The 55,893-nt window shown below is 70.2% G+C and carries 49 protein-coding genes, 1 pseudogene and 1 riboswitch (2 of these 51 running past the window's edge); of the genes and pseudogenes, 19 read left to right on the forward strand and 31 right to left on the reverse strand.

Features of this window, described 5'->3' with window-relative positions:
* The 6 genes in view from K0H49_RS02980 to phaC are tightly spaced (at most 52 nt apart) and all read right to left on the reverse strand, a layout consistent with a single transcriptional unit that may run on beyond the window.
* A protein-coding gene (locus K0H49_RS02980; RefSeq protein WP_374122298.1) for a PIN domain-containing protein crosses the window boundary here: on the reverse strand, positions 1-213 show its beginning. 237 nt of this gene lie to the left of the window's left edge; only the first 213 of its 450 coding nucleotides appear in the window; its start codon is at positions 211-213; its stop codon lies beyond the left edge, outside the window.
* Positions 210-686 (reverse strand): DUF2269 family protein, encoded by a 477-nt coding sequence (locus K0H49_RS02985; RefSeq protein WP_219209658.1) that lies wholly within the window; start codon positions 684-686, stop codon positions 210-212. Before K0H49_RS02985 ends, K0H49_RS02980 begins: the two co-directional genes overlap by 4 nt.
* The gene (locus tag K0H49_RS02990; RefSeq protein WP_219212982.1) at positions 683-1,033 is read right to left on the reverse strand and encodes a DoxX-like family protein; all 351 of its coding nucleotides are present in this window, start codon (positions 1,031-1,033) and stop codon (positions 683-685) included. Before K0H49_RS02990 ends, K0H49_RS02985 begins: the two co-directional genes overlap by 4 nt.
* A gap of 17 nt (positions 1,034-1,050) precedes the next feature.
* On the reverse strand, positions 1,051-2,175 hold the full coding sequence (locus K0H49_RS02995) for a saccharopine dehydrogenase family protein (protein WP_219209659.1): 1,125 nt from the start codon (positions 2,173-2,175) through the stop codon (positions 1,051-1,053).
* A gap of 37 nt (positions 2,176-2,212) precedes the next feature.
* Positions 2,213-3,391: an acetyl-CoA C-acetyltransferase gene (locus K0H49_RS03000; RefSeq protein WP_219209660.1), complete on the reverse strand. Its 1,179-nt coding sequence runs from the start codon at positions 3,389-3,391 to the stop codon at positions 2,213-2,215.
* Between the two features lie 52 nt (positions 3,392-3,443).
* Positions 3,444-5,150 carry a class I poly(R)-hydroxyalkanoic acid synthase gene (gene phaC / locus K0H49_RS03005; protein ID WP_219209661.1) on the reverse strand — a complete coding sequence of 569 codons (1,707 nt, stop codon included), beginning with the start codon at positions 5,148-5,150 and terminating at the stop codon, positions 3,444-3,446.
* Positions 5,151-5,261: 111 nt separating this feature from the next.
* On the opposite strand from phaC, the gene K0H49_RS03010 reads away from it, so the two are divergent.
* A complete protein-coding gene (locus K0H49_RS03010) occupies positions 5,262-5,582 on the forward strand; it encodes a hypothetical protein (RefSeq protein ID WP_219209662.1) in 321 nt (106 codons plus the stop codon).
* Here the strand turns inward: K0H49_RS03010 and pgeF are convergent.
* Together pgeF and maiA are read right to left on the reverse strand one after the other, a co-directional pair.
* Complete coding sequence (pgeF, locus tag K0H49_RS03015) at positions 5,514-6,260, reverse strand: peptidoglycan editing factor PgeF (RefSeq protein WP_219209663.1); 747 nt, start codon at positions 6,258-6,260, stop codon at positions 5,514-5,516. The genes K0H49_RS03010 and pgeF overlap by 69 nt on opposite strands.
* Positions 6,257-6,907 (reverse strand): maleylacetoacetate isomerase, encoded by a 651-nt coding sequence (gene maiA / locus K0H49_RS03020; RefSeq protein ID WP_219212984.1) that lies wholly within the window; start codon positions 6,905-6,907, stop codon positions 6,257-6,259. The genes pgeF and maiA overlap by 4 nt, the downstream gene beginning before the upstream one ends.
* 233 nt (positions 6,908-7,140) lie before the next feature.
* On the opposite strand from maiA, the gene K0H49_RS03025 reads away from it, so the two are divergent.
* From K0H49_RS03025 to K0H49_RS30475, 6 genes are all read left to right on the forward strand, one after another.
* Positions 7,141-8,202, forward strand: a complete 1,062-nt coding sequence (locus K0H49_RS03025) for a porin (protein WP_219209664.1) — start codon at positions 7,141-7,143, stop codon at positions 8,200-8,202.
* Between the two features lie 127 nt (positions 8,203-8,329).
* The gene (locus tag K0H49_RS03030) at positions 8,330-9,031 is read left to right on the forward strand and encodes a fumarylacetoacetate hydrolase family protein (protein WP_219209665.1); all 702 of its coding nucleotides are present in this window, start codon (positions 8,330-8,332) and stop codon (positions 9,029-9,031) included.
* Between the two features lie 3 nt (positions 9,032-9,034).
* Positions 9,035-9,589, forward strand: coding sequence for an NUDIX hydrolase (locus K0H49_RS03035; RefSeq protein ID WP_219209666.1), 555 nt, complete (start codon positions 9,035-9,037; stop codon positions 9,587-9,589).
* Between the two features lie 8 nt (positions 9,590-9,597).
* Positions 9,598-10,071, forward strand: a complete 474-nt coding sequence (locus tag K0H49_RS03040; RefSeq protein WP_219209667.1) for a CreA family protein — start codon at positions 9,598-9,600, stop codon at positions 10,069-10,071.
* Between the two features lie 25 nt (positions 10,072-10,096).
* Positions 10,097-11,881, forward strand: coding sequence for an ATP-binding cassette domain-containing protein (locus tag K0H49_RS03045; RefSeq protein ID WP_219209668.1), 1,785 nt, complete (start codon positions 10,097-10,099; stop codon positions 11,879-11,881).
* Positions 11,882-11,928: 47 nt separating this feature from the next.
* The gene (locus K0H49_RS30475) at positions 11,929-12,447 is read left to right on the forward strand and encodes a murein hydrolase activator EnvC family protein (RefSeq protein WP_374122299.1); all 519 of its coding nucleotides are present in this window, start codon (positions 11,929-11,931) and stop codon (positions 12,445-12,447) included.
* 63 nt (positions 12,448-12,510) lie between these two features.
* Here the strand turns inward: K0H49_RS30475 and K0H49_RS03055 are convergent, their stop codons facing one another.
* From K0H49_RS03055 to recC, 4 genes are all read right to left on the reverse strand, one after another.
* Positions 12,511-14,709, reverse strand: a complete 2,199-nt coding sequence (locus K0H49_RS03055; RefSeq protein WP_219209670.1) for a putative bifunctional diguanylate cyclase/phosphodiesterase — start codon at positions 14,707-14,709, stop codon at positions 12,511-12,513.
* A 133-nt stretch (positions 14,710-14,842) separates the two neighbouring features.
* The gene (recD, locus tag K0H49_RS03060; RefSeq protein WP_219209671.1) at positions 14,843-16,825 is read right to left on the reverse strand and encodes an exodeoxyribonuclease V subunit alpha; all 1,983 of its coding nucleotides are present in this window, start codon (positions 16,823-16,825) and stop codon (positions 14,843-14,845) included.
* Positions 16,822-20,511: an exodeoxyribonuclease V subunit beta gene (recB, locus tag K0H49_RS03065; protein ID WP_219209672.1), complete on the reverse strand. Its 3,690-nt coding sequence runs from the start codon at positions 20,509-20,511 to the stop codon at positions 16,822-16,824. Before recB ends, recD begins: the two co-directional genes overlap by 4 nt.
* Positions 20,508-23,966: an exodeoxyribonuclease V subunit gamma gene (recC, locus tag K0H49_RS03070; protein ID WP_219209673.1), complete on the reverse strand. Its 3,459-nt coding sequence runs from the start codon at positions 23,964-23,966 to the stop codon at positions 20,508-20,510. The genes recB and recC overlap by 4 nt, the downstream gene beginning before the upstream one ends.
* Positions 23,967-24,184: 218 nt before the next feature.
* On the opposite strand from recC, the gene K0H49_RS03075 reads away from it, so the two are divergent.
* Positions 24,185-24,547: a DUF4148 domain-containing protein gene (locus K0H49_RS03075; protein ID WP_219209674.1), complete on the forward strand. Its 363-nt coding sequence runs from the start codon at positions 24,185-24,187 to the stop codon at positions 24,545-24,547.
* 64 nt (positions 24,548-24,611) lie between these two features.
* Here the strand turns inward: K0H49_RS03075 and K0H49_RS03080 are convergent, their stop codons facing one another.
* The 5 genes from K0H49_RS03080 to K0H49_RS03100 form a co-directional block, all read right to left on the reverse strand.
* Entirely contained in the window at positions 24,612-25,559 is a 948-nt protein-coding gene (locus K0H49_RS03080; RefSeq protein WP_219209675.1) for a LysR family transcriptional regulator, read from the reverse strand.
* Positions 25,560-25,609: 50 nt separating this feature from the next.
* The gene (locus K0H49_RS03085; protein WP_219209676.1) at positions 25,610-27,046 is read right to left on the reverse strand and encodes an FAD-binding oxidoreductase; all 1,437 of its coding nucleotides are present in this window, start codon (positions 27,044-27,046) and stop codon (positions 25,610-25,612) included.
* A gap of 10 nt (positions 27,047-27,056) precedes the next feature.
* Positions 27,057-28,394, reverse strand: coding sequence for an MFS transporter (locus K0H49_RS03090; RefSeq protein ID WP_219209677.1), 1,338 nt, complete (start codon positions 28,392-28,394; stop codon positions 27,057-27,059).
* 142 nt (positions 28,395-28,536) lie between these two features.
* Positions 28,537-29,853, reverse strand: coding sequence for a D-amino acid dehydrogenase (locus tag K0H49_RS03095; protein ID WP_219212988.1), 1,317 nt, complete (start codon positions 29,851-29,853; stop codon positions 28,537-28,539).
* Between the two features lie 56 nt (positions 29,854-29,909).
* Positions 29,910-30,020: riboswitch (glycine riboswitch) on the reverse strand.
* A 198-nt stretch (positions 30,021-30,218) separates the two neighbouring features.
* Positions 30,219-30,752 carry an HU family DNA-binding protein gene (locus K0H49_RS03100; RefSeq protein WP_219209678.1) on the reverse strand — a complete coding sequence of 178 codons (534 nt, stop codon included), beginning with the start codon at positions 30,750-30,752 and terminating at the stop codon, positions 30,219-30,221.
* A 267-nt stretch (positions 30,753-31,019) separates the two neighbouring features.
* On the opposite strand from K0H49_RS03100, the pseudogene K0H49_RS03105 reads away from it, so the two are divergent.
* Positions 31,020-31,190, forward strand: a pseudogene (locus K0H49_RS03105) (hypothetical protein); the annotation flags it as partial.
* 93 nt (positions 31,191-31,283) lie between these two features.
* Positions 31,284-31,754: a MarR family winged helix-turn-helix transcriptional regulator gene (locus tag K0H49_RS03110; protein WP_219209680.1), complete on the forward strand. Its 471-nt coding sequence runs from the start codon at positions 31,284-31,286 to the stop codon at positions 31,752-31,754.
* A gap of 42 nt (positions 31,755-31,796) precedes the next feature.
* Here K0H49_RS03110 and K0H49_RS03115 read toward each other — a convergent pair whose 3' ends face one another.
* The 4 genes from K0H49_RS03115 to K0H49_RS03130 form a co-directional block, all read right to left on the reverse strand.
* Positions 31,797-32,747, reverse strand: a complete 951-nt coding sequence (locus K0H49_RS03115) for a Bug family tripartite tricarboxylate transporter substrate binding protein (protein ID WP_219209681.1) — start codon at positions 32,745-32,747, stop codon at positions 31,797-31,799.
* Between the two features lie 68 nt (positions 32,748-32,815).
* Entirely contained in the window at positions 32,816-33,985 is a 1,170-nt protein-coding gene (locus tag K0H49_RS03120; RefSeq protein WP_219209682.1) for an LLM class flavin-dependent oxidoreductase, read from the reverse strand.
* Complete coding sequence (locus tag K0H49_RS03125; RefSeq protein WP_219209683.1) at positions 33,982-34,725, reverse strand: alpha/beta fold hydrolase; 744 nt, start codon at positions 34,723-34,725, stop codon at positions 33,982-33,984. The genes K0H49_RS03120 and K0H49_RS03125 overlap by 4 nt, the downstream gene beginning before the upstream one ends.
* Positions 34,726-34,751: 26 nt before the next feature.
* Positions 34,752-35,333 (reverse strand): NADPH-dependent FMN reductase, encoded by a 582-nt coding sequence (locus tag K0H49_RS03130; protein ID WP_219209684.1) that lies wholly within the window; start codon positions 35,331-35,333, stop codon positions 34,752-34,754.
* 131 nt (positions 35,334-35,464) lie between these two features.
* Between K0H49_RS03130 and K0H49_RS03135 the strand changes: the two genes are divergently transcribed.
* The 7 genes from K0H49_RS03135 (at position 35,465) to K0H49_RS03165 (ending at position 42,505) form a co-directional block, all read left to right on the forward strand.
* Positions 35,465-36,382, forward strand: a complete 918-nt coding sequence (locus tag K0H49_RS03135; RefSeq protein WP_219209685.1) for an alpha/beta hydrolase — start codon at positions 35,465-35,467, stop codon at positions 36,380-36,382.
* A 93-nt stretch (positions 36,383-36,475) separates the two neighbouring features.
* Positions 36,476-36,976 (forward strand): MarR family winged helix-turn-helix transcriptional regulator, encoded by a 501-nt coding sequence (locus K0H49_RS03140; RefSeq protein ID WP_219209686.1) that lies wholly within the window; start codon positions 36,476-36,478, stop codon positions 36,974-36,976.
* 91 nt (positions 36,977-37,067) lie between these two features.
* Positions 37,068-38,606 carry an ABC transporter substrate-binding protein gene (locus K0H49_RS03145; RefSeq protein ID WP_219209687.1) on the forward strand — a complete coding sequence of 513 codons (1,539 nt, stop codon included), beginning with the start codon at positions 37,068-37,070 and terminating at the stop codon, positions 38,604-38,606.
* A gap of 11 nt (positions 38,607-38,617) precedes the next feature.
* Entirely contained in the window at positions 38,618-39,553 is a 936-nt protein-coding gene (locus tag K0H49_RS03150; protein WP_219209688.1) for an ABC transporter permease, read from the forward strand.
* Between the two features lie 8 nt (positions 39,554-39,561).
* Positions 39,562-40,389, forward strand: coding sequence for an ABC transporter permease (locus K0H49_RS03155; protein ID WP_219209689.1), 828 nt, complete (start codon positions 39,562-39,564; stop codon positions 40,387-40,389).
* Positions 40,386-41,426, forward strand: a complete 1,041-nt coding sequence (locus K0H49_RS03160; protein WP_219209690.1) for an ABC transporter ATP-binding protein — start codon at positions 40,386-40,388, stop codon at positions 41,424-41,426. Before K0H49_RS03155 ends, K0H49_RS03160 begins: the two co-directional genes overlap by 4 nt.
* Positions 41,423-42,505 (forward strand): ABC transporter ATP-binding protein, encoded by a 1,083-nt coding sequence (locus tag K0H49_RS03165; protein WP_257624571.1) that lies wholly within the window; start codon positions 41,423-41,425, stop codon positions 42,503-42,505. Before K0H49_RS03160 ends, K0H49_RS03165 begins: the two co-directional genes overlap by 4 nt.
* 30 nt (positions 42,506-42,535) lie before the next feature.
* On the opposite strand, the gene K0H49_RS03170 is transcribed toward K0H49_RS03165, so the two are convergent.
* The 5 genes from K0H49_RS03170 to K0H49_RS03190 all read right to left on the reverse strand — a co-directional run bounded on the left by K0H49_RS03170 (position 42,536) and on the right by K0H49_RS03190 (position 47,383).
* Entirely contained in the window at positions 42,536-43,303 is a 768-nt protein-coding gene (locus K0H49_RS03170; RefSeq protein ID WP_219209691.1) for an SDR family NAD(P)-dependent oxidoreductase, read from the reverse strand.
* Positions 43,300-44,253: an amidohydrolase family protein gene (locus K0H49_RS03175; protein WP_219209692.1), complete on the reverse strand. Its 954-nt coding sequence runs from the start codon at positions 44,251-44,253 to the stop codon at positions 43,300-43,302. The genes K0H49_RS03170 and K0H49_RS03175 overlap by 4 nt, the downstream gene beginning before the upstream one ends.
* Positions 44,253-44,984: an RraA family protein gene (locus K0H49_RS03180; RefSeq protein WP_219209693.1), complete on the reverse strand. Its 732-nt coding sequence runs from the start codon at positions 44,982-44,984 to the stop codon at positions 44,253-44,255. The genes K0H49_RS03175 and K0H49_RS03180 overlap by 1 nt, the downstream gene beginning before the upstream one ends.
* Before the next feature lie 75 nt (positions 44,985-45,059).
* A complete protein-coding gene (locus K0H49_RS03185; RefSeq protein ID WP_219209694.1) occupies positions 45,060-46,655 on the reverse strand; it encodes a GMC family oxidoreductase in 1,596 nt (531 codons plus the stop codon).
* The gene (locus K0H49_RS03190; RefSeq protein WP_219209695.1) at positions 46,655-47,383 is read right to left on the reverse strand and encodes an SDR family NAD(P)-dependent oxidoreductase; all 729 of its coding nucleotides are present in this window, start codon (positions 47,381-47,383) and stop codon (positions 46,655-46,657) included. Before K0H49_RS03190 ends, K0H49_RS03185 begins: the two co-directional genes overlap by 1 nt.
* 89 nt (positions 47,384-47,472) lie before the next feature.
* Here K0H49_RS03190 and K0H49_RS03195 point away from each other — a divergent pair, with 89 nt between their 5' ends.
* Positions 47,473-48,840: an FAD-binding oxidoreductase gene (locus tag K0H49_RS03195; protein WP_219209696.1), complete on the forward strand. Its 1,368-nt coding sequence runs from the start codon at positions 47,473-47,475 to the stop codon at positions 48,838-48,840.
* On the opposite strand, the gene K0H49_RS03200 is transcribed toward K0H49_RS03195, so the two are convergent.
* Complete coding sequence (locus tag K0H49_RS03200; RefSeq protein WP_219209697.1) at positions 48,818-50,935, reverse strand: acetate--CoA ligase family protein; 2,118 nt, start codon at positions 50,933-50,935, stop codon at positions 48,818-48,820. The genes K0H49_RS03195 and K0H49_RS03200 overlap by 23 nt on opposite strands.
* Positions 50,936-50,940: 5 nt before the next feature.
* On the reverse strand, positions 50,941-51,738 hold the full coding sequence (locus K0H49_RS03205; protein WP_219209698.1) for an enoyl-CoA hydratase/isomerase family protein: 798 nt from the start codon (positions 51,736-51,738) through the stop codon (positions 50,941-50,943).
* 107 nt (positions 51,739-51,845) lie between these two features.
* On the opposite strand from K0H49_RS03205, the gene K0H49_RS03210 reads away from it, so the two are divergent.
* Positions 51,846-52,634: an IclR family transcriptional regulator gene (locus K0H49_RS03210; protein WP_219209699.1), complete on the forward strand. Its 789-nt coding sequence runs from the start codon at positions 51,846-51,848 to the stop codon at positions 52,632-52,634.
* Positions 52,635-52,643: 9 nt separating this feature from the next.
* Here the strand turns inward: K0H49_RS03210 and K0H49_RS03215 are convergent, their stop codons facing one another.
* The 3 genes in view from K0H49_RS03215 to K0H49_RS03225 are tightly spaced (at most 53 nt apart) and all read right to left on the reverse strand, a layout consistent with a single transcriptional unit that may run on beyond the window.
* Positions 52,644-53,624, reverse strand: a complete 981-nt coding sequence (locus tag K0H49_RS03215) for a Bug family tripartite tricarboxylate transporter substrate binding protein (RefSeq protein ID WP_219209700.1) — start codon at positions 53,622-53,624, stop codon at positions 52,644-52,646.
* A gap of 53 nt (positions 53,625-53,677) precedes the next feature.
* Positions 53,678-54,592: an NAD(P)-dependent oxidoreductase gene (locus K0H49_RS03220; RefSeq protein ID WP_219209701.1), complete on the reverse strand. Its 915-nt coding sequence runs from the start codon at positions 54,590-54,592 to the stop codon at positions 53,678-53,680.
* 1 nt (position 54,593) lies between these two features.
* On the reverse strand, positions 54,594-55,893 hold the 3' portion of the coding sequence (locus K0H49_RS03225) for an aldehyde dehydrogenase (RefSeq protein ID WP_219209702.1). 155 nt of this gene lie beyond the right edge of the window; only the last 1,300 of its 1,455 coding nucleotides appear in the window; its start codon lies off the right edge, out of view — the gene reads right to left on this strand; it ends in the stop codon at positions 54,594-54,596.

Raw genomic sequence — 55,893 nt, forward strand, 5'->3', positions numbered from 1 at the left:
CGCATCCTTGGCGAGCCGCCGCACGATCAGCGGATAGCCGAGCACGCGCGCGAGCTCGACGCGCATCGGCGCGGTGGCCAGCCACTGCAGCAGGCCCGCGGCCAGCGCCGTGCGCAGCGCGGCCCAGCGCGGGTCGTCGAAGACCAGCAGGTCGAGCACGATGTTGGTGTCGATGACGATCGCGGTGGGGTCGGCAGAAAGATCAGGGGTCACGAGAACAGGGCCGGCTTGGCCACCATGAGATAGAAGATGGCGAGCATCGCCACGAAGGCCGGGTAGCCCAGCCATTCCCAGTAGCGCGCATAGCGGGCGAAGCGTTCGGGCAGCGGCGTGCCATCGCGCGCCGCCGCCTGCGCCATCGCGGCCAGCCGCAGTTGCAGCCACACCACGGGCAGCCAGCAGGCGCCGGCCAGGACGAACAGGCCCAGCGACAGCATCAGCCAGGGCGTGCCCAGCGGCAGGCCGGCCAGATGCGCCATCGCGAGGCCGGTGGCCGGCTGCAGCACGATGGTGGGCGTGGTGAACCACCAGTCGGCCCGCACCACCAGCCGCGCCACCACGGCCTGCGCCGCCACGCTGCCGCTGCGGTTGGCGAAGAACATGTAGTAGGCCGAGCCGAAACCGGTGCCGACCAGCATCACGCTCGACAGGATGTGCAGCCACTTGAGGGTCAGGTAGAGACTCATCGTCTTGGGCTCGCGAGCAGCCACAGCGCTGCGGCGATGGGCAGGTTCTTGGTCAGGGGCCCGAGCGGATGCAGCCACAGCGCGGGCAGCAGGAGGGTCGCGACCGCCGTCATGCCGATCATCGCGGCCAGCGCCGCGAGATACACGAGGCGCGTCGGCCGCGCCCACAGCAGCAGGCCCAGCAGCGCGTCGAGCGCCGCGCCGCCGAGGATCAGGCCGCGCCGCAGCGCCGGGTCGTCGATGCCGGCCGCGACCAGCAGCCCGGAGCTCTGGCCGTTCAGCTCCCAGACGCTGGCCGCCGCGGTCGCGAGCCACACGAAGACCAGGCTGAAGCGCAGCCACGACATGTCGCGGGACGCGGCGTTCACGACCGGTGCTCCGATGCGGTCTCGACGCGCCGGTCGGTCACCATGCCCCAGCGCGCGAACTCGGGCGCGAACTCGGCCAGCGCCAGCAGGCCGCTGCTGGTGAACGCCCCCACGGGCGCGCTCTCGCCGCGCGCCCAGCGGCGCGCCAGCAGGATCGCGGCCATGCACGGGATCTCGGGGCCGTGGTCGTCGTCGGCCGCGATGTGCCAGGCCACGCGGGCCGGCTGGCCGGCCGCGTCGAGGCCCTGCACGCGCACCACCATGCCGCCCAGCGCGGAGCCCAGGAAATCGATGGTGCCCGCGGCCCGGTTGAGCCATTTCGCCCAGCGCGCGGGATCGGGCAGCAGGCCGGCCCCTCGCAGCGCGGCCAGCGTGGCGAAGGCGCGCTGCGCGAAGCCCAGCTCGAGCGCGGCGCGGAACATCACGCGCTGCGACACGCCGTAGCGCGCCGGAAAGAGTTCGAGGTCGGGGATGTCGCACAGCGCGCCCCACCGCGGCCGCAGCCGCTCGAAGTGCACGCGCGATGGGCTCGCCCAGCCGCGCTGCGCCTGCCAGCGGCCGTCGTTCCAGACCTCGATCGGTGCGCCGCAGTAGCCCAGCACCGCAGCCATCGTGGCCTCGCCGCGCGGCGCGGTCTGGGCCGGCGCGATGCAGGTGTCGATCACGTCGATGCGCAGCCAGCCGCGCGCGAGTGCGTCGACCACGGCCGAGGACAGCGCGGGCACGGTGCTCGCGCCGCAGACGGCGCTGCGGCCGGCGGCACGAAAGCGCGCATCGAGCGCCGCCGGAAAATCGCAGACGAAGCGGCGCCCGTCCGAGAGATCGATGTAGTGCGCACCGGCCGCCGCGGCGGCCTCGGCCACGCCATAGCCCTGCACCTGGAACGGGCCGGCCGTGTGGATCAGCAGTTCGATGCCGAGCCGGCGCAGCTGCGCGGCGAAGTCGGCGGACCAGAGGTCGATGGCGATGCCGACCGCGCCCTGCCCCACCTCGGCCGCCAGCGCCTCGGCGCGCCGCGGGTCGCGACCGCCGATGCACAGGGCGATGGCCGGGTCGCCGGCCAGCGCGCGCACGATGCGCGCGCCGAAATTGCCGTAGCCGCCGAGGACCAGCGTCTTCACGAAGCGCCGGCCCAGCGGCCGTCGCTCAAGAGCGCGTTCAACGCTCGATGGTCAGGGCCACGCCCATGCCGCCGCCGATGCACAGCGAGGCGATGCCCTTCTTGGCGTTCTGGCGCTTCATCTCGTGCAGCAGCGTCACGAGGATGCGGCAGCCGGACGCGCCGATCGGATGGCCGATGGCGATCGCGCCGCCGTTGACGTTGACCTTGCTCACGTCCCAGCCCATCTCGCGGTTCACCGCGCAGGCCTGGGCCGCGAAGGCCTCGTTGATCTCCAGCACGTCGAGGTCGGCGGCCTTCCAGCCCGCGCGCTCCAGCGCCTTTTTCGAGGCGCCGACCGGACCCATGCCCATGATCGCGGGGTCGAGGCCCACGGTGGCGTAGCTCGCGATGCGGCCCAGCGGCGTCAGGCCCAGCGCGGCGGCCTTCTTGGCCGTCATGACCATCACGGCGGCGGCACCGTCGTTCAGGCCCGAGGCATTGCCGGCCGTCACGCCGCCGGCCTTGTCGAAGGCGGGGCGCAGGGCGGCCAGGCCTTCGGCGCTCGACTTGCGGTTGATGAACTCGTCCTTGTCGAAGACGATCGCGTCGCCCTTCTTCTGCGGGATGGTGACGGCGGTGATCTCGTCCTTGAACTTGCCGGCGTCCTGCGCGGCCGCGGCCTTGGTCTGGCTGCCCAGCGCGAGTTCGTCCTGCGATGCGCGGTCGATGTTGTACTGCTTGGCCACGTTCTCGGCCGTGATGCCCATGTGGTACTGGTTGTAGACGTCCCACAGGCCGTCGACGATCATGGTGTCGACCAGCTTCCAGTCGCCCATGCGCTGGCCGTTGCGCGAGTTCGGCAGCACGTGCGGCGCCAGGCTCATGTTCTCCTGGCCGCCGGCGATCACGATCTCGCTGTCGCCCGTGGCCACGGCCTGCGCCGCGAGCATCACGGCCTTCAGGCCCGAACCGCAGACCGCATTGATGGTCAGGCCCGGTGTGGCCTTGGTCAGGCCGCCCTTGAGCAGCGCCTGGCGCGCGGGGTTCTGGCCCGCGCCCGCGGCCAGCACCTGGCCCATGATGACTTCACCGATCTCTTCGGGCGAGCGACCGGCACGCGCCAGCACTTCCTTGATCACGATGGCGCCGAGATCGGTGGCGGCGATGCCGGCCAGCGAGCCGCCGAACTTGCCGACGGCCGTGCGTGCGGCGGAAACGATGACGATGTCTTCCATGATGGATGCTCTCCGTTGATTTGGGCTGGAATGAAAAAAAGGAAAAGGATGTTCAGGCGCGGGCCTTGACGTAGCGGCCCGGTGCGGGCTCGCCTTCCACATAGCTGCGGCCCTTGCCGTAGGCCTTGGGCGCAGGAATCTGCTTGCCCGCATGGCCCTTGAGCCACTGCGACCAGTCGGTCCACCAGCTGCCCGGATGCTCGACCGCACCGGCCAGCCATTCGGACTGCGCCTCGGGCAGCTTGCCGTCCTCGCGGATCCAGTGGCTGCGCTTCTTCTTGGCCGGCGGGTTGATCACGCCCGCGATGTGGCCCGAAGCCCCCATCACGAAGCGCTTCTTGCCGCTCAGCAACTGGGTCGAGGCGTAGGCGCCGCCGATGGGCACGATGTGATCTTCGCGCGAGCCGTAGATGTAGGCCGGGACGTCGATGCGGCCCAGGTCGATCTTCTCGCCGCAGACGGTCAGCGCGTTCGGCTGGGCCAGCTTGTTCTCGAGGTAGGTGTTGCGCAGGTACCAGGCATAGAAGGGACCGGGCAGGTTGGTCGCGTCGCTGTTCCAGTAGAGCAGGTCGAAGGGCGGCGGGGTCTCGCCCTTGAGGTAGTTGCCCACCACGTAGTTCCACACCAGGTCGTTGGGACGCAGGAAGCTGAAGGTCGACGCCAGGTCCATGCCCGGCAGCAGGCCGCCCTGCCCCATCTGCATCTCGCGCAGCTTGACCATCGCCTCGTCGATGAAGATGTCGAGAATGCCGGTGTCCTGGAAGTCGAGCAGCGTGGTCAGCAGCGTGACCGAGGCGGCCGGCTTCTCGCCGCGCGCGGCCAGCACGGCCAGCGCGGTGCCCAGGATCGTGCCGCCGACGCAGAAGCCCAGCGCGTTGATCTTCGCGTCCTTGCCCTGGCCGCCGATCTCCTGCACCACGTGGATGGCCTTGATGGCCGCGTCCTCGATGTAGCGGTCCCAGGTGAACTCGCGCATCGACTCGTCGGGGTTGCGCCAGCTCACGACGAACACCCGATGGCCCTGCTCGACCGCGTAGCGGATCAGCGAGTTCTCGGGCTGCAAGTCGAGGATGTAGAACTTGTTGATGCAGGGCGGCACCAGCAGGAAGGGCCGCTCGTGGACCTTGGCCGTGAGCGGCTTGTACTCGAGCAGCTGGAACAGCTCGTTCTCGAACACCACCGCGCCCTCGGTGGTCGCGACGTTGCGGCCGACCTCGAAGGCGCTCTCGTCGGTCATGCTCAGGTGGCCCTGCTGAATGTCATGGACCAGGTTCTGCACACCCTTCGCGATGCTTTCGCCGCGGCTCTCGAGCGCCTTCTGCTGGGCCTCGGCGTTGAAGGCCAGCGAGTTGCTGGGCGACGACGCCGCGAGCCATTGCTCGATGGCGAAGCGCAGGCGGGCGCGCGTCTTGGCATCGGTCTCGATCGCATCGGCCATGCCCAGCAGCGTGCGCGCGTTGAGCAGGTAGACCGCGGCGGCGAAGGCCGACAGCGGGTTGCTCGTCCAGGCTTCACCGGCGAAGCGCTTGTCGGCCGCGGGCTGCGCAGTCAGGCCCTGGCGCCAGAGCTCGCCGGCCTCGGCCAGGTACTGTTCCTGGATCGCCTTGAGCTTGTCGGGGGCGAAGGTGAAGCGCGGTATCTCGGGTGCGGCGCCGGGCGCGCCCATCGACTGGAAGGACGACAGCGCCTTCTGCCAGCCTTGGGTCAGTGCTTCCTGGAACGGGGTGAAGGCATCGGAGGATGCGGCCTGCTGCTTCATGGGTTCTCCTGGTTCCTGGACTGCTTTTGATTTTGAGTATCCTGCATTCGCTGGGCGCCCACAACGCGACGCCCCCTCATTTCAGCTTTCTCTTTCCCTCATTCGCATCCCATGTCTCTCTACCTCGTGATCATCGCCTGGCTCTACGTCACCGTGATGATGGCCGTGGCCGAAGCCACCAACACGAACGGCACGGTGCTGGGCGCCATCTTCACCTTTCTACTCTATGGCCTGCTGCCGCTGTCCCTGGTGGTCTACCTGATGAGCACGCCTGCGCGGCGCCGCGTGCTCAAGGAGAAGGAAGCGGCGGCACGGGAGGCCGCCCGCCTCGCAGCGGCCGCCAAGGCCGCCGCCCCGGTGGCATCAGATGCGCCAGATGGCAGCGGCGAAACGCCCGCTGACGCCGTCGCGCCGGTGCGAGAAAAACCGTAACGGATTGCGCACCGTGCACCAGGCCTCGCTGCCGTCGTTGCCGTAGACCGCGGCGACACCGGCCGACCGGAGCCGCTGGCGCGCGAGCGCGGGCAGATCGGCCCTCCACTTGCCCGGTGCGCCCGTGGGTCGAAAGCACTGCGCGGCCTCGGCCGATTGCGCCTCGAACGCGGCCCTGACCTCGTCGCCGACCTCGAAGGCCTGCGGCCCGATGCAGGGGCCGAGCCAGGCGATGGGTTTGTCGCCCTCGAAGCTGTCGACGCTGCGCTCGAGCACGCCCGCGGCCAGGCCGCGCCAGCCCGCATGCGCGGCCGCCACGCGCCGGCCCTGCGCATCGGTGAACAGCACCGGCAGGCAGTCGGCCACCATCATCGTGCAGGCCAGGCCCGTGTGCGTCGTGGTGCAGGCGTCGGCCACCGCGCCGTCGGGCGTATCGGGCTGCAGCGCCAGCACGTCGGCCCCATGCACCTGCTGCAGGAACACCGCATGTGCGCCGATGGCCGCGCGCAACTGCGCGCGGTTGCTCGCCACATGCGCCGGGTCGTCGCCCACGTGGTCGCCGAGGTTCAGGCCGCGCCACGCACCCTGCGAGACGCCGCCCGCGCGCGTGGTGCACACGGCCCGCACGCCCGCGGGCGCGGGCCAATCGGGCTGCAGCCAGTCCAGCGCAGGGGTCATGACGCTGCGTCGGGGCAGCGCGAGGGCTGGGCGCGTTGAAACGCATCGAGCTGCATCGCTGCCTCATACGCCGCCATCGTGCGCGGCAGGCCGCTCAGGTCGGCGTCGAAACGCTGGGCATTGAAGATCTGCGGCACGAGGCAGCAGTCGGCCAGCGTGGGCGTGTTGCCGTAGCAGTAGAGGCTGGCGGGCAGGCGTGCCAGCTGGCGCTCGAAGGCCTCGAGGCCGTCGCGCACCCAATGGCGGTACCAGGCGTTCTTGGCGGCCTCGTCGACCTTGAGCTCGCGCACGAGGTACTTGAGCACGCGCAGGTTGTTGATGGGGTGGATCTCGCAGGCGATCATCTGCGCCAGTGCGCGCACGCGCTGGCGGCCCACCGGGTCGTGCGGCAGCAGCGGCGGCTCGGGATGCAGTTCGTCGAGGTATTCGATGATCGCCATCGACTGCGAGAACAGTTCGCCACCCGACGACGCATCCTCTTCCAGCACCGGCACCAGCATGTCGGCCGACAGCGTGTTGAACGGCGACTGCAGGTTCTCGCCGCGCGCGATGTGCACCGGCACGTAGTCGTAGGCCAGGCCCTTGAGGTTCAGCGCGATGCGCACGCGGTACGAGGAGGAGGAGCGAAAGTAGTTGTGCAGCTTCATCATGCATCGAGCATATCGCGGCCCCTGCGCGGTGCGGCCCCGGCACACGGGCCCGAGGGCTTATCACGCCCCGATGACGGAGTGCCTTGCATATCCTCTCGATGCACGGGTTTACCCTGAGTTGTCACACAAAGTTTCTCTAATGGGAAGGCGCCCGGCAACGGGCGCCATGCGCATGTCCGGCGCCCCGCGCAAGCAGCCGCCGGCATCCCCCCAACGAAGAAACGACTTCCATGAAAAACACTCTCGTCGCCATCGCGGCCCTGACCGCCGCCGCCGGCGCCTTCGCCCAATCCAACGTCCAGCTCTTCGGTGTGCTCGACGCCTCGCTGGCCCACATCAAGGCTGGCGATGCCAGCATCACCGGCCTGGCCAACGGCGGCCAGTCGAGCAGCCGCCTGGGCTTCCGCGGTGTCGAAGACCTCGGCGGCGGCCTGGCCGCGGGCTTCTGGCTCGAAGCCGGCATCAACGTCGACAACGGCAACAGCGCCGGCCTGTCCTTCGACCGCCGCTCGACCGTGAGCCTGTCGACCAACGAACTGGGCGAGCTGCGCCTGGGCCGCGACAAGTCGCCGGCCTACCTCAACATCGAGACCTTCGACCCCTTCGGCGACGTCGGCGTGGGCGGCATCGGCGGCTCGAACCTGGTCGGCAGCGCCTCGTCGGCCGCCGGCACGCCCGAAGGCAGCGCGCCCAAGCGCACCAGCAACGGCATCAACTACCTGTTGCCGGCCACGCTGGGCGGCTTCTACGGCCAGGTCCAGTATGCCTTCGGCGAACAGGTCTCGAACGTGGCTAACGACACGCTGCGCGACTCGGTCGCGCTGCGCCTGGGCTACGGCTCGGGCCCGCTGAACGTGGCCCTGGGCTACGGCGAAACGCGCGGCGGCACCACCGCCGTGGGCGTGGACTACAAGTCGACCAACATCGGCGCCTCGTACAACTTCGGCATCGCCAAGCCCATGATCGTGTACGCCAGCGAGAAGGGCAACGGCCGCCGCGTCGACCTGCTGGGCGTGGGTGTGACCGTGCCCGTGGGCGCCGGCGAGATCCGCGCGGCCTACAGCCACTTCCAGCGCAAGGACATCGACAACGCCGACTCGGACAAGTTCGCGCTGGGCTACGGCTACAACCTGTCGAAGCGCACCCAGGTCTATGGCACCATCGCCCGCGTGAGCAACGACGACCGCGCGAACCGCGGCCTGGCCGTGTCCTCGTCCTCGCTGGCCAGCCCGACCATCGCCCTGGGCAGCAACGTGACCGGCTACGAACTCGGCCTGCGCCACAGCTTCTGATCCCCGCCAGCGGCCCCGACGGGCCCTGACGCCGCGTGCCGCGCCGCCCCCGCGAAGGGGCGCCGCGGCACGTCTTCGTTGCGCCTCTGGCAAACTGCCGTTCTCGCTTCAAAGGACGAACAAGCAAATGGCTTCCGAGTACGTTTTCCCCGCGCCGGCCGTGGTCAGCATCCCCGTCGCCGGCCAGCCCGCCCGCTTCCCGGTGCACCGCATCTACTGCGTGGGCCGCAACTACGAGGAACATGCCAAGGAAATGGGCTTCACCGGCCGCGAGCCGCCCTTCTTCTTCATGAAGCCGGCCGACGCGGTGGTGGTGGTCGATGCCGGCCAGACCGGCACCATGGCCTACCCCTCGCTGACGCACAACCTGCACCACGAGATCGAACTGGTAGTGGCCATCGGCACCGGCGGCAAGAACATCCGCGCCGCAGATGCGCAGCAGCACATCTTCGGCTACGCCGTGGGCCTGGACATGACCCGCCGCGACCTGCAGGGCGAGATGAAGAAGCAGGGCCGCCCCTGGGACATCGGCAAGAGCTTCGAGCAGAGCGCGCCCATCGGCCCGATCGTGCCCGTGGCCCAGGCCGGCGACGCGCCCAACGCCGAGATCGCGCTGCAGGTCAATGGCAGCGACCGCCAGCGCAGCACGGTGAGCAAGCTGATCTGGAACATCGCGGAAACCATCGAGCACCTGTCGGCCGCCTGGGAGCTGCAGCCCGGCGACCTGATCTTCACCGGCACGCCCGAGGGCGTGGCCGCTGTCGTCGCAGGCGACACGCTGGTCGGCACCGTGGCCGGCCTGCCGACCCTCAGCGTGAAGATCGTCTGAGCGATGAGCGTCATCCACCTTCCCATCAAGCACTGCAAGAACTGCGGCACCGCCGTGGTCTACCGCGTGCCCGACGACGGCGACACGCGCGAACGCGCGGTGTGCCCGGCCTGCCACACCATCCACTACGAGAACCCGGTCAACGTGGTGGGCACCATTCCCGTGCTGGGCGAGCGCGTGCTGCTGTGCAAGCGCAACATCGAACCGCGCTGGGGCAAGTGGACGCTGCCCGCCGGCTTCATGGAGCTCAACGAATCGACGGCCCAGGGCGCCGCGCGCGAGACCGATGAAGAGGCCGGCGCGCACTTCGAAATGGAAGGCCTGTTCGCCGTGATGAGCGTGATCCGCGTGGGCCAGGTCCACCTGTTCTACCGCGCGCGCCTGCTCGACGACGTGTTCGATCCGGGCCACGAGACCATCGAGGCGAAACTGTTCACCGAGGAAGAGATTCCCTGGGACGAGATCGCCTTCCGCACGGTGCGCGAGGCGCTGCGCTGCTACTTCGACGACCGTCGGCGCGGCAGCTTCGACCGCGTGCACACGCTGGACATCACTTGAGACCCTTCATGAAGATCCAACGCCTCGCTTTCGTTCTCCTCGGCGCCATCGCCGCCTGCACGGCCGGCGCCGAGCAGGTGGGCGAGGTCGACACGGTCTTCAAGCTCATCGGCCCCGACCACAAGATCGTGGTCGAGGCCTACGACGACCCGCAGGTCACTGGCGTGACCTGCTATGTCTCGCGCGCCAAGACCGGCGGCGTCAAGGGCGCCTTCGGCCTGGCCGAGGACAAGGCCGAGGCCTCGATCGCCTGCCGCCAGGTCGGGCCGGTGAGCTTCACCGAGCCCATCAGGAAGCGCGACGAGATCTTCAGCGAGCGCCAGTCGATCATGTTCAAGCGCCTGCGCGTGGTGCGCATGGTCGATGCCAAGCGCAACACGCTGGTCTACCTGAGCTATTCCGACCGGCTGGTCGAGGGCTCGCCGCAGAACAGCGTGACCGCGGTGCCGGTCGACAGGGCCACGCCGATTCCGGTGAAGTAAAGACAGCGAAAGCGAACCCGCACGGATGACCACAGCCCCCGGCAATGCCGTCCGCGAACTCTATGCCGCGCTGTGGCGCTTCGCCGAAGGCGCGCGCGGGCAGTTGCTGGGCGCCACCGCGCTGCTTACCGGCTCGCAGCTGGTCAAGCTGACCCTGCCCTACCTCGCGGGCCAGGCCATCAACGCGCTGCAACGCGGCGACCTGCGCGGCTCGGGCGGCTGGATCGCGACGCTGACCGGGGTCTACCTGTTCTCCTGGATGCTGCACGGCCCGGGCCGCATCCTCGAACGCAACGTCGGCGTCAGGGTGCGCGAATCGCTGGCCGACCAGCTCTATGTGCGGCTGGCGTCGGCGCCGCTGGTCTGGCACGACGGCCACCACTCGGGCGAGCTGCAGCACCGCGTGCACCAGGCCAGCCGCGCGCTCTCGGACTTCGCGCAGAACCAGTTCATCTGGCTCACCAACGTGGTCAACATCGTCGGCCCGCTGGTGGCGCTGACGCTGCTGTCGCGCAGCAGCGGCATCACCGCGCTCGCGGGCTACCTGGTGATCGGCCTGATCATCCTGCGCATCGACCGCGCGCTGATGCGCCTGGCCCGCACCGAGAACGACGCCGACCGGCGCTACGTGGCCGCGCTGCTCGACTTCGTCGGCAACACCTCGACCGTGATCGGCCTGCGGCTGCAGGGCGCCTCGCGCCTGCTGCTGCGCGCGCGCATGGCGGCCATCTCGGTGCCGCTCAAGCGCACCGTGGTGCTCAACGAAGGCAAGTGGTTCACCGTCGACATGCTGGGCCTGATGCTGACCTGGGGCCTGGTGGTGCTCTACGTGTGGCAGACGCGCACGCCGGGCCAGGCGGTGCTGCTGGGCTCGGTGTTCATGATCTACCAGTACGCGCAGCAGGCGGCCGGCGTGGTGTCTTCGATGGCGGCCAACTTCCAGTTCTTCGCGCGCATGCACACCGACTACGGCAGCGCGGCACCGATCTGGGAGGCGCCGCACGGCCCCGCGCTGACCACGCCGCCCGAGCAGGTGCCCGTGCACGAGCGCATCGACGCCGACGCGCGCTGGGCGCAGCTCGCGGTGGATGGCCTGCGCTGGGACTATGCGCGGCGCGGCGCACCGGCCGAAGGCGAGACCGTGCGCAGCGGGCTGCACGAGGTGGCGCTCACGCTGCGCCGCGGCCAGCGCGTGGCGCTGGTCGGCCCCAGCGGCGGCGGCAAGAGCACGCTGCTGCGGCTGCTGGCCGGCCTCTATGCGCCGCAGGCCGGCACGCTGGCCTTCGACGGCCGGCCCGCCGACTGGGGCCGGCTGCGCCAGATCGCCACGCTGATCCCGCAGGAGACCGAGGTCTTCGAAGCCAGCGTGCGCGAGAACCTCACCTTCGGCCGGCCCGGCGACGATGCGGCACTGCTTGCCGCGCTGCATGCCAGCGCCTTCGACGAAGTGCTCGCCGCCACGCAGGGCAGCCTGGACACGCCCCTGTCGGAGCGCGGCTTCAACCTCTCGGGCGGCCAGCGCCAGCGGCTGTGCCTGGCGCGCGGCGTGCTCGCGGCCCAAGGCAGCACGCTGCTGCTGCTCGACGAGCCCACCAGCGCGCTCGACGCGGCCACCGAGGCCCGCGTGCTCGAGCGCATCGCCAACGCCTTCCCCGAAGCCTGCGTGGTGGCCTCGATCCACCGGCTGAGCCTGCTCGAGCGCTTCGACACCGTGGTGCTGATGGAGGCCGGCCGGGTGCTCGATGCCGGCCCGCGCGAGGCGGTGCTGGCGCGCCAGCCCCTGCTGCAGCGCATGGTCGCGCCGCAGTGAATCCGGCCTTGGGGAACCCTCCGGGGCGAATGCGTTCCAATCGACGCATGTCCCGTTCCATTTCACTCCCCTCCCTGCGCTTCGCTCTGCGCGGCGGCCTCGCGGCCCTGGCCGCCTTCGGCCTGCTGGCCTGCACCACCACCACGCCCACCCCCGGCCCGGGCAAGTCCGCTCCGACCGCGACGCCGCAGGCCAAGGCCACGTTCATCCGCCCCGCGCCCGGCGCCACGCTCGCGCGCTTCGACGGCAACCGCAACAAGGGGCTGGACATCGCGGGCAACGCGGGCGACCCGGTGATCGCGGCGGCCGACGGCCGCGTGGTGTTCGTGGGCGGCCAGCTGCGCGGCTACGGCAACATGGTGATCATCAAGCACAACGAGACCTTCCTGTCCGCCTACGCCCACAACCAGGCGATCGTGGTCAAGGAAAACCAGATCGTGCGCCAGGGCCAGAAGATCGCCGAGATGGGGCAGAGCGACGCCGACCGCGTGAAGCTGCACTTCGAGATCCGCAAGAACGGCACGGCCGTCAATCCCGAGCCCTACCTCAGCGGCGCGGCGCGCTAGCGATCGCGAGGACGCACGCGCTGGCGGCTCCAGCGCGGCACGCTCCATCCCGGTGGGGCCTCCTCAGGCCTGCGGCAGGCCCGCCGGAAGACGCCGGCCCGCGGCGGCACTCAAGGCTCCGGCTTCGCCGGTCTTCCGCGCATCGAACCATTCCAGCAGCGCCGGCGCATCCATGGGTTTCGCATAGAAGAAGCCCTGGAGTTCGTCGCAGCCCATGGCCAGCAGCAAATCGCGCTGCGCCTGCGTCTCCACCCCTTCGGCCACCACACCCAGGCCCAGCGCATGGGCCAGGCGGATCACCGCGTCGACCACCGCGCGGGCGTCCTCCTGGGTCTCGAGGTCCTGCACGAAGCTGCGATCGATCTTGACCTGGCGCGCCGGCAGCTGGCGCAGATGGCTCAGGCTCGAGTAGCCGGTGCCGAAGTCGTCGATCGAGAGGAACACGCCAATGCGCGCCAGCCCCTCGATCGTGCGTTCGGTGGCGCGGAAGTCCTCCATCGCCAGCGACTCGGTGATCTCGCACAGCAGCAGCGAGGCCGGCACGCCATGCCGCGCCAGCGCCTGCCCGACGCGGTCGGCGAAGTCGGCCTCGCGCAGCTGCATCACCGACAGGTTCACCGCCACCGACATCGTCATGCCCTGCGCCTGCCACTGGGCGATCTGGCGGCAGGCCTCGTCGATGATCCAGTCGCCCAGGCGCACGATCAGGCCGAAGCGTTCGGCCAGGCCGATGAAGTGCGCCGGCGCGATCAGGCCGCGCTGCGGATGGTTCCAGCGCACCAGCGCTTCCACGCCGCTGGTGTGCGTGCTGCGGCCGTCGATCTTGGGCTGGTAGTAGAGCTCGAACTGCTTGAGCACGAGCGCCTGCCGCAGGTCGCTCTGAAGCTCGAGCTGCACCGAGGCATCGGCGCCCATGGACGACTCGAACATCGCGTAGTTGCCGCCGCCCGCGCGCTTGGCGGCGTACATGGCCGCGTCGGCGTTCGACACCAGCTTGTCCGGCTCGCCCTGGTCGGGATGCAGCACCATGCCGATCGAGCAGGCGATCTGCAGCTGCTTGCCCATGATGCTGAAGGGCTCGGACAAGGCCCGCAGCACCTTGTTCGCGGCCTGCGCGCATTCGGCGTCGTCGCGCACCCCTTCCAGCAGGATCAGGAACTCGTCGCCGCCCACGCGCGCGACCGTGTCGCTGTCCTTCACCAGCCGGACCAGCCGGTCGGCCGTGGCACGCAGGATGTGGTCGCCCGCCGCGTGGCCGAAGGAGTCGTTGATGGGCTTGAAGCCGTCGAGGTCGACGAACAGCACCGCGATCCGCTCCTCCACCTTGATCTGGTTGGCGCGCTCCATGCGCAGCAGCGCGTGGCGCAGGCGGTCCTCGAACAGCACCCGGTTCGGCAGCCCGGTGAGCGCATCGGTGAAGGCGCGCTGGTGCAGTTCGTGGTTGGCGCGCGTGAGCTCGGTGTTGGCCTCCTGCAGCGAGTGCGCCAGGCGCTGCGCCACCACCTGCAGGCGCGCTTCCAGGGTGGAGGTGAACAGCGTGCCCAGCAGCAGGATGCTGGTCGCGAGCCCCACGACGGTGGTGAGCCCGTTGCCATGCAGCACGTCGGCGCTCAGGCAGACCGAGCCGGCCGGGAAGGCGGCGGCCGCCATGCCGGTGTAGTGCATGCCGCAGATCGCCAGCCCCATCACCAGCGCAGCCAGCAGCTGCAGCGGCACCCGCCGTTCGGGCGCGGCATTGCCGAGGTGCTTGAAGATCAGCAGCGAGACCGCTGACGCACCGATCGCGATGGCGGCCGACAAGGCGACCGTCGGCGCATGCCAGTCGATGCCCGGCGCCATGTCGAGCGCGGCCATGCCGATGTAGTGCATGCCGCAGATGCCCGCGCCCATGGCGACGGACGCCGCGATCAGTCGCGGAAGGCCGTACTGCCCCTGGCTGGCCACCCACAGCGCGATGCTGGAGGCGCCCACCGCGGCGATCCAGGACGCCAGCGTGGCGCCCACGGTGAAGCCCAGATCGATCGGCAGCGAGAAGCCCAGCATCCCGACGAAGTGCATCGACCAGATGCCAGTGCCCAGCGTGAAGGAACCGGCGACCCACCAGAGGCCGTGGATGCGGCCGTCCGACTGCCGCACGCGCCGCGCGAGATCGAGCGCCACATAGGACGCGAGCATCGCGATCAGCACCGAGGCGGCGACGGCCCACAGCTTGTATTGGGAAGGGAGGAATTCGGGAGAGAGTGCAGAGTTCACGGGGGACATACGCAGCAGACCGGAAACTGGATCTGCATCGGACAAAGAGAAGGCTGCCGCGCCCCGCATCGTCATTCATGGGGGCGCCCGGCCGAGGGGGAGGAGCCGTCGTCCGGCTCTTTTCGTTGAGAACCGCGAATCGCTAGACGCCCTCGCTCTCGAGCCGTTCGAGCAAGCCGCTGGCGCGCCGCGTGCGCTGCGCCAGCGCCTCGCCGAAGGCCTGCGCGCGCGGCGTGACCAGCGTGAAGGCCTGGCGTGCGCGCGTGATGCCGGTGTAGACCAGCTCGCGCGTGAGCACGCGGCTCGGGTCGCGCGGCAGCACCAGCACCGTGTGCTCGAACTCCGAGCCCTGCGACTTGTGCACGGTCATGGCGAAGGCGGTCTCGACCGCGGCCAGCCGGCTCACGCCGACCGAGCGCGCCTCGGCGCCGTCGAGGAAATAGGCGCGCAGCGGGGCACCCGGTGTGGCCGGCGGCAGCGCGATGCCGATGTCGCCGTTGAACACGCCCACGCCCGCGTCGTTGCGGGTGACCATCACCGGCCGCCCTTCGTACCAGGCGCCGCGCTTGGCCAGCAGGCCCGCCGACACCAGCGCGCGCTCGATCGCCAGGTTGAGCCCTTCCGAGCCCCAGTCGCCCTGGCGCACCGCACACAGCAGGCGGAAGCGCTCGAAGGCGTGAAGCACCGACAGCACCCAGGCCTTGTGCGCCTCTGCATCCGGCGCCGTGGGGCGCTGGCGCAGCGCCTCCAGATAGCCACCGAAGCCACCCGGCGCATCGGCGCGGCCTTGCAACGCAAGCTGCACGACCACCGCGGTCGAGGGCGCATCGAGCCAGACCAGCTCGCCCCTGGCCTTGGCATGCAGCAACTGCGTGGACGCCTTCACGTCGCCGCGGTTGGCCGCCAGCGCCAGCTGGCCGATGGGCCCGCCGAAGCGCCGGCTCTCGCGCAGCATCACGGTCTGCTGCGCCAGCGGCGAGCCTGCGCCCGCGAAGCGGTCGGGCACGCGCTGCCCGGTCACGGTCTCGATGAAGGCCAGCGTGCGCGCGCTGTAGCGGCCTTCCTCGGCCGTGCGGCACAGGTCGCCCAGCACCGCGCCCGCTTCGACCGAGGCCAACTGGTCCTTGTCGCCCAGGAAGATCACACGCGCCTGCGGCGGCAAGGCCTCCAGCAGCGCGGCCATCATCTCCAGGTGGATCATCGAGGCCTCGTCGACGATCAGCACGTCGACCTCGAGCGGGCGCGCCGCATCGAAGCGGAAGCGCCGGGTGTCGGGCCGCGCGCCCAGCAGCGAATGCAACGTGCGCGCGGGCTGGATGTGCGAGGCCAGTTCGTTCAACGGCAGGCGGTCACCCACCTGCTCGCTCAATTCGTTCAATGCGCCGTCGATCGACTGCTTGAGCCGCGCGGCCGCCTTGCCCGTGGGCGCGGCCAGCATCACGCGCAGGCGTTCGGGCGAACGGTCCATCGCGAACAGCAGTGCCAGCAGGCGCGCCGCGGTGTAGGTCTTGCCGGTACCCGGGCCGCCCGTGATGATCGACAGCCGGCCGCGCAGCGCGATGCCGCAGGCGATCTTCTGCCAGTCCAGCACGCCGTCGGCCGGCGGTGCGAACAGCAGGTCGAGCTGCGCGCGCAAGGCCGCTTCGTCGACCTTGCGCGGCACCGCCCCGCGCGCGAGCACCTGGGCCGCGACGCGCTGCTCGTAGGCCCAGTAGCGGCGCAGGTAGAGCTTGCCGGCCTGCAGCACCAGCGGCTCGCCGCGGCCGGCCGCCGCCGCGTCGTCGCCGTGCGCGACCAGCGGGCTGGCGCGCAAGGCCTCGGCCCACTGCGCCACCGGCGGCAGGGTCGCCAGCGCGGCCTGCAGTTCGGCCATCGCCTCGGCCGGCCAGTTGAGCAGCGCGGCCGGGTCGTCGCGCAGTTCGTCGAGCAGCAGGCAGGCATGGCCGCGGCCTTCCATGTGCGCGACCAGCGCGCCGGCCATCAGCACCTCGGGCGGGGTGGCGGATTGCAGCTCGCCCAGGAAGGCGGCGAAGGCGCTGTCGAGCCGGCGCAGCCAGCCCTGGGCGGCCCAGCGTCGCAGCGTGTCGAGCAGCATGGGTGTCGATTCCGTCGATGCGATGGTCATGCGTCGGCCTCCTGCGCCGTGCCCAGCAGCTGGTCGAGCCCGTCGAGCAACGCCAGCGGCGGCTGCACGTGGTAGCAGCCGCGGGCCGGTCCGGCCACGCCGCGCAGGAACAGGAAGACCGCGCCGCCCAGGTGCTGCGCGGGGTCGTAGGCCTCGCCCAGCCGCTCGCGCAGCAGGCGGTGCAGGGCCAGCAGGTAGATGCCGGCCTGCACGTCGTAGCGGTGCGCGGCCATCGCGGCCTCGAGCGCGTCGGGCGTGTAGTCGGCATCGGCGTCGCCCAGGTGGTTGGACTTGTGGTCGAGCACCCAGTAGCGGCCCTGGTGCGCGAACACGATGTCGGCAAAGCCCATCAGCATGCCGTGCAGTTCGCGCTCGGGCAGCGGCGGCCGTGCACGGCCGGCCAGCAGGTGCGCACTGCACAGCGCATCGATCTGCAGCGCATCGAGGCTTCGGGTGGGCAGCCAGAATTCCATTTCGGGCAGCGTGGCCTGCAGCCCCTGGAGCGCGGTGCCGATCGGCGGCAGCGGCGTCTGCAGCACCTGCAGCAGCCAGGCCAGCACCTCGGGCGCGCGCTCGCCCCAGCCCTGGCGTTCGCAGCGGCGCAGCAGCTGCTGCTGGCGTTCTTCCGAGGCCGCGAGGTCGAAGCCCTCGCCGGCCAGCCATTCGAGCTGGTCGTGCAGGAAGTTGCCCGCGAAGGCGCCGCGCGGGAAACGGTGCCAGGGGGCATCGCTCGGTGCAACGGATGCCGGCGTGATCGGCTCGGGCGCCTCGTCGCTCGCTTCGTCGTTGCGCACCGCCGCCACACTGGACGCCAGCACGCCCGGCATCGAAGGCAGCGTGCGCACCAGCGCCGAGAAACTGCCGATGGACCAGCGCCGGTCGAAGCGCGCGTCGTAGACCGCGACGTCGCGCAGCGCGGGCGGCGCGCCGCGCGGCTGCAGCGGCGTGGCCGCGAGGCCGGCCATCTCGGCGGCCGGCACCAGCGCGATGTCGGCGCAGCCCTGCACCGCTTCTACGATGCGCGCCTGCAGCTGCTCGGGCAGCACCGCCTCGGTGCCGTTGAGCACATAGCCGATCGCGCTGCGGTGCAGGGTCGGCGCGTTGGCGCTGCCCTCCTTGAGCGCGGCAAGCCCGACCCAGACCGCGTGCCGCGCGCGCGTGAGCGCCACGTACAGCAGGCGCAGGTCTTCGCGGTGCCGCTCCTTGTCGGCCTCGGCCACATGGGCGTCGCTCAGGTGCAGGTGCAGCGTGCGCTCGCCCTGCGCATCGGCCAGGCTCAGGTGCGAGGTGCCGGCCTTCTTCACGCCGCGGAAGCCGCTGGCGAAGGGCAGGAACACCAGCGGGTACTCGAGGCCCTTGGACTTGTGGACGGTCACGACCTTGACCAGGTCGGCATCGCTTTCGAGCCGCACCACCTGCTCGTCGCCGCCGGCCGATTCGCCACGCAGCTGGTCACCCAACCAGCGCACCAGCGCCTGCTCGCCGTCGAGCATGCCGCTCGCGGCCTGCAGCAGTTCGGCCAGGTGCAGGAAGTTGGTGAGCCGACGCTCGCCGTCGGGCGCGGCCAGCCAGCGCGCGGGCAGGTCGAGCCGGTGCAAGGTGCGGCGCAGCATGGTGAGCACGCCCTGCTGCTGCCACACGCCGTGCAGTTCGCGCAGCTGCTCGCTGCGCGCATCGAAGGCCTCGTCGTCGCGCGCGAGCACGCGCAGCTCGTCGATCGACAGGCCCACGGTGCGCGTCGCCAGCGCGGCACGCGCCAGCCGCACGTCGAGCGGCGCCGCCACGGCCTTGAGCCAGTGCAGCAGGTCGTGGGCTTCGCCGCTGGCGAACACCGAATCCTTGTCCGACAGGTAGACCGAAGCCACGCGGCGGCGGCGCAGTTCACGCTGCACGGCCGCGGCCTCCTTGCCGGTGCGCACCAGCACCGCGATGTCGGCCGGGCGCAGGCGCACGAAGTGCTTGCCGGGCTCGGCGAAGCCGGCCGCCTCGTCGTTGAGCAGCGTGACGATGCGCTCGGCGCAGCGCGCGGCGAAGCGGCGCCGGCTGCCCTCGGCGTTGAGCAGTTCGGCATCGAGCGCAAGGGTCACGGCCGGCTCGGCGCCGTCCGCGCTGACGAAGGCTTCGCCGCGCCCGCGCGCGCCGACGGCCTCGAAGGGCAGCGGGTTGTCGCCCGCGCTGCGGTACATGAAGGCGCCCTCGCCTTCGCGCGCCTCGGGCTGCGCCAGCAGGTGGTTCACGGCCGCGACCACCGAGGCGGTCGAGCGGTGGTTGGTGCCCAGCACGTAGTGCCGGCCCTCGGTCGCGCGGCGTGCCATCAGGTAGGCATGGATGTCGGCGCCGCGGAAGCCGTAGATCGACTGCTTGGGGTCGCCGATCAGCAGCAGGCCGGTGGCCGGCGCGTTGTCGGCGATGCGGTAGAGCCGGTCGAAGATGCGCGACTGCACCGGCGAGGTGTCCTGGAACTCGTCGATCAGCGCCACCGGGTACTGCGCCAGCATGCGTTCGCGCAGGCGCAGCGCGGCCTCGCCGTTGCGCGCCGGGTCGAGCGCGGCATCGAGCCGCTCGAGCATGTCGGCGAAACCGAAGCTGCCGGCCTGCTTCTTGAGCTCGGCCATGCGCTGCGCGATCTGCGCGGCCGCGTGCAGCCGCAGGCGCGGCGCGAGGGGTGGCAGCGCATCGAGCGCCGCCACCAGCTGCGCGAAGGCGCCAAACTCGGCCGGCCAGGCAGGCGGCGCATCGCCCTTGCAGGCGTCGTCCAGGCCCGCGGGCGTGAGCCGGAACTCGCCCTTGTTGAGCACCGGGCGGTCGCTGCGCGCACCGCTGGCCCAGTCGTGCAGCTCGCGCAGCCAGGGTTCGTAGTACTGGGCGCGCAGCTTGGTCTTGTTGAAGACGCTGGTCTTGCCGCCCAGCTGGCCTTCGAGCCAGGTGCGCATGGCTTCGATGCGCGCGGGCCAGCCCTGCTTGAGCGCGACCAGCGCGCGCTGCCGCTCGGCCAGCGTGGTCGCGATCAGCGCGCCCAGGCTGCCCTGCCCCGCATCGGCCGGCAGGGCCTGCTCGGCCAGCGCGCGCGCATCCTTCGCCAGGGCCTCGACGCTGCCCCAGGCGGCCAGCGCGACATCGAGCGCGTCGCCGGCCAGCGGATAGAACTGCTGGCGCCAGTAGTCCTGCGCGGCCTCGTCGAACATCGCGCGTTCGTTGGCGGCCAGCTCCTCGTCGAACAGGCTGCCGCTGTCGAAGGCGTGCTCGCGCAGCATGCGCTGGCACCAGGCGTCGATGGTGTGGACCGCCGCGTCGTCCATGCTCTCGGCCGCCATCGCGAGCCGCCAGGCGGCGGCGGTGCGGGCTGTGCCCTCGGGGTAGGCGGCCATGAGATCGCGCAGGAACACGTCGTGCGCCTCGGGCTCGGTCTCGCCGCGGAAACAGCGGGCCGCCTCGAGCAGCCGCGCACGCACGCGGTCCGACAGCTCGCGCGTGGCAGCGCGGGTGAAGGTCATCACCAGGATCTCGGCCGGCACCAAGGGGCGCGCGAACGCGGTGGGCGCACCGTCTTCGTCCTCACCGCCATGGCCCAGCACCAGCCGCAGGTACAGCGCGGCGATGGTCCAGGTCTTGCCCGTGCCCGCGCTGGCCTCGATCAGGCGGCTGCCCCACAGCGGCAAGGTGAGTGCGTTCAGCGCGATGCTCATGACAGGTCTCCTTCCGACCCGCCGGCCGCATGCAATTCCACCGTGACCTGCGTCTCGGCCCAGCTTCGCAGCGGCGCGAATAGCGCCTCGGCCAGGTCTTCGAATTCACCCCCTGCGCGCAAGGCCTCGTGGTCGGGGTAGACCCGCGCCAGGCAGGGCTCCTGCACTTCGCCGCCGACGAACATGCCGCCTTCGTAGGCCTGCTCGGGCTTGCCGCCGGCCAGCCATTCGAGGGCGGTGAGCGGCGCCAGCGGCAGCGGCCGGCCCATGCCTTCGCGCCAGATATCGAGCAGGGTGCGCAGCGTGGCCATCGCGAAGTCGGCCTGCAGCGGCTGGGCCGTGACCGTCGCGTCGCGCCCCACCAGCACGCCCTGCACCGGCGCACCGCAGGCGCTGCTGACGAGGGTGTTGACCCACAGGGCGATGAGCTTGTCGGGCCGCACCACGCCTTTTTCCGAGGCGAGCCGCGTGGGCAGCATGCCCATCCACACCGGCTCGCCCGATTCGAGCGAGGACAGGCGCAGGCCGTCGAGCCAGTCGTCGAGCAGCAGCCCTTCGTGCGCGAAGCGCAGCGGCTCCTTCACGCCCGCGACCGGGTACAGCGCATGCAGCGCACGCCAGCGCGCGAGCATCGGCTGCAGCGTCTCGGCCAGCGCGCGCCCGGCGCGCCGGCCCAGTTCGGCCATCGGCAGGCGGCCGCTGCGGCGGATGCGCTGCAGCTGCGCATCGACGCGCCGCGACAGCGCGGCCGCGTCGTCGACATCGCGCAGCACCGTCAGCGCCTCGTCGAGCAGGCCGTACTGTTCGAGGCCGTCGAGCGCGAAGGCCTCGTGGTCCTCCATCGCGGCCTCGTCTTCCTGGAACACCACGTCGAGCTGGCGACGGAAGAAGTCCTTGACCGGGTTCTTGAGGAAGCTGGTCAGCGCCGCGAGCGTGAGCGGCACGGCGCGCTCGCCATTGGCCGCGGCGCCTTCGGGACGCAGCACCGGTGCGCCCGGTTCCGCCGCGGCCTCGTGCGCGGTGCGCCATTCGCGCGCATGGGTGAACAGCGCATCGCCTTCGCGGCCTTCGAAGTAGCGCCGGCTGAAGGGCTGCAGCGGATGCTCGGTGGTGCGGGCTTCGACCACGCGCTTGTCCCAGCCCGCGACCAGGTAGTCGCGCAGCTGCGAGACCAGCACCGAGGGCGGCTGCTCGCTGTTGTCGCGCACGCTGCGGCCGGTCCAGCTGAGGTAGAGCACGCGGCGCGCCGACAGCAGCGCTTCCAGCATGAGCTGTCGGTCGTCGTCGCGGCGCGAGCGGTCGCCGGGGCGCCGCTGGCCGGGCAGGCCCATCAGGTCGAAGTCGCTGCGCGGGCTGCTGCGCGGGTAGTCGCCGTCGTTCATGCCCAGCAGGCACACGACCTCGAAGGGCACGGCGCGCATCGGCAGCAAGGTACAGAAGGTGACGCCGCCGGCGCGGAAGCGGCGGCTCAGGCCGGGCTCGTCGATGCCTTCGAGCCAGGCCTCGCGCGCCACGGCCAGCGACACCGGCGCATCGAAGCCGGCCAGGTCGCAGGCCTCGAGCCACTGGCCCAGCGCCTCCTGCGCGGCGGCCAGGGCCAGCCGCTCGCGCTCGTCGGTGGGCGCCATCAGCGCCTCGAGCAAGGCGCGCGAACGTTCGGCCCAGCCGGCGGGCGTGGCATCGGTCGAGGCCTGCACCCACCAGTCGCCCAGCACCTCGACCAGGTCGGCCAGCGCGCCCGCGATGGTGGCCTCGAGGCCGCCGACTTCGGCATAGGGCTCGATGTCCTGGAAGCTGCCGTCCACACCCTCGGCCGCCTCGCCGCTGGCATAGCCCAGCAGCATGCGGCGCAGGCCGAACAGCCAGGTGTTCTGCTCGCCGCACTCGGCCAGGCCGAGGTCGCGGCGGTGCGCGAGGTCCAGGCCCCAGCGGATGCCCGCACCTTCCATCCAGCGCGCCAGGCGCGGCAGCGCGTCGGCATCGAGGCCGAAGCGCGCGGCCACGGCCGGCACGTCCAGCAGGTCACGGATCTCGGTCAGGCCGCAGCGCTGCTGCGGCAGGCGCAGCAGCCATTCGAGCGCGACCAGCAGCGGGTTGTGGCCGCGCTCGCTCAGGTCGGCGATGTCGAAGGCAATGAAGCGCGCATCGCCGCGCGTGTGCTGGCCGAACACCGAGCGGATGGCCGGCGCGAAGGCCGCCACGTCGGGCACCATGACCACGATGTCGCGCGGGTTCAGCGGCGTGCCGCCCGGGGGGTTCGCGAGCAGCGCCAGCAGCTGGTCGTGCAGGATCTCGACCTCGCGCTGCGCGCCGTGCGCGATGTGGAAGACGATCGAGCGGTCGTGCGCCTCGACCGCCGGATGGGGGTGCTCGCCCAGCGGCAGCAGGTCGCGGATGTGGGCCTGCACCTGCTGCAGCAGCGTCCCGGGTTCGTCCTCGTCGAACAGGTCGATCTTGCTGTCGCCGAAGCGCTGGCGCGTGGCATCGGTGTCGTCGAAGGCATCGAGCTGGCGCACGAAGTCGCGGCCCTGGCGGCCCCAGGCCGCGAGCAGCGGATGGCCGTGCGCATGCATCTGCTCGAGCGGCACCAGCGCCAGGTCGCGTTCGCCACGCAGCGGCTGGCGGCGGCGCTCCATGCGCAGCAGTTCGCGGCCTTCGATGATGTCGGCCCAGTGGTAGCGGCTGGGGTTGGGAATCGCCATCAGCACCTGGCTGTGCGCGGACAGCGCCGCCAACGCCTCCAGCGTCTGCATCGGCACGTGCGTCATGCCGAACAGCATCACGCGGCGCGCCACCGGCGTGGCCGGCATGTCGCCCGCATCCAGCGCGGCGATGAAGCGGCGGTGCAGGTTCGAGCGTGCCGCGAAGCGCTCTTCCTCGCTCAGGCCTTCGAGCAGCTCGCGCCACAGCGCGGCCTGCCAGCGCTGGTCGGGCGGCAATGCGGTTTCGCCGCGGGGGCCGGGCAGCGCGTCGCGGCCGGCCTCCCAGGCCGCGAGCCAGTCGCCGCGGTAGACCTGGTACTGGTCGTAGAGATCGGCCAGCCGTCCCGCGAGCTGCAGCCGGCGGCCCATGTCGCCGTCGCGCAGGAAGCCCGCCAGCGGCTCGTAGCCCGGCTGCGGCGCGAGCGCGGGCAGCAGGTGCATCAGGCGCCAGGTCAGCGCCTGCTTGTCGAGCGCCGAACGCGGCGGCACGGCGTCGCGGCCCAGCACCTGGCGGTAGCTGCGCCAGAGAAAACGCGCAGGCAGCTCGACCCTCGCGGCCGCGCAGACGCCGCTGCGCGCGGCCAGCGTCATCTTGAGCCATTCGGCCACGCCATTGCTCTGCACCAGGAAGATCTCTTCCTCCAGCGGCTGCAGCGGATGGCGCCGGGTCCACTCGAACAACGCATCGCCCAGCAACTCGGCGCGGTTGCCGTGGAGGACCAGGAGGCCGGGCTGGAGGTCGGAGGGTGTCATGCGGAGAAGGAGCGTCGGAAGAAAAGGAGCGTAGCCGAGTGCGCATGATTCTCGCCGCATGCCATTTCGAGGGCACGTGATTGTTCGTGCGATGGAAACACGGCGTGCACGAAGTCGCCCTGTCTAGGACACAAAAAATCAACACACTTGCCAGCACGGCATCGCGATGCGATGGCCACGGATCAGACAACCGGACCACTCACTTCGAAGGACCTCTCATGAAAACGCTTTCGCTCATCGCCGCCACCCTGTCGCTGTCGATCTTCTCGCTGGCCCACGCTGAGACCTATGACGGCGTGCACGCCGCCAACTCGGTCAAGAGCCGCGCCGAAGTCGCCGCCGAGGCCGAGCGCACCGCAGCGTCGCCGAACCAGAACGTCGCCCGCGGTTCGCGCGGTGCCGAGCCCTTCACCTCGACGGCCAGCCGCGATGCGGTCTATGCCGATGCCGTCAAGCAAGCCGGCGCACCCGACCAGAACGTCTCGAGCGGCTCCAAGGTCAACAGCCGCGTGATCTCGACGATGACGCGCACCTCGGCACCGGTGCAGGCGCAGCAGCAGCGCCCTGCCGTCGCCAACTGATCTTCACCTGATCTGAAGACCGAGCCGGCCCGCGTGCAAGCGAGGGCCGGCTTTTTCGCGCGCCTCAGACGTCCGTGACGAGGCGCGCGCCGGCCCATTTCTGCTGTTCGCAGAGTTCGCGCACCACGTCGCGGATCAGCTGGCAGATCGCGCGCTTGGCGTTGGTCATCGGCAGGTGCCGCGAGACGCACAGGCCGAGCCGCCGCACCATCGCGTCGGAGGCGATCGCATGCGCGACCAGCCGGCCGTCCTCGACCTCGCGCTGCGCCAGGCCCAGCGGCATGATGGTCGGCCCGATGCCCGCCTCGACCGCGCTCTTGAGCACGTAGACCGAATTGATCTCGGCGGCGATGCGCTGGGCGCGGTATGCGCCGGCCTCGAGCGCGGCATCGACGATCCAGCGCGTGCAGTGGCCGTGGTGGTTGCTGGGCAGCACCAGCGGCCGCGCGATGGCTTGCGCCACCGTCACGTCGCCGGGCGGCGGCGCGCCCTCGTCCTGCGCCGAATGGATCAGCACGAAGGCCTCGTCCACCAGCGGCGTGAAAGCGATGTCCTGCGGCAGCATGCCGGGCGTGAAGACCGCCACGTCGACCCGGCCGCGCAGCATCTGGTCGGCCATGTTGCCGGTCAGCTCTTCATTGAGGTGGAACACGATGTTGGGATAGCGCTTCGCCGCGGCCCGCAGCAGCGGCAGCGCGAGCGTGGCGGCCACGCTCTGCGGCAAGGCGGCCACCACCGAGCCCACCACCGCATCGGCCGCGCAATGCACGGCGGCCCGCGCGTCCTCGATCTGCTTGGTGATGCCCTGGGCGTACTCGTAGAACACCTTGCCGCTGTCGGTGAGCACCACGCCGTTGCGGCTGCGCAGCAGCAGCTGGGTGCCGAGCTCGGCTTCGAGCTCCGACAGCTGCCGGCTCAGCGCCGACTGCGCCACATGCAGCTGCAGCGCCGCGCGCGACAGGCTGCCGCTGTCGGCGATCGACAGGAAATACTTGAATTGACGCAGTTCCAACGCGGGGGCCTCCGGCGGCCATTGTCGTCGGGCCTGCGCGGCACGCGGTGTCAGTCGGTGTCGAAAGACACCACCTTGCCCGGATTGAAGATGTTGTGCGGATCGAAGGCCCGCTTGACCGCGCGCATCAGCGCCACGGTGTGCACCCCATGCTCCTCGACCAGGTAGGGCATCTTGTGCAGGCCCACGCCGTGCTCGCCGGTCGAGGTGCCGCCGTGGCGCAGCGCGCGCTGCACCAGCCGGTGGCTGAAGGCCTCGGCGGCCGCGACCTCGTCGGGCTTCTGCGGATCGAAGAGCACCAGGCAATGGAAGTTGCCGTCACCCACATGGCCGAACACCGGCGCCAGCAGGCCGTGCGCGCCAATGTCTTCCTGTGTCTCGCCGATGCAGGCGGCCAGCGCCGACAGCGGCACGCAGGCGTCGGTGGTCATGCTGCGGCAGCCCGGGCGCAGTTGCAGCGAGGCGAAATAGGCGTGGTGGCGCGGCGTCCAGAGCCGCGAGCGCTCTTCCTGCAGCGTGGCCCACTGGAATTCACCGCCGCCATGGCCGGCCGCGAGCTCGCGCACGATGGCCGCCTGCTCGTCGATCTGCGCCTGGCTGCCGCCGAACTCGAGGAACAAGGTGGGGTGCTCGCCCAGCGCGGTGCGGCTGTGCGCGTTCACCGCGCGAATCGTCAGCGCGTCCAGCATCTCGGCGCGCGCCAGCGGCACGCCCAGCTGGATCGCTTCGATCACGCAATCGACCGCATCGCGCACCGTGGGGAAATGCACCACCGCCGCGGCCACCACCTCGGGGTGCGGATGCACGCGCACCGTCGCCTCGGTGATCAGGCCCAGCGTGCCCTCGGAGCCGCAGAAGAGCTGGGTCAGGTTGTAGCCGGCCGAGCTCTTGCGCGCCTGGGTGGCGGTGCGCACGATCTCGCCCTCGGCCGTGACCACGGTGAGGTTGACGAGGTTGTCGCGCATGGTGCCGTAGCGGACGGTGTTGGTGCCCGAGGCCGCGGTCGCGACCATGCCGCCCACCGTGGCGTCGGCACCAGGGTCGACCGAGAAGAAGAAGCCGGTGCCGGCCAGTGCCGCATTGAGCTGGTTGCGCGTGACGCCGGCCTGCACCGTGACGTTGAGGTCCTCGGTGCGGATCGCGAGCACCTGGTTCATCTGCGAGAAGTCGATGCAGACGCCGCCCTCGACCGCCAGCAGGTGGCCCTCGATCGAGGAGCCGACGCCGAAGGCGATCAGCGGCACGCGTTCGGCCGCGCAGGCGCGCACCACGAAGGCGGCCTCCTCGGTGTTCTGCACATAGACCACCGCGTCGGGCGGCACCGGCAGGTAGGCCGACTCGTCGCTGCCGTGCTGCAGCAGCACCGAAGCGCCGGTGGAGCAGCGCGCGCCGAAATGCGCCTGCAGTTGCGCCATCAGCGCGGGAGAAGGCGAGCGGCGCGGTGCATGCAGCGGCGCGCCCGCCGGGGTGTTCACATCGGTGGACATGGGGTTCCTGTCAAGAAGTGGAGGCGGACCGTCGCTCAGCGGCCGCCGCGGGCTTGGCCAGCACCAGCACCAGCACGGCCCCGAGCACCAGCAGGCCGGCCAGCATGTGCAGGCCCGAATCGGTGCTCTTCGTGATGTCCTTGATCACGCCGATCATGAAGGGCGCGGCAAAGCCCGAGAGGTTGCCGAAGGAATTGATGAAGGCGATGCCGGCCGCCGCGGCCGCGCCACCCAGGAAGCTGGTCGGCAGGCCCCAGAACACCGGCAGCGTGGCCATGATGCCCATGGTCGCGATGGTCAGGCCGACCATGGCCCAGACCGCGTTGCCGTGCATGGCCACGCTCAGCACCAGGCCCAGCGCACCGACCACCGCGGCCACGGCCGAGTGCCAGCGGTGCTCGAGCCGGCCGTCGGCGCTGCGCGCCACCAGGTACATCGCGACCACGCCGAAGGACCAGGGGATCGCGCTCAAGAGGCCGATGTCGAGCGCGCTCTTCACGCCGATCGACTTGATGATGCTGGGCAGCCAGAAGGAGATGCCGTAGAGCCCGGCCGTGAAGGTGAAGTACACCAGCGCCAGCAGCCACACGCGGCCGTTGGTCAGCACGCTGAGCACCTTGGCCTCGGACTTGCCGCTGCCGTCGGCCGCGATGTCGCGCGCGATCAGTTCGCGCTCGGCCGGTTCGAGCCAGCGTGCGTCCTTCACGCGGTCGTCGAGGTAGCGCCAGACCAGGAAGCCCATCGCCACCGTCGGCAGGCCCTGCAGCAGGAACAGCCACTGCCAGCCCTGCCAGCCGTTGACGCCGGCCATGCTCTGCAGGATCCAGCCCGAGAACGGGCCGCCCAGGATGCCGGCGAAGGGAATGGCGGCGAGGAACAGCGAGGTCGCCTTGCCGCGGCGCGCGGCCGGGAACCAGTAGGTGAGGTACAGGATGATCCCGGGGAAGAAGCCGGCTTCGGCCGCGCCCAGGAAGAAGCGGACCAGGTAGAAGGACATCGGCGAGTTCACGAACATCGTGCCGGCCGACAGCAGGCCCCAGGTCACCATGATCCGCGCGATCCAGCGCTTGGCGCCGACCTTGTGCAGGATCACGTTGCTCGGCACCTCGAACAGGAAGTAGCCGACGAAGAAGATGCCCGCGCCCAGGCCGTAGACGGCCTCGCTGAACTGCAGCGCGTCCTGCATCTGCAGCTTGGCGAAGCCGACGTTGACGCGGTCCAGGTAGGCGACGATGTAGCAGACAAAGAGCAGCGGGATCAGCCGCCAGCTGACTTTTCGGTAGACCGCGTCCGCGGCGAGGGAGGCGCCGGCGCCCGAGGCGGGGCGCGGCATGGCAGAGGTGTTCATGGAGAAGGTCCCGGGTGACAGCCGGGCATGTTCTCACGCCCGGCGATGCGCGATGGTCGCGCGCACCGCCCCCGTGGCCGCAGCGGGTTAACGCGGAAAATTCATAGCGATTGGCGAAGCGCGCATCTCGCGCCGAGATGGCTCAGGCCGCGCGGCCGCGCCGATCCGGCGCCAGCAGGGTCGAGACGGCGGCCCGCGCGGGGGTCGGCCCGCAGAAGGCGAAGTCGACCTCGGGCCGCCGGCCCGACATCAGCTCGGCCAGCGCGCGGCCCGAGCCACAGCCGTGCGTCCAGCCCAGCGTGCCGTGGCCGGTGTTGAGGAACAGCCCCTCCACCCGGCTGCGGCCGATGTAGGGCACGTTGCCCGGCGTCGCGGGGCGCAGCCCGGCCCAGTAGCTCGCGAGCTCGGGCCGGCTCACGCCCGGGAAGATCTCGAGCGTGCGGCGCACGATGGCCTCGCAGCGCACCGGGTTCAGCGACAGGTCGTAGCCGTTGAGCTCGGCCGTGCCCGCGATGCGCAGCCGGTCGCCGAAGCGCGAGAAGACCAGCTTGTGCTCGTCGTCGGTCAGGCTCACGCTGGGCGCCTTGGCGGCATCGAGGATCGGCAGCGTCGCCGAGTAGCCCTTGGCCGGGTAGATGTCGAGCGGCACGCCCGCGCCGCGCGCGAGTTGCGCACTGAAGCTGCCCAGCGCGAGCACATAGGCATCGCCCTGCACCACCTCGTACATGCCGCTCTCGCTGGCGATCTCGACGCCGCGCATCGCGCCGCCCTCGGTGCGCAGCCGCTGGATGCGCACGCCGTAGCGGAACTGCACGCCCTGCTCGGCCGCCTTCTGCGCCAGGCCGGTGGTGAACTTGTGCACGTCGCCCGATTCGTCGGCGCTGGTGTAGGTGGCGCCGGCCAGCCGCGGGCGGATCGCGGCCATGGCCGGGTCGATGCGCACCACCTCGTCGGCGTCGATCACCTGCCGCTCGCAGCCCAGCTCGCGCATGATGCGCGCCGGCTCGAGCGCCAGGTCGAACTCCTTCTGGCTGGTATAGAAGTGCAGGATGCCCTTCGTCAGGTGGTCGTATTCGATGCCGGTGTCGCGGCGCAGCTGCTGCAGGCTGTCGCGGCTGTAGGTGCCCAGGTTGAGCAGCTGCACCATGTTGCGGGTCGAGCGCTTCGCGCCGCATTCGCCCAGGAACTTGAGGCCCCACATCCATTGCGCGGGGTCGGCGCGCAGCCGGAACAGCAGCGGCGCATCTTCCCGGCCCAGCCACTTGAGCAGCTTGAACGGCGCCGAGGGATTGGCCCAGGGTTCGGCATGGCTCACCGAGATCTGGCCGCCGTTGCCGAAGCTGGTCTCGCGCGCCGCGCCGGCGTTGCGCTCCAGCACGGTCACTTCATGGCCGGCCTGCCGCAGGTACCAGGCGGTGGCGACGCCGATCACGCCGGCACCCATCACGATCACTTTCATCATCATCTCCAAACTCGAAAACACAAAAGAAAAAGGGCCGGCGACCATGATTGGTCGTCGGCCCCACTGTCCTTTGTGCCTGAGAGATTCACCGTGCCCTGCGACGCGGTTTGCACCTTCGGCGGCGGCTCGGCATGACGCCGGCAGCACTCTCCAGTTTGATGATGAATCCAGTACGGGACCTGAGCGTTTCGGGGATGCGCCTTCGGTAGAACGACCCTGTGGGGGCCGTCGCTTCTCCTGGATGGCTCGCATTATCCAGGCATTGCACCTCGGCTGGCAACTGCGCGGGCTTCACATCGCGATCGGTGGGCCCAAAGAAAACGGCCCCGAAGGGCCGTCGTCCATCATGCTGCGAACAGCAATTACTTCTTGGCGGCAGCCTTCTTGGCCGGTGCCTTGGCGGGTGCAGCAGCGGCCTTGGCCGGAGCCTTGGCAGGTGCGGCAGCCTTCACCGGAGCCTTGGCAGGTGCCTTGGCCGGAGCGGCAGCAGCCTTCTTCGCCACGGGTGCGGCAGCAGGCTTGGCGGCCGGCTTCGCAGCGGGCTTGGCAGCCACGGCAGCCTTCTTGGGGGCGGCAGCCGGCTTCACGGCGGCGACCTTGTCGGCCTTGCGCTTGGCAGCCTTGGGGTCGATGGCGGCCTTGAAGGCAGCGCCCGGAACGAACTTCGGCACCTTCTGGGCGGCGATCTTGATCTTCGTGCCGGCTTGCGGGTTGAAGCCCGAACGTGCAGCGCGTGCGACTTGCTTGAAGGTGCCGAAGCCCACGATCTGGACCGGGTCGCCCTTCTTGACCGCGGCGACGATGGCACCGGTGATGGTCTCCAGGATGCGGGCCGCTTCGGCCTTGCTGGTGTTGTGGGCGGTGGCGATTTTCTCGACGAGTTCGATACGGTTCACTGAATTTTCCTAAGATGAGTTGGCCGTTTCTTTCAACGGCCGCAAGGCCTGATACGGCTGCAATGCGGCGCGGAGTGTAGCCGGAGCCGCAGCAGTGCTGCCGAAATCGCCTTCCGAGCACCCTGCCCGGCACACCGGATAAAGGCCCCCTCCAGAAGCCCCATGGCCCGGCGACCCCTCTAGAAAGTACCCTCGCGCAGCAATGCGTCCAACGCGGCCTGCCGTTGCATGGCCTGTCGGTAAACCGCGTGCGCATCGGCGTCGAAGGCCGCGGCGCTGCGCGATGTCACCGTGACGCGGCTGTGCCGGTCGGTGGGCTGTCTGGGCTTCTCGGAGTTCCGCGTGCTGCTCGCGCGCGACGTGTCGCTCACGCACCCGCACGTCATCGACCGGGCCAACGACCTGGCCAACAAGCGGCGCGTCAAGACCGTGCGCTGAGGCGCCCGGCCCGCGCTTCGAGGCTAGACTTCAGCGTGCAACCCGACGTTCGGATACCGAGCCGGCGTCAGCCCTTCTTCCGGAACCCAGACCATGAGCAAACCGCGTGCAGACGCCCCGAAGCCCGCCGCCAACCCGGTGCGTGCGCCGGGCCTGGGCTTCGTCGTCAGCACCCTGTCGCGGCGCATCGTCTGGGGGCTGGCGAAGAAGACCGCAGCGCACGGCGTGATGCCGGCGCAGTACCCGGTGTTGCGCTGCCTCAACGAACTCCAGGTGTCGACGCAGATCGAGCTGTCGCGGCTGTGCGGCATCGAGCAGCCGTCGATGGCCGTGACATTGAACCGAATGGAGAAAAGCGGCCTGATCGCACGCAAGACCGACGACAAGGACGCGCGCCGCAAGTTCGTGACGCTCACGCCGCACGGCGAGGCCATGCTCAAGCTCATGACGCTGCATGCGCACACGGTCTACGAGCAGGCGATCGAAGGCCTGAGCGATGAAGAGATCCAGAGCTTCCTGCGGGTCTGCGCCAGGATGACGCAGAACCTGGAGAACGGGCGCTGAGGCACGGGCACGGAGGACGGGCACTGAAGCCCGTGTCCACGCCTAGTCGATCTTGATCTTCGCGTCCGTCACGACGCGGCGCCACTTGACCGACTCGTCGGCCAGGAACTTCTGCAGCGCCGCCGGCGTGCTGCCCGCCACGTCGAGCCCCTGCGCCACGCCCTTGCGCCGCACCTCGGGGTCGTTGAGCACCTCGTTGACCTTCGTCGACAGCAGACGCACATCCTCCGCCTTCGTGCCCTTGGGCGCGAACAGCGCGATCCAGGTGACCGCGTCGTAGCTCGGGAAGCCCGACTCGGCGACCGTGGGCACCTCGGGCAGCGCGGCCGAACGCGCGGCGCCGGTGGTCGCCAGCGCCTTGATCCGGCCTGAGGCGATCAGCGGCAGCGAGGCCGTGAGGTCCATGAAGCCGAACTCGATGCGGCCACCGACGATGTCCTGCAACGCACCGGGCGTGCCCTTGTAGGGCACGTTCACGATGTCGATCCCGGCGACGCTCTTGAACATCTCGCCGGCCAGGTGGTGACTGGTGCCCACACCGTTGGTCGCATACGAATAGCGGGCCGGCGCGGCGCGCGCACGGTCGACCATCTGCCTGAGCGTGCTCACGCCGGATTCCGGGCTGGCCACGATCACCACCGGCGCCTGCGCGATCATCGAGATCGCGGCGAAGTCCTTCTCGGGCACGTAGTCGAGGTCGCGGTAGAGCGTCGGGTTGATCGCCAGCGCGCCGGTCACGCCGACCAGCAGCGTGTAGCCGTCATTGGCCGACTTCGCGACATGGCTGGTCGCGAGGTTGCCCGAGGCGCCCGGTCGGTTGTCGACGACGAAGGTCTGGCCGGTCTTGCCGCGCATCTGCTCGGCCAGCAGCCGCGCGATGAAATCGGCCGAGCCGCCCGGCGGGAACGGCAGCACCATCCGGACCGGCTTGTCCGGGTAGGTCTGCGCCCCCGCCGGCAGGACCAGCCCCATCGATGCCACCAAAGGCAGCATGGCAAGAATCTTCCAGCGTAAGCGCACGGTGTGTCTCCTGTGGTCTTCCTGAATCAACCGCCGCCGGCTCAGGCGGCTGCGGTGGTCGCGGGCGCCGCAGCGACGTCGCGGAAATGCGGAATGATCTCCTGGGCGATCGCCGCCATGTTGGCACGGGTCATGTCGTCGGGCAACGTCCCGAACTGGGTCTTGGTCAGCACGGTGCCGAAGCCGGCCTTGGCCTCGTACTCGGCGAGCTTCTCGCGCACGGTCGACGGGCTGCCGACGATCACCACGCCGGCCTTCATCAGGTCCTCGATGGTCTGCGGCTTCTTGTTGAAGCCGCCGGCGCGCGTGGCCTTGATGCGCTTCATGGCCTCGATGTTGGTGTAGCCCGGCGGCAGCAGCATCTCCATCGGCATCTTGAGCAGCGTGCCGACCAGCGCCTCCAGGTGCGGACGCGCCTCGCGGATCGCCTGCTCGTCGGTCTCTGCCACGTAGATGCAGTTCGACCATGCGAGCTGCTCGTTGCTGGCCTCGTAGCCCGCCTTGCGCGCCTGCTCACGGTACATGTCGAAGAACTTGGCGACGGTGTCGATCGGGCTCAGCGTTTGGCAGTAGGTGTAGCGCAGGCGCGCGGCCCATTCGATGGTGCTGCTCGAGCCCTGCGAGGGCACCCAAACCGGCGGGTGCGGATTCTGGTAGGGCCGCGGCCAGGTGTTGACGTACTTGAACTGGTAGTACTTGCCGTGGTACGAGAACGGGCCCGGCTCTGTCCAGGCCCGGATGATCAGGTCGTGCGCCTCGGCGAAGCGCGCCTGCGATTCGGCCGGGTTGATGCCCATCGCGTGGTATTCGGCGCCGATGCCGCGCACGAAACCAGCGATGAAGCGTCCGCGCGTCAGGTTGTCGAGCATCGCGAATTCCTCGGCCACGCTCAAGGGGTTGTTGAGCAGGGGCAGCGCGCGCCCGAGGATCGCGATCTTCGCCCGCTTCACGCTGCGCGCCAGCGCGCCGGCCAGCACGCCCGGCGTCGGCATCAGGCCGTAGGCAGTCTGGTGGTGCTCGTTGAGGCAGACGCCGTCGAAGCCCAGGCGATCCGCGTACTCCATCTGGTCGAGGTACTCGTGGTAGAGCTCGGCGCCCAGTTCGGGATCGAAGTTGCTGTTCGAGAAGGTCACCCAGGCCGACTGGTTGCGCTCGATGGCCGCCAGATCGACATGGCGGTAAGGCATCAGGTGGAAGTTGAAGAATTTCATGCGTGGCTCCGTGCAGAGGATGTGAACTGGGCGATGGCAGCGGCGAGTTCGGTCGGCTTCTCGGTCTGCGGTGCGTGGCCACAGTCGGCCAGCGTGACGAGCTTCGCGCCGCGGATCTGCGCGCACCAGGCTTCGCCATAGGCCAGCGGCAGGATGCGGTCCTGCGCACCCCAGACCACCTGCGTCGGCACGCCGATGCGATGCAGCCACTTGGCCATGTGCGGATCGTGGCCGCGCGGCTGCCAGGTCAGGCGCGCCGTGATCTCCTTGTTCTTGATCGCGACCTCATCCTGCTCGCCGGTGCGCGGCGCCTGCGCCAGGCGCTCGGCCAGCGCGGCGCTGTGGAAGGAGTCGACGATCAGCTGTTCGTCGGTGCGCAGGAACACGTCGACCACCGGCACGCCCTCTACATGGATGCCGAGCGCGCTGACCAGCGTGAGCGAAGCCAGCGCCGCGCTCTGGCGCACCGCCATCTCGGCGGCGATCCAGCCCCCCAGGTCGACGCCGACCAGGTGCACGTTCTTCAGCGCCTGCTGCTCGATGAACTCGAGGTAGAAGTTCGCCAGGTCGGCCACGTTGTCGAGCCAAGCCGGCACGGCCGAGCCGCCGAAGCCGGGGTGCACCGGCAACAGGCAATTCGCGTGGAGCGACAGCGCTTCCCGCAGCGCGGCCAGGCTCTCGCTGCCGTCGGAGCCGTGCAACAGCAGCACGGTCGGGGTGGTGGGGGATGGGTGGCTCATGGGTTTTGCTCCTCGTTGCGATTGATTCAAAGCATCGGCTCGGCGTGTTCGGCGCGCTGCAACATGGCGAACTCGACGACTTCGTGCGCCATCGTCGACAGTTGCGCGTCGACCTGCGGCAGCAGGCAGCGGCCGTCGAGCGCGAATGCGGGCTCGTTGCCGGCCACGCAGACGCCCAGCGGCGTGGGCCAGCCGCGCAGCGCATGCACCACGTCGCGCATCGCGCTCAGCGTCATGACCGCGGCCTGCCAGCCGTTGGCGGTCGCGATGCAGCCGACCGCGCGGCCGCTCAGGTAGGGACGGTCGTCGTCGCGCATGTGCTCGGTGTGGTCCAGCACGTTCTTGATCACACCCGACATGCCGCCGTGGTAGCCCGGCGAGCCGATCAGCACGCCGTCGGCGCGGCGCAACTCGTGCAGCAGGCGCTCGACCGCGGGCGTGCGCACCGGGTTGTGGGGCGCGTACAGCGGCAGGTCGAGGTCGGCGCCGCACAACAGCACGCCGTCGGCATCGATGGACGCCAGCGCATGGCGCAACGCCCGCTCGGTGGAAGAGCCCTGGCGTGTGGTGCCGCCGATGGCGACGATGTAGGGACGGCTTGTTCTCATGTGCAGGTCTCCTTGCAGCCCGCCCGGCCGATGGATTCGGCCTGGGATCTGGAAATACATAGATGTCTATGTTTATAATTTAAACCGATGTTCTCGAACGCTGTCAAGAGAAGTCCACCGGGGGTTCCACCATGAACGAACGCGCTTTCCGAAGACAAGAACTCAGGGCCATCGGGCGCGCCCTGACGCCCGAGGCCGTGGCCGCCAGCGAGGCGCTGTGGGCCGACGCCGCGCTGCGCGCGGTGCGTGCCGACACCAAGGTGCGGCGCGACCTCGCCTATGGCGAGCATGCCCGGCACCGGCTCGATCTGTTCCTGCCGCCAGGGACAGGCGGCACGGCGCCGCCCGCGGTGTTCCTCTTCGTGCACGGCGGCGGCTTCACCGACGGCGACAAGCACCGCGCGGGCAGCCACCTGTACGACAACGTGGGCCACTGGGCCGCGGCCCGCGGACTGGCCGCCGTCAACATCAACTACCGGCTGGCCCCCGAGCACGGCTGGCCCTCGGCCGCCGAGGACATCGCACGCGCCATCGACTGGCTCGGCGCGCAGGCGCAGGCACTGGGCCTCGACGCCTCGCGCATCGTGCTCGCGGGCCACTCGGCCGGCGCGGCGCATGTGGCCGGCTACATTGCACACCGCGGCCGGCATAGCGCCGGCTACCGGCGCCTGCGCGGCGCGGTGCTGCTCTCGGGCATCTACGACATTCCCGCGATGGGCTCGCGCCCATCGGTGCAGGCCTACTACGGCGGCGACCCGGCCCACCATGCGGCGCGCTCCTCGGCGGATGGCCTGGCCGAGGCCGAGCTGCCACTGCTGCTGACCGTGGCCGAGGAAGACCCCGACGGTTTCCATGCACAGGCGCTCACGCTGCTGCGGCACATCGAGGCGCGCCGCAAGCGCCTGCCGGCGTTCTGCCTGGTGCCGGACCACAACCACTTCACGCAGGTGTTCCATCTGGGCAGCGACGACAGCTTGCTTGCCCACTTTCTTGCACTCTTCCTCGAGGCGAATCTCGGCGCTTTCACAGACGTAGGAGCGCGTCCCTGATGCACTCTTCTTCATGTTTCCCGATGTGGCCGCGCATCTGGCTTCTGGCAGACTCCGTTGTTCCAAAGCGGCGGCGAAAGCACAGACATCCTCATGAAGAAAAGATCGCAAGTCATCGCAGATCTGCTGGAGAAACCCGGCCACCTGATCCGCCGCGCACACCAGATGTCGGTGGCGATCTTCGAAACCAAGGCAGCCCCCTTCTCCATTACCGCGCCGCAGCACGTGGTGATGACGGCGCTGTTCAAGCATCCTGGTATAGACCAGGTCACGCTGGCCGGACTGGTCGCGCTCGACAAGGTCACGACTGGCAGCATCGTCACCCGGCTGGTCGGGCGCGGCCTGGTGCGGCGCGAGCAATCCGCCCAGGACGGGCGTGCGCGCGCCCTCTTCCTGAGCGAGGAAGGCATGGCCCTGCTGGTCGAGATGCAGCAGACCGTGCGGCAGGCGCAGAAGACGCTGCTCGCGCGGCTCACGCCGGCCGAGCAGAAGACCCTGATGAATCTGCTGCGCCAGATGATGGGCGTGGAAGAAGACCTGAGCCCGCTGGCTCGGCCCAAAAAGGGAGTGCACGCACGACCTTCCGTCAAGTAAGTATCGGCTGCCTTGACAGCCGATGAAGGGTTCACTACGCTTCAATTAGTAATTGCACTTACCAATTGATTAAACCCGAAGAGGAGACAACATGTCCAGTTTGAATCGCAGAGACGTGCTCAAGGCATCGGCCGCGGTGGCCGCCACCGGCCTTCCCGCCTGGCAGGCGGCAGCGGCCGACGAGCAGCATCTGCGCATCCAGAGCAACGCACTCAACTCGCTCGACCCCGCGCACCAGACCTCGGCTGGCGACGAAGGCCGGATCGCGATCCTGATCAGCAACGCGCTGATGCGCTACGTGCCGGGCCCGAAGTTCGACCTGGTGCCCGACCTCGCGACCGGCTTCGAGGTACGCGACGGCGGTAAGGTCTATGTGTTCAAGCTGCGCAAGGACGTGAAATGGCACGGCGGCTTCGGCCCCTTCACCGCGCGCGACGTGAAGTGGTCGGTCGAACGCATCCTGAACCCCGAGACCAAGTCGCGCAACGCAGGCCAGCTGCAGGAGATCGCCTCGGTCGACGTGGTCGACGACCACACGGTGAAGTTCACGCTGAAGGCGCCGTCGGCCGTGTTCCCGCACGCGATGGCCACCTTCCGCGGCGGCTTCCTGATGAGCGAGGCCGCGGCCAAGGCCCAGGGTGCCGACTATGCCAAGCAGATCATCGGCACCGGCCCCTTCGTGGTCGAGAAGGCGGTGCTCGACCAGGAGGTCGTGCTCAAGCGCAACGACGAGTACTTCGGCCCCAAGCCCAAGCTCGACCGCATCTCGTTCAAGATCATCCGCGAGTCCAGCACCGCGACGCTGGCCTTCGACCGCGGCCAGCTCGACATCGTGGCGGTCAAGGAGCGCGAGAACATCGACCGCTACGCGCGCAACCCCAAGGCCGACGTGAAGGTCTCCGATGTCTCGACCGGACTGTTCCTGCTGACCTTCAACACCACCAAGGCGCCGTTCGACCGCAAGGAAGTGCGTCAGGCCTTCCAGCATGCGATCGACAAGAAGGCGATCGTGCAGGCGGTGTATGCGCAGCGCGGTCGTGTGATCGACACCGTGGTGCCACCGGGCGTCGAGGGCTACACCGAGAGCGTGCGCAAGTACGAGCACGACCCGGCCAAGGCGCGCAAGATGCTGGCCGACGCGGGCGTTGCCAACCTGAGCTGCACGCTGACGATTCCCACCGACTACCAGCGCGAGGCCGTGATGCTGCAGGCGCAGCTCAAGGCAGCCGGCATCACGCTGGCGCTCAAGATGATCGACCGGCCCACCTGGTTCCGCGCGCTGGGCCAGGGCGAGCATGACCTGATCTGGAACGCGCACTTCCGCGCGCCTACAGCCGACGCGTTCCTGTTCTCGAGCTACCACTCGAGCAACAAGCCGCCCAAGGGCACCAACTGCGCCTTCTACGCGGGCGTGGACGACCTGATCGACAAGGCCCGTGTGACCTTCGACGACAAGCAGCGCGCCGCGCTCTACACCGAGGCCATCCAGCGCATCGCAGAAGACAGCCCGTCGATCCCGATCACGCTCGAGCTCAACACCCACGTGGTGCAGAAGTACGTCAAGGACCTGGGCCTGTACCGCGTGCCCGAGAACGCACCGCTGCTCGAAGCGGCCTACATCCAGAAATAACCCCGCCGCGCATGAAGTTCGTATTGCGATTCCTGTTGCAGGCGGTGCCGACGCTGCTCGGCGCCATCACCGTGCTGTTCCTGATCCTGCGCATGATCCCGGGCGACCCGGCGCAGGCCATGTTGGGGGCCGACGCGACCGGCGCCGACCTCGAGCGCGTGCGCCAGCAGCTCGGGCTCGACCGTTCGCTGCTGGTGCAGTACGGGCACTTCATGGCCGACTTCCTGCGCGGCGACTGGGGCCTGTCGATCACCACCAAGACGCCGGCGCTGGGCCGGGTGCTGGAGGCGCTGCCCTCGACGCTGGGGCTCTGTGCAGCGGCCATCACGCTGGTCGTGGTGGTCAGCATCCCGGCCGGCACGATCAGCGCGGTCAAGCGCGACAGCTGGGTCGACTACGGCGTGTCGGTCCTGGTGTTCCTGCTGATTTCGATGCCGCAGTTCTGGCTCGGCCTGATCCTGCTGCTGGTGTTCTCGTACTGGCTCGACTGGTTCCCGATCTATGGTGGCGCCGACGGCGGCGGACTGCTCTCGCAGCTGCACCACATCGCGCTGCCCGCGGCCACGCTGGCGGCCGGCTTTCTCGGGCTGTCGACCCGGCTCACGCGCTCGAGCATGCTCGAGACCCTGAGCCGCGACTACGTGCGCACTGCGCGCGCCAAGGGCCTGCCCGAACGCGTGGTGGTGGTGCGCCATGCGCTGCGCAACGCGCTGCTGTCGGTGATCACCGTGCTCGGCCTGACGGTCGGGCAACTGCTCGGCGGCGCGGTGATCGTCGAGGTGGTGTTCGCGCGGCCCGGCGTCGGCACCATGATCTGGGACGCCATCCTGCAGCGCGACTATCCGCAGGTGCAGGCCGCGGTCGCGGTCTTCGCCGGTCTCTTCATCCTGACGAACTTCCTGACCGATGCGCTGTACGGTGCGTTGAACCCGCGCATTCGCGTCTGAGGCTGCCCATGTCCCCTTTTCTCAAGAGCCCCAAGGCTCTGGCCGGCGCTGCGCTGGTTCTGCTGATCCTGCTCACGGCGCTGTGCGCGCCGCTGCTCGCACCCTTCGACCCTCTGGCGCTCGATCCCGCCGTCAGCGTGATGCCGCCTTCGCCCGCTAACTGGCTGGGCACCGACTTCTTCGGCCGCGACATCCTGTCGCGCATGATCTGGGGCGCACGCCCCTCGCTGATGATCGGCTTTGCCAGCGTGGCCATCGGCTGCGTGATCGGCTCGGCGATCGGCCTGGCCGCGGGCTTCTTCCGCGGCTGGGTCGACGTGGTGCTGATGCGGCCGATCGACGTGCTGCTGAGCTTCCCGATCGTGGTGCTGGCCCTGGCGCTGGTGGCGGCCCTGGGCCCGAGCCTGATGAACCTGATCCTGACCATCAGCCTGCTGTTCGTGCCGCGTTTCGCGCGCGTGGTGCGCGCCGAGACCATGGCGCTGCGCGAACTCGACTATGTCGAGGCGGCCCGGGCCTCGGGCCAGACACCCTACCGCATCATCGTGCGCCACCTGCTGCCCAATGCGACCGCCCAGATCATCGTCACCTGCACGGTGTTCATGGCCGACGCGATCCTGATCGAGGCCGGGCTGTCCTTCCTCGGCGTCGGCGTCACGCCGCCCGAGCCCTCGTGGGGCAACATGCTGTCCGAGGGGCGAAGCAACATTCTCGGCGCGCCTTGGCTCACGACCTTTCCCGGCCTGATGCTCACGATGACGCTGATCGGCTTCAACCTGCTGGGGGACGCGCTGCGCGACATCCTCGATCCACGCCTGCGGGGGGTGCAAACATGAGCCGCGAGAACATGGCCGACGAGAACGTGCTCGAGGTGCGCGAACTGGTCACCACTTTCGGCCGGGGCGCCAACGCGCGACGTGCGGTCGACGGCGTGTCCTTCGCGCTGCGGCGCGGCGAGATCCTCGGCCTGGTCGGCGAGTCGGGCTCGGGCAAGAGCGTGACGGCGCTGTCGCTGCTGCGACTGATCGACCCTCAGGCCGGCCGCGTGACCGGCGGCCAGGTGCTGTTCGACGGCATGGACCTGGCGAGCGAGGCCGACGCCCGGATGCGCGAGATCCGCGGACGCCGCATCTCGATGATCTTCCAGGAGCCGCTGTCGGCGCTCAACCCCTGCTACACCATCGGCGACCAGATCGGCGAGGTCTTCGTCGCGCACGGCGACGGCGCCGGTGCAGCCACGCGCAAGCGGGTGCTCGAGCTGCTCAGGCTGGTGCGCATCCCCGACCCCGAGGGCATCCTGCGGCGCTATCCGCACGAGATCAGCGGCGGCATGCGCCAGCGCGCGATGATCGCGATGGCGCTGGCCTACACGCCCGAGGTGCTGATCGCCGACGAGCCGACCACCGCACTCGACGTGACCATCCAGGCCCAGGTGCTGAACCTGATCGACGGGCTGCGGCGCGAGCTCGGGCTGTCGGTGATCCTGATCACGCACGACATGGGCGTGGTGGCGCAGTACGCGGACCGCGTGGCCGTGATGTATGGCGGGCGCATCGCCGAGACCGGAGAGGTTGGCGCGGTGTTCGCGCAGCCGCGCCACCCCTACACCGAAGGCCTGCTGGCCTCGGTGCCGCGCCTGGGCGCGCGCTGGCGCAACGGCGTGCAGCGGCTGCCCGAGATCCCGGGCAGCGTGCCGGGCATCGGCGTGCTGAGCGCCGGCTGCCGCTTCGCGCCGCGCTGCGGCTTTGCAGAGCCGCGCTGCACGCAGGCTGTGCCGCCATTGATGCACGTCCCGGGCGACGGCGCCCACGCGGCCGCCTGCTGGGTGCGTTCGCCCACACCGCACGCCCTGACCTCCGAGGACTTCCGATGAACCACCCGACCGCTTCCCAGCCCCGCGCCGATGCCCTGCCGCACGGCGCAGCGCCCGTCGAAGGCGACGCGCGCGAGATGCTGCTCGAGATCGACCGGCTGAGCATGCGCTATCCCGTGCGCAGCCGCGGCTTTCTGCAGCCGCGCCAGTACGTGCACGCGGTCAATGACGTGAGCTTCTCGCTGCGCCAGGGCGACACCCTGGGCATCGTGGGTGAGAGCGGCTGCGGCAAGACCACGCTGGCGCGCTGCATCCTGCGCCTGCACGAGCCGACCGAGGGCCGGATCACGCTGCGCGGACGCGACATCACGCACATCCAGGGCCGCGAACTGCGCGAGGCGCGCCGCGACATGCAGTTCGTGTTCCAGGACCCCTATGCCTCGCTCGACCCGCGGCTGCGCGCCATCGAACTCGTGCGCGAACCGCTCGATGCGCTGGGCCGCATGACGCGCGCAGAGGCCGATGCGCGGGCCCTGGCGCTGCTCGAGAAGGTCGGACTGTCGCGCGCCCAGGCCCGGCAGTTCCCGCACCAGTTCTCTGGCGGCCAGCGCCAGCGCATCGGGCTGGCGCGCGCGTTGGCGCTGAACCCCAGGCTGGTGGTGGCCGACGAACCCGTGAGCGCGCTCGACGTATCGGTGCGCGCGCAGATCCTGAACCTGATGGCCGACCTGCGGCGCGAGTTCGGCCTGAGCTACGTGATCATCTCGCACGACCTGGCGATCATCGAGCACGTCTGCGACCAGGTGGCGATCGTCTACCTGGGCCGCATCGTGGAGTACGGTCCGGTCGAGCAGATCTTCCGCCACCCGCAGCACCCTTACACGCGCGCGCTGCTCGAATCGATTCCGCGGCCCGACCCCACGCGCCGCCGGCGTGAGCTGGACATCCTGGGCGATCTGCCCAATCCCGTCTCGCCGCCTCCGGGCTGCGCCTTCAACCCGCGCTGCCCCTACGCGCAGGATGTGTGCCGAAGCACGGTGCCGGCGCTGGCCGAGCGGCGCGATGCGGGCCTCCCCGGCTCGCACCGCGTCGCCTGTCACCTGGCGGCCGAGTTGCCGGAAGCAGTCGGCGTGGTGTGATCAAGGCGGCCCCGCAACGGGGCGGCCCGTTCAGGTCGCGCCGCCGTCGACGATGAAGCTTTGCGCGCTGATCAGCCGGCTGTCGTCGGCTGCGAGGAACAGCGCCATGCGCGCGATGTCCTCGGGATAGAGCTTCTCCTTGAGGCACTGGTTCTGCATCAGCCGCGCCTCGGCCTCGGGCGTGAGCCAGCGCGTGACCTGCCGCTCGGTCATGATCCAGCCCGGCAGCAGCGCATTGACCCGGACGCCGTCGCTGCCGAACTCGCGCGCCAACGCCTTGGTCAGGCCGACGATCGCGGCCTTGGCCGCGACATAGGCCGGCAGGCCAGGCGTACCCTTGAGCCAGGTCACCGAGCTCATGTTGATGATCGAACCGCGGCCCTTGCGCCGCATGCCGTCGATCACGGCCTGCGCGGCAAACGCATGGTGCCGCAGGTTGACATCCATCAGCTGTTGCCAGCGCTCGGGCGTGAGCGCGCCCAGCGCGTGGCGCTCGTCGTTGGCCGCGTTGTTGATCAGCACGTCGACGTCGCCGAACGCGGCCGCCACCGCCGCGATCGCCGCCTGCAGCGCCGCGATGTCCGAGACGTCGCAAGGCTCGAAGTGCGGGCGCTGCAGGCCCTCGGCCGCGAGCCGGTCGCACAGCGCGTGCGAGGGCTCGGCCGCGATGTCGACGAAGCCGACGCGTGCGCCCTGCCGTGCGAAGTGCTCGACCAGGCTCGCACCGATGCCGCTGCCGCCGCCGCTGATGAAGACCGTGCGTTGCCGCAGGGAGGGGTAGAGGGCCATGTCGCTCATTGCGCGGGTGCTCCAGTGTCGAGGCGGTAGACGCGTGACGCGGTACCGCTGAAAAGCGCTTCGCGCGCCGTGGGGTCAAGGCCGGCGCACAGTTCGCCGTAGCTCTGGAAGACCTGGCCGTAGCTTCTGTAGAGACGGTCGATCGGGAAGTTGGAGGCGAACATCATGCGCGCCACACCGAAGTGCGCCAGCAGGAAATCGAAGACCCGGCGCACGCTGGCCGCGCTCCAGTGCGGGTCGACCATGCCGAGTCCGGAGAACTTGACGCTGACCGAGGGCAGTGCCGCCAGGTGGCGCATGCCGTTCTGCCATTCGATCAGGCCCTGGCCACGGTAGTCGAAGGGCAGGCCCGCATGGTTGACGACGACCGCCGTGCCGGGATGGCGTTCGGCCACGCGGGCGGCGGCCGTGAGCTGCCAGGGATTGACCTGCAGGTCGAAGGACAGGCCGCGCTCGCCGAGCAGCGCAAAGCCGCGCTGCCAGGCCGCGTCGCTGAGCCAGTCGCCGCGCTCGCACAGGCGCATGCGGTCCTGGTCGCCCCAGTTGAGCATCTGGCGCACGCCGCGAAAGCCGGGTGCCGCCGCCGCATGCCGGGCCAGCAGCGCATCGAGTTGCGGATCTGCCAGGCTCGCATAGCCGACGATCGCGATCGGCAAACCGCTGCGATCGGCCTGCTGCTGCACCCAGGCGCTCTCCTCGACCGGGTCCTGCGGATTGCGTCCGCACTGCAGGTGCACCGAGCCCAGGAGTTCGATCGGCACGGGTTCCGCGGCCCGAGCCTCGGCCTGCAGGTCCTGCACCTCGTAGCGATGGCACACCGGCGCGGTGTCACCCATGAACTTCGTCACGCCGGCGCGCATCCAGGGATGGCGCCCCTCGGCCGGGTCCCACAGATGATGGTGGGCGTCGACGATGCGCAGCGGCGCCGCGCGCTGGCTTCGAGCGCTCATCAATGCATGTTGCGTGCGTCGCCGACGGCGCGCCGCAAGGTCTCGATGCTGAAGTCGGGCCGCCGGGCCGCAGCGATGATCACCGCCTCGCGGCGCGTGAGCGCGGCCACCACCTCGGGAATGCGCGCCGCGTGCTCGACTGGGATCACGACGGCACCGTGGCGGTCGGCGTGCACCAGGTCGTTGTGTGCGATGTAGGCGCCGGCCACCGAAACCGTGCTGCCGAAGTCGACGATGTGGTAGTGGGCATGCGAGGGCACGACCATGCGGCACAGCATCTGGAAACCCGGCGCGTTGGTGTCGACGTCGCGCACGCTGCCGTCGGTCACGACGCCCTGGCAGCCGAAGCCCTTGTGGATGGTGGTGTTGACTTCGCCCCAGAAGGAGCCGAAGCCGGCGCGTCCGGCGTCCAGGTCCTGAATGATGCAGACCGAAGGGCGTGGACCGCCTTCGGCGATGTAGGTGTAGTAGTCCATCGTCCGCTTGCCGCCCTCCTCCGGCGTCTGGCGCAGCGGATGGATCGAGCGCATGGTGGCGGTGCGCGCATAGCCCACCATCGGCCGCAGCTCCGGATAGAGGCAGTTCAGTCCCTCGGTGGTGAAGCCCACGCTGCGGCGCTCGGGCGCGATCACCTCCAGTGCGTTGCAGATGGTCGGCGTGTCGAAGGTGGCCAGTTCGGCCAGCAGCTCGGCCGACAGCGGGCCCTTGGGTTCTTGTGGTTTGGGGGTCATGCGGAGGTCTCCTCGGTGGCTGCCGACCGCGGGGTCGGCCAGGGGTTGAATGCGGGCGGGACTATCGAACAGTGATCATCGGTCGGCCAGCAGCAGGTCGGCGCCCTTCTCGCCGATCATGATGGCGGCCGCATTGGTGTTGCCGGAAACGATCTGCGGCATGACCGACGCATCGATCACGCGCAGGCCCGTGACGCCGTGCACGCGCAGGCGGGGGTCGACCACCGCCATGGCGTCGACGCCCATCCTGCAGGTGCCGCTGGCGTGGAAGGCGGTGCCGGCGTTCGCCTGGCCATAGGCCAGCCACTGCACGGCGCTCTGCACGCCGGAGCCGGGCAACACCTCGGCGATCGCATGGGCCCCGAGCGCGCGGGTGTTGAACAGCTCGCGCGCGAGTTGCAGGCCGGCCACCAGCACCTCACGGTCCTTCGACTCGCTCAGACAGTTCGGCTGGATGGCCGGCGGGTCGGCGGGATCGGCACTGCGGATCCAGAGCCGGCCGCGGCTCAGCGGCCGGTTCGGCACACAGGACACCGTCATGCCCGGGAAGTCATGCACCGAGCCCGCGGTGGCAGCTGCGCTGAAGGCCAGGAAGTGCAGTTGCAGGTCGGCCGTGCGCACGCTCTCGCTGCTGCGCGCGAACATGCCCATGGTCATCGGCCCGCCGGCCAGCACGCCGCGGTGCGTCGCCAGGTATTTCAGGCCGGCCGCGGCCTGCAGCACGCGGCTGCGGCGCAGCGTGTTGAGCGAATGGCCACGGGCACGGAACACCACGCGGGTGTTGAGGTGGTCCATGAGGTTCTCGCCGACGCCGGCCAGGTCCTGCACCACCGGAATCCGAAGGTCCTCGAGCAGGCCGCGCGGGCCCACACCCGAGAGCTGCAGCAACTGCGGCGAGCCGATCGCGCCGGCGGCCAGCACCGTTTCCCGCCCGGCCAGGGCGCGCAGGCGCTGGCCGCCATGGCCGAACGCGATGCCGCGCGCCTGCGTCCCGTCGAAGAGCACGCGCTGCACCTGCACGCCGGTCAGCACCTGCAGGTTGGCGCGTCCGCGCGCGACTCCGAGGTAGGCCGCGGCCGTGCTGCTGCGGCGCCCGTCGCGCACCGTGAGCTGGTAGCGCCCGACGCCCTGCTGCCCGCCGCTGTTGAAGTTGGGATTGAAGGCATGGCCCATCTCACGGCCCGCCGCGATGAAGGCCTCGTGCAGCGGATGCGCCATCGCGGGGTCGGACAGCCCGAGCGGACCGTCGGTGCCGTAGTCGCCGGCGTGCGCGCCGCGGTAGCCCTCGGCGCGGCGGAAGAAAGGCAGCAGGTCGGCATGCGACCAGCCCTCGCAACCGGCGGCGGCCCAGGCGTCGTAGTCCTCGGGCTGCCCGCGCACGTAGATCATGGCGTTGATCGAGCTCGAGCCGCCCAGCACGCGGCCGCGCGGCCAGACCAGCCGCCGGTTGCCGAGGCCGGGCACAGGTTCGGTCTGGTAGAGCCAGGCCAGCTTGGGGTTGTAGGCGTTGCGCGCGAAACCCAGCGGCACGCGGATCCAGGGGTCGCGGTCGGGGCCGCCGGCCTCGAGCAGCAGCACCTTGCAGCGCGGGTCGGCCGACAGCCGATGCGCCAGCACGCAGCCCGCCGAGCCGGCGCCCACGATCACGTAGTCGAAGTGCAGGTCGCTCATCAGGCCAGCGCGCCGCCATCGATGCTCAGCGCCTGCCCCGTGATGTTGGCCGCGGCACGGCTCGCCAGGAAGCCCACCAGCGCCGCGACCTCCGTCGCTTCGCTGAAGCGACCGGTCGGCGTGAGCGCCGCGGCCTGCGCCTGCGTCAAGCCCAGGTCCTCGAGCCGGCCCAGCGCCATCTCGGTCGCGACCCAGCCCGGGCAGACGGCATTGGCTGTGATGCCGCGCGGGCCGAGCGCATGCGCCAGCGAGCGGGTGAGGCCGATCACGCCGTGCTTCGAGGCGGCGTAGGCCAGCTGGTCGGCGACGCCGCGCAACCCCAGGATCGAGGAGATGTTGACGATCCGGCCTTCGCCATCGACCAGCAGTTCGCGCGCCGCGCGGCAGCAGGCCCAGGTGCCGGTGAGGTTCGTGGCCAGCATCGGCCCCCACTCCTCGGCTTCGGCGTCGCTGCCGAAGGGCGCGCCGCCCGCGATCGCCGCGTTATTGACCAGCACGTGCAGCCGGCCATGCCGCCGACGCACCGAAGCGAAGAGTTCGTCGACCTGCGCCGCATCGGTGACGTCGCACTGCATCATCTCGACGCCCGGCGGCGCGGCGCCGGCGCCGGGCGCCGACCGGGACGTGCCGATCACGGCATGGCCTTGCGCGCTGAAGTGCTCGGCGATCGCGCGGCCGATGCCGCGGCTGGCGCCGGTCACCACCGCCACGGGCTGTCGCTGCGTCATCTTGTCTCCTCCGGGGGGGATGTATTGCGGCCTTCAAGCCGTCGGATTAAGTTAGTATACGTTCTAATTTCAGAGCATCAGGAGACAGCATGGAAGCGATTCTGAAAACCCTGCGCGAGGCCCTCGGCGAGACCGCCGTGCTCGTTGGCGAGGATGTGCGCGCACGCCCGGTTTCGCGCATCGTGCAGAGCGGCTGCGCGGCCGGCGCGCTGGTGCGGCCCGCTTCGACCGAGGAAGTGGCGCTGGTCATGCGGCTGTGCCATGCGGCCGGCCAGCCGGTGGTTCCCCGCGCCGGCATGACCGGTCTGGTCGGCGGCGCGCTGGCCGGGCCCGGCGAGATCGCACTGTCGCTCGAGCGCATGAACCGGATCGAGGAAGTCGATCCGGTCACGCAGACCCTGACCGTGCAGGCCGGCACCCCGTTGCAGGCGATCCAGGAGGCGGCCGAGGCGCAAGGCATGCTGTTCCCGCTCGACCTCGGCGCGCGCGGCTCCGCCACCATCGGCGGCAACATCGCCACCAATGCAGGGGGCAACAAGGTGCTGCGCTACGGCATGACACGCGACATGGTGCTGGGCCTGGAAGCGGTGCTGCCAAACGGCGAGATCGTCTCGTCGATGTTCAAGATCATCAAGAACAACACCGGCCTGGACATCAAGCAGCTGTTCATCGGCACCGAAGGCACGCTGGGCGTGGTCACGCGCGCGGTGCTGAAACTGCAGCCGCAGCCGCGAACCCGCCAGACCGTGTTGGGCGCCTTCCGCGATTTCGCGTCGGTCGCGACCATGCTCGAGCGCATGCGCGCGGCCTCGGGCGGCAGCCTGAGCTCGTACGAGATCATGTGGCGCGACTACTACCTGCTGCTGACCGCGCCCGGCCGCCGGCCGCCGCCACTGTCGCAGGACTATCCCTTCTATGCGCTGATCGAATGCGAAGGCGCCGACGAGGAGGCCGACAACGCGCGCTTCCATGCGGTGCTCGAGGACTGCATGGAGAGCGGGCTGATGGTCGACGCGGTGATCGCGCAGTCGGAGGCCGAGCGCATCGACCTCTGGCGCATCCGCGACGACGTGCACTACCTGCGCACGCTCGACCCGCTGTTCGTGTTCGACATCAGCCTGCCGATCACGGCGATGGCCGACTACGTGGACCACCTGCGCGCCGAGCTCCAGCGCCGGTGGCAGGCGGTCACGCTGATCTCCTACGGCCACCTGGGCGATGGCAACCTGCACATCGCGGTGTCGTGCGGCAGCGTCGCGGACAAGGCCGAGATCGAGCGGCTGGTGTACGAGCCGCTGCGCGCCTTCCGCGGCTCGGTGTCGGCCGAGCACGGCATCGGCGTGGACAAGAAGAAGTACCTGAACTTCACCCGCACCGAGCAGGAGATCGCGGTGATGCGCGCGGTCAAGGTGGCGATCGACCCGAAGAACATCCTCAATCCCGGGAAGATCTGCTGAGCACCACCACCCCATCGGCCGCACGCACGCCCTGCCCTTCGGCCAGCACGAACAGCGGATTGATCTCCGCCGCCTCGAGCCGGTCGCCCAGCCGGCTCGCCATGCGGGAGAAGGCCACGATGGCCTCGACCAGCGCCTTGACATCGGCCTTGGGCCGGCCGCGGTAGCCATCGAGCAAGGGCCAGGTCTTGAGCGAACGGACCATGGCGAGCGCGCTCTCGCGGCTCAGCGCACCACCTGCGGGCACCATGCGCAGCACGGTGTCGTCGATCAGCTCCGCCGTCACGCCGCCCATGCCCAGCAGCACGGCCGTGCCCAGCGCATCGCGGTGCAGGCCGAGGATCAGCTCGGTGCCGCCGCTGACCATTTCCTGCAGCAGGAAGCGCTCCGGCGCCGAACCCGTGTGCACGCGCACCTCGTCGCGCATGCGCATCAGCCGGGCACCGACCTGGTCCACCGCCACCGCCACCGCCACGCCGCCGACCTCGGTCTTGTGCGTGATGGTGCGCGACAGGATCTTGAGCACCACGCGTTCGCCGAGCGACGGCGCGGCCCGCTGCGCCGCCTCGCGGTCGGCCACCGGGATCTCGCGCACGCCGCGCACGCCGAAGCGGGCGAACAACGCCTTGGCCTCGGCCTCGTCGAGTGCGCCCGCGGGCAGCTCGCCCAGGTCGACCACTGCGCCAGGATCGCCCGCCGCCTCGACGCCTGCACCCGCCTGCAGCAGGGCCTGCAGTGCGGCGGTGCAGCTCTCGGGCGCCGCGAAGGCCGGTACGCCGCGCTGGTTGAGCAGCGCGGCCACCTCGGGCGCATGCGGGCTCACGTAGGCCAGCACCGGCTTGTCCGAGGCCGGCAGGCAGTCGTGGATCGCGTCGGCCATCAGGTCGGGCATCGCCAGCGCGGACGAGCCGACGATCACCACCACCGCGTCGTAGCCGGGGCTGGCCAGCAGCGTGCCGATCGCGCCGCGCAGCAGCGCGGGTTGCAGGCCGGCGAGCGTGACGTCGATCGGGTTGCGGTCCAGCACCGACGGGGCATCGCCCTGCAGCTCGCGCAGGCGCTGCGCCGTCGCGGCATCGGGCGGCGGCGCCTCGAAGCCGGCGACGCCCAGGCTGTCGGCCACCAGCGTGCCGGCGCCGCCGGTGGAGGTGAGGATCGCCACGCGGCGGCCGCGCAGGGAGCGGCCGGCGGCCAGCGCGACCGGCAGGTCCAGCAGGTCGGCAAAGGTCTGGGCGCGCAGCGCGCCGACCTCGCGGAACAGCGCGTCGTACATGCGGTCGGCGCCCGCGAGCGCGCCGGTGTGCGAGGCCGCCGCGCTGGCGCCCGACTCGGAGCGGCCGATCTTGAAGATCACCAGCGGCTTGCCGGCGCGCGCGGCCTTGAGCGCCGCGGCGCGGAACTTCGCGGTGTCGCGGATGCCTTCCATGTAGAGCGCGATCACGCGCGTCGCCTCGTCGTCGACCAGGTGGTCGACGAAGTCCGCCATGTCCAGGTCCACTTCGTTGCTGGTCGAGACCAGCTTGGAGAAGCCGATGCCGCGCGCGGCCCCGCGCGACAGCAGCGAGCCCAGGATGCCACCGCTTTGCGAGACCACCGCGATCGAGCCGCTGGCGAGCCGGTCGATCTCCAGCGCGCCGCTGGCCGACAGCATGATGCGGTCGCTGAGGTTGACCAGGCCGATGGTGTTCGGGCCCAGCAGCCGCATGGGGCCCGCGGCCTCCAGCAGCCGGGCCTGGCGCGCCTGGCCTTCGGGGCCGGCCTCGGCGTAGCCGCTGGCCAGGATGATCGCGGCGCCGGTGCCGCGCTGCGCGAGTTGGCGCACCACGCCCTGCGCGCGCTCGGCACCCAGCAGCACGATCGCGACATCGGGCACTTCGGGCAGCGCGCCCACGTCGGCATAGCAGTCGAGGCCGCCGATGGTGGCCGCCTTCGGGTTCACCGGATAGATGTGGCCGGTGAAACCGTGCTTCTGCAGATAGGCCACGGGCCGGCCCGAGGTCTTGGCCAGGTCCGCGGAGGCGCCGATGACGGCCACGCTGCGCGGGCGCAGCAGCCGGTCGATGGCGCTGGACGTGCCGGATGGAAGCGAGGTCATGGCGCTCACTTCCCTGCCTCCGACTTGTCGAGGAAGGCCTCGACCGCCGCGCGGTGCTCGCTGGAGCTGTAGCAGATGGCCTGCGCCTGGCTGCCCATGCCGAAGACCTGCTCGGCCTGCAGCTCGAGGCTCTGGTTGAGGATGGTCTTGCCCAGCGCCAGCGCGGTGCGCGATCCGGCGCTGAGTTCGCGCGCCCAGGCCACGGCCTCGCCGAGCAGCGTTTCCGGCGTGGCGACGCGATCGACGATGCCCAGCTGCACCGCCTCGGCCGTCCGCACGGTGCGGCCGGTGAAGATCAGTTCCTTGGCCTTGGCCAGCCCGATGCGGCGCGGCAGGAAGTACATGCCGCCGCCGTCCGGGATCAGGCCGCGCAGCACGTAGTTCCAGGCGAAGCTGGCGTGCGCCTCGCTGGCCATCACGAAATCGCAGGCCATCGCCAGGTCGGTGCCCAGGCCGGTCGATGCGCCATTGACCGCCGCGATGGTGGGCTTGGCCAGCGTGTGGAGCGCGGTCAGCGCATGGTGCGTGCGCTGCTGCCGCGCCCAGCCGTTGTAGGCCACGTCGCCCGCCGGCGCCTGCATGCGCTGCTGCATCGCGCGGATGTCGCCGCCGGCGCAGAAGGCCTTGCCGTTGCCGGTGAGGACCAGTGCGCGGATGCCCTCGTCGCGGTTGACGCGGTCGAGCACGGCCATCAGTTCGGCACGCATGTCGTCGTGGATCGCGTTGCGCACCTCGGGACGGTTCAGGGCGAGGATGGCGATGCCGTCGTCGACGCGCCATTCGATGTAGCTGGAGGGGTTCATGGTGGACCGATGCAGAAGGTGGAATCGAAGGCACGAGCATAGGGACGCACCGCTCGCAATACACTCCCACGATTCCACTGCTTGGAATTCAAGACAGGAGCTTCGGCATGACGCGCATGACATCCGCACTGGACGAAAAGCCGGGCATCTCGCCCGCCAACCGCTCGCTCGAACGCGGCGTCGAGATCCTGCGGGCCTTCCGCCCGGGCTCGGAACTGCTGGGCAATGCGGAGCTGGCGGAACGCACCGGCCTGTCGCGCTCGACCGTCAGCCGGCTGACGCAGACGCTGGTCGGCGCGGGCATGCTGCAGGCCGAGCCGGCGCAGCGCGGCTACCGGTTGGCGCCCGCGGTGCTGAGCCTGGCGCACGCCATGCGCACCGGCTCGTCGGTGCTGCACCTGGCCGCGCCGCTGATGCGCACGCTGGCCGAGAAGCAGAAGATCAACGTGGGGCTCGCGGCGCCCGACCGCGACGAGATGGTCTATCTGGAGTCGATCCGCTACAACCGGCGCGTGTCGCTGCGCTCGGTGGTCTCGGGCCAGCGCGTACCGATCGAGCTGACCTCGCTGGGCCGCGCCTACCTCGCGGCCGCGCCGCCGGCACGGCGCCAGGCGCTGATGCAGATCTTCAAGGCGCGGCGCACGGCGCAATGGAGCCGGCTCTCGGTGGAGATCCAGCGCGCCCTCGATGCGGTGGCCGCGCAGGGCTACTGCGTGGCGGCCTGGCAGCCCGAGGTCGTCGCGCTGGCCGCACCGCTGCGCACCGACGACGGCGCGATCTATGTGCTGAACCTCAGCGTGTCCACCACCGAGTCGATGTCGGCGGTCGCGCGCGAACTGGCCGGCCCGCTGCTGAAGCTCGCGGCCGACGTCACGCAGGCCCTGCGCCAGGGCTGAAGCGCCGCGCTATTCCGAGCCTTCGGCGCCCGCGGCCTTGACCGTGCGGCCCCAGGCCTGGTACTCCGAGGCGATGAAGCTGCGGTAGTCGGCCGGGCCCTTGTAGAGCGGGTCCGCGCCGACCGCGACCAGCGCCTCCTTGATGTCCGGCGCCTGCAGGGCGGTGGCCAGCGCCGCCGACAGGCGATCGACGGTGGCCTTGGGCACGCCGCTGGCCGCGGCTACGCCGAACCAGATCGACACGTCGTAGCCCGGCACGCCGGCCTCGGCGATCGAGGGCACGCCCGGGAAGGCCGGCGACTTGCGCGTGCTGGTCACGGCCAGCGCCCGGATCTTGCCGGCCTTGGCGTTGGGCGCGTGGGTCGAGGCGGTGTCGAACATCATGTCGACCCGGCCCGAGAGGAAGTCCACCAGCGCCGGTGCCGAGCCCTTGTAGGGGATGTGCAGCATGTCGGTGCCGGTCAGGCTGGTGAACAGCGCCCCCGACAGATGGCTCGACGAGCCGATGCCCGACGACGCATAGGTCAGCTTGCCGGGGTTGGCCTTGGCCAGCGCGATCAGCTCGGCCACCGAATGCGCCTTGACCGAGGGGTGCACCACCAGCACGTTCGAGGCCGAGGCCACGTTGCCGATCGGCTCGAAGTCCTTCAGCGGGTCGTACTTGAGGCGCTTGTAGATGTGCGGGTTGATCGCCATCGTGCCGGTGGTGGCGAAGAACAGCGTGTAGCCGTCGCGCGGCGCGGCCAGCACGGCCTCGGCCGCGATGCTGCCGCCCGCGCCGCCGCGGTTGTCGACGATCACCGGCTGCCCCAACTGGCGCGACAGCCGTTCGGCCGTGAGCCGGGCCATGGCATCGGTGGCGCCGCCGGCTGGGAACGGCACGATCAGCGTGATCGCCCTGTCGGGATAGGCCGCGAACGCGGGGGACGCGGCGGCCGCGGCGGCGAGCGCCAGCGCGCCCAGGAAGAAATGTCGCTTGGAAGAATTCATCTGTGTCTCCGGGGCCGGGACCGCCGGCCGTTGGGTGTGGATCGTTCTGTTGGCTAACCGGCGGCACGCGGTGCCGCGATGACTTCATAGAACGCCGGGTAGTAGCGCGATCCGAAGCCGGCCTCGACCGTGCGCTGCAGCGTGCGGGCGGTCTGCTGCGCCAGCGCCGCATCGAGCCCCGCCAGCGCCGCGAGCTCGAGCGCCAGGCTCACGTCCTTGAGCGCATAGCGGGTGGCGAAGCGGCCTTCCGGGTAGTGCCGCGGCAGCAGCGCCTGGCGGCCCTGCACGCGCGAGGCACGGCTGTCGGCGGAGCCCAGTTCGATGGCGTCGAGCAGCACTTCGCCCTCCACGCCCAGGCTCCGGGCCGTCGCCAGCGCCTCGGCCAGCGACTGCACCGCCTCGATCAGCACGGTGTTGTGCAGGATCTTCACCACCTGCCCGCTGCCGACGCCGCCGCAGTGCGTGATGTCGCTGCCCATGCAGCGCAACCACGGCATCAGGGCCGCCAGGTCTTCGGCCGCGCCGCCGACCATGATGCTGAGCGTGCCGTTCACCGCGGCCTCGGGCATGCGCGCCACCGGCGCATCGACGAAGCGGTGCCCGGCCTCGGCCAGGCGCTGCGCGACGGCGCGCGTGGTGGCCAGCGAGGTCGTGCCCATGTCCACCACGGTGCGCACACGCGTCGCGCCCTGCCAATGGGCGAGCAACTGGTCGATGACGGCCTCCAGCGCCTGCGCGCTGGCCAGGCAGAGGAACACCACGCCGGCGCGTTCCGCCAGGGCTTCGAGCGTCGGCGCGGCGATGGCGCCGCGTTGCGCCAGCGCGGCCATGGGCGCCGGCGCGAGGTCATGGCAGACCACGCTGCGGCCGCTCCTGGCCAGCAGGTTGGCGCACATCGGCTCGCCCATCACGCCGAGCCCGACGAAGCCGAGCACCGGCGCGTCCAAAAGGGAAGCTGCTGCGCTCATGTCAGAACCCCACCATCACGGTCTTGGCTTCCTGGTAGGTGCGGATGCCGAAGTAGCCCTTCTCGCGCCCGGTGCCGCTTTCCTTGAAGCCGCCGAAAGGCACCGACACGCTGAGCCGCTTGTAGGTGTTGATCCACACCGTGCCGGCCTCGATCGCCCGCGCCACGCGCCAGGCCTTGGGGAAGTCGCGCGTCCACACGCCGCAGGCCAGGCCGAAGGCGGTGTCGTTGGCCTGCGCGACCAGGTCGGCCTCGTCGTCGAAGGGCATCACGCACAGCACCGGGCCGAACACTTCCTGCTGGCAGATGCGCGCGCTGTTCGCGACGCCGCCGATGATGGTGGGCAGGAAGTAGGCGCCGTCGGCCAGGCGCGGGTCCTGCGGGCGCGTGCCGCCGCACAGGACCCGTCCGCCGTCCTCGCGTGCCATCGCGACCATCGCCTCGACCTTGTCGCGGTGGACGAAAGACGACAGCGGCGCGACCTGCGAGGCCGGGTCCTCGGGCGGGCCGACGCGCAGCGCCTGCGCCGCGGCGACCAGGCGCTCGACGAAGCCATCGAAGAGGCTGCGCTGCACGAACAGGCGCGTGCCGGCGATGCAGGACTGGCCGGTCGACGAGAACACGCCGTTCAGCACGCCCTCGAGCGCCTTGTCGACGTCGGCATCGGCGAACACGATGTGCGGCGACTTGCCGCCGAGCTCGAGCGCCACGGCCGCCATCCGGCCCGCGGCCTCGCGCGCGATCGCCTTGCCGGTGGCGGTGCCGCCGGTGAAGGAGATCAGCCGCACGTCGGGGTGGCCGACCAGCGCCGCGCCGGTCTCGCCGCCCAAACCGGTGACCACGTTGAGCAGACCGGGCGGCAGGCCCGCCTCCAGCGCGAGTTCGGCCACGCGCAAGGCGACCGAGGGCGTGAACTCCGAGGGCTTGAGCACCACCGCGTTGCCGGCCGCCAGGGCCGCCGCGACCTTCTGGGATTCGAGCGTGAGCGGCGAATTCCAGGGCGTGATCGCGGCCACCACGCCGAAGGGCTCGTAGAGCACCATCGCCAGATGTTCGCCACGCGAGGGTGCGACTTCGGACGGCATGGTCTCGCAGATCGAGGCGAAATAGCGGTAGGCACCCGCGCCATTGCTCGCCTGCTCCACGCATTCGGCGCGCAGCTTGCCGTTCTCGCGCATCTGCAGTTCGGCCAGCTCGGTCGCGTTGGCCTCGATGCGTTCGGCGATGCGGCGCAGGATCGCCGCGCGCTGGTGCGGCAGCATGTTGCGCCAGGCCGGTTGTGCCTGCGCCGCTTTCGCGGCC

It is taken from the genome of Variovorax boronicumulans (assembly GCF_019352895.1).
Classification (GTDB): domain Bacteria; phylum Pseudomonadota; class Gammaproteobacteria; order Burkholderiales; family Burkholderiaceae_C; genus Variovorax; species Variovorax boronicumulans_A.

Coding starts and splice junctions, on each gene's coding strand:
- K0H49_RS02985 (WP_219209658.1), bottom strand. CDS start 686: ATGAGTCTCTACCTGACCCTCAAGTGGCTGCACATCCTGTCGAGCGTG.
- K0H49_RS02990 (WP_219212982.1), bottom strand. CDS start 1,033: ATGTCGTGGCTGCGCTTCAGCCTGGTCTTCGTGTGGCTCGCGACCGCG.
- K0H49_RS03000 (WP_219209660.1), bottom strand. CDS start 3,391: ATGGAAGACATCGTCATCGTTTCCGCCGCACGCACGGCCGTCGGCAAG.
- phaC (WP_219209661.1), bottom strand. CDS start 5,150: ATGAAGCAGCAGGCCGCATCCTCCGATGCCTTCACCCCGTTCCAGGAA.
- K0H49_RS03010 (WP_219209662.1), top strand. CDS start 5,262: ATGTCTCTCTACCTCGTGATCATCGCCTGGCTCTACGTCACCGTGATG.
- pgeF (WP_219209663.1), bottom strand. CDS start 6,260: ATGACCCCTGCGCTGGACTGGCTGCAGCCCGATTGGCCCGCGCCCGCG.
- maiA (WP_219212984.1), bottom strand. CDS start 6,907: ATGAAGCTGCACAACTACTTTCGCTCCTCCTCCTCGTACCGCGTGCGC.
- K0H49_RS03025 (WP_219209664.1), top strand. CDS start 7,141: ATGAAAAACACTCTCGTCGCCATCGCGGCCCTGACCGCCGCCGCCGGC.
- K0H49_RS03030 (WP_219209665.1), top strand. CDS start 8,330: ATGGCTTCCGAGTACGTTTTCCCCGCGCCGGCCGTGGTCAGCATCCCC.
- K0H49_RS03035 (WP_219209666.1), top strand. CDS start 9,035: ATGAGCGTCATCCACCTTCCCATCAAGCACTGCAAGAACTGCGGCACC.
- K0H49_RS03040 (WP_219209667.1), top strand. CDS start 9,598: ATGAAGATCCAACGCCTCGCTTTCGTTCTCCTCGGCGCCATCGCCGCC.
- K0H49_RS03045 (WP_219209668.1), top strand. CDS start 10,097: ATGACCACAGCCCCCGGCAATGCCGTCCGCGAACTCTATGCCGCGCTG.
- K0H49_RS30475 (WP_374122299.1), top strand. CDS start 11,929: ATGTCCCGTTCCATTTCACTCCCCTCCCTGCGCTTCGCTCTGCGCGGC.
- K0H49_RS03055 (WP_219209670.1), bottom strand. CDS start 14,709: ATGTCCCCCGTGAACTCTGCACTCTCTCCCGAATTCCTCCCTTCCCAA.
- recD (WP_219209671.1), bottom strand. CDS start 16,825: ATGACCATCGCATCGACGGAATCGACACCCATGCTGCTCGACACGCTG.
- recB (WP_219209672.1), bottom strand. CDS start 20,511: ATGAGCATCGCGCTGAACGCACTCACCTTGCCGCTGTGGGGCAGCCGC.
- recC (WP_219209673.1), bottom strand. CDS start 23,966: ATGACACCCTCCGACCTCCAGCCCGGCCTCCTGGTCCTCCACGGCAAC.
- K0H49_RS03075 (WP_219209674.1), top strand. CDS start 24,185: ATGAAAACGCTTTCGCTCATCGCCGCCACCCTGTCGCTGTCGATCTTC.
- K0H49_RS03085 (WP_219209676.1), bottom strand. CDS start 27,046: ATGTCCACCGATGTGAACACCCCGGCGGGCGCGCCGCTGCATGCACCG.
- K0H49_RS03090 (WP_219209677.1), bottom strand. CDS start 28,394: ATGAACACCTCTGCCATGCCGCGCCCCGCCTCGGGCGCCGGCGCCTCC.
- K0H49_RS03095 (WP_219212988.1), bottom strand. CDS start 29,853: ATGAAAGTGATCGTGATGGGTGCCGGCGTGATCGGCGTCGCCACCGCC.
- K0H49_RS03110 (WP_219209680.1), top strand. CDS start 31,284: ATGAGCAAACCGCGTGCAGACGCCCCGAAGCCCGCCGCCAACCCGGTG.
- K0H49_RS03115 (WP_219209681.1), bottom strand. CDS start 32,747: ATGCTGCCTTTGGTGGCATCGATGGGGCTGGTCCTGCCGGCGGGGGCG.
- K0H49_RS03120 (WP_219209682.1), bottom strand. CDS start 33,985: ATGAAATTCTTCAACTTCCACCTGATGCCTTACCGCCATGTCGATCTG.
- K0H49_RS03125 (WP_219209683.1), bottom strand. CDS start 34,725: ATGAGCCACCCATCCCCCACCACCCCGACCGTGCTGCTGTTGCACGGC.
- K0H49_RS03130 (WP_219209684.1), bottom strand. CDS start 35,333: ATGAGAACAAGCCGTCCCTACATCGTCGCCATCGGCGGCACCACACGC.
- K0H49_RS03135 (WP_219209685.1), top strand. CDS start 35,465: ATGAACGAACGCGCTTTCCGAAGACAAGAACTCAGGGCCATCGGGCGC.
- K0H49_RS03140 (WP_219209686.1), top strand. CDS start 36,476: ATGAAGAAAAGATCGCAAGTCATCGCAGATCTGCTGGAGAAACCCGGC.
- K0H49_RS03145 (WP_219209687.1), top strand. CDS start 37,068: ATGTCCAGTTTGAATCGCAGAGACGTGCTCAAGGCATCGGCCGCGGTG.
- K0H49_RS03150 (WP_219209688.1), top strand. CDS start 38,618: ATGAAGTTCGTATTGCGATTCCTGTTGCAGGCGGTGCCGACGCTGCTC.
- K0H49_RS03155 (WP_219209689.1), top strand. CDS start 39,562: ATGTCCCCTTTTCTCAAGAGCCCCAAGGCTCTGGCCGGCGCTGCGCTG.
- K0H49_RS03160 (WP_219209690.1), top strand. CDS start 40,386: ATGAGCCGCGAGAACATGGCCGACGAGAACGTGCTCGAGGTGCGCGAA.
- K0H49_RS03165 (WP_257624571.1), top strand. CDS start 41,423: ATGAACCACCCGACCGCTTCCCAGCCCCGCGCCGATGCCCTGCCGCAC.
- K0H49_RS03170 (WP_219209691.1), bottom strand. CDS start 43,303: ATGAGCGACATGGCCCTCTACCCCTCCCTGCGGCAACGCACGGTCTTC.
- K0H49_RS03175 (WP_219209692.1), bottom strand. CDS start 44,253: ATGAGCGCTCGAAGCCAGCGCGCGGCGCCGCTGCGCATCGTCGACGCC.
- K0H49_RS03180 (WP_219209693.1), bottom strand. CDS start 44,984: ATGACCCCCAAACCACAAGAACCCAAGGGCCCGCTGTCGGCCGAGCTG.
- K0H49_RS03185 (WP_219209694.1), bottom strand. CDS start 46,655: ATGAGCGACCTGCACTTCGACTACGTGATCGTGGGCGCCGGCTCGGCG.
- K0H49_RS03190 (WP_219209695.1), bottom strand. CDS start 47,383: ATGACGCAGCGACAGCCCGTGGCGGTGGTGACCGGCGCCAGCCGCGGC.
- K0H49_RS03195 (WP_219209696.1), top strand. CDS start 47,473: ATGGAAGCGATTCTGAAAACCCTGCGCGAGGCCCTCGGCGAGACCGCC.
- K0H49_RS03200 (WP_219209697.1), bottom strand. CDS start 50,935: ATGACCTCGCTTCCATCCGGCACGTCCAGCGCCATCGACCGGCTGCTG.
- K0H49_RS03205 (WP_219209698.1), bottom strand. CDS start 51,738: ATGAACCCCTCCAGCTACATCGAATGGCGCGTCGACGACGGCATCGCC.
- K0H49_RS03210 (WP_219209699.1), top strand. CDS start 51,846: ATGACGCGCATGACATCCGCACTGGACGAAAAGCCGGGCATCTCGCCC.
- K0H49_RS03215 (WP_219209700.1), bottom strand. CDS start 53,624: ATGAATTCTTCCAAGCGACATTTCTTCCTGGGCGCGCTGGCGCTCGCC.
- K0H49_RS03220 (WP_219209701.1), bottom strand. CDS start 54,592: ATGAGCGCAGCAGCTTCCCTTTTGGACGCGCCGGTGCTCGGCTTCGTC.